General features: G+C 39.3%; 51 protein-coding genes. 16 read left to right on the plus strand and 35 right to left on the minus strand.

Annotated elements, in window-relative coordinates:
• The coding region (locus ACVRZ8_RS08475) for a YSIRK-type signal peptide-containing protein (RefSeq protein WP_447448887.1) at nt 1-1,748 on the minus strand (1,748 nt) is incomplete at its 3' end.
• A 288-nt stretch (nt 1,749-2,036) separates the two neighbouring features.
• Between ACVRZ8_RS08475 and ACVRZ8_RS08480 the strand changes: the two genes are divergently transcribed.
• Both ACVRZ8_RS08480 and ACVRZ8_RS08485 read left to right on the plus strand, forming a co-directional pair.
• On the plus strand, nt 2,037-2,228 hold the full coding sequence (locus ACVRZ8_RS08480) for a helix-turn-helix transcriptional regulator (protein WP_447448888.1): 192 nt from the start codon (nt 2,037-2,039) through the stop codon (nt 2,226-2,228).
• 17 nt (nt 2,229-2,245) lie between these two features.
• Nucleotides 2,246-2,782, plus strand: coding sequence for a DUF3278 domain-containing protein (locus ACVRZ8_RS08485; protein WP_447448889.1), 537 nt, complete (start codon nt 2,246-2,248; stop codon nt 2,780-2,782).
• A gap of 491 nt (nt 2,783-3,273) precedes the next feature.
• Here ACVRZ8_RS08485 and queF read toward each other — a convergent pair whose 3' ends face one another.
• The 20 genes from queF to ACVRZ8_RS08585 form a co-directional block, all read right to left on the minus strand.
• Complete coding sequence (gene queF / locus ACVRZ8_RS08490) at nt 3,274-3,765, minus strand: preQ(1) synthase (protein WP_447448890.1); 492 nt, start codon at nt 3,763-3,765, stop codon at nt 3,274-3,276.
• Nucleotides 3,765-4,481: a 7-carboxy-7-deazaguanine synthase QueE gene (queE, locus tag ACVRZ8_RS08495; RefSeq protein ID WP_447448891.1), complete on the minus strand. Its 717-nt coding sequence runs from the start codon at nt 4,479-4,481 to the stop codon at nt 3,765-3,767. Before queE ends, queF begins: the two co-directional genes overlap by 1 nt.
• Entirely contained in the window at nt 4,474-4,917 is a 444-nt protein-coding gene (queD, locus tag ACVRZ8_RS08500) for a 6-carboxytetrahydropterin synthase QueD (RefSeq protein WP_447448892.1), read from the minus strand. The genes queE and queD overlap by 8 nt, the downstream gene beginning before the upstream one ends.
• Before the next feature lie 2 nt (nt 4,918-4,919).
• Nucleotides 4,920-5,573 carry a 7-cyano-7-deazaguanine synthase QueC gene (queC, locus tag ACVRZ8_RS08505; RefSeq protein WP_447448893.1) on the minus strand — a complete coding sequence of 218 codons (654 nt, stop codon included), beginning with the start codon at nt 5,571-5,573 and terminating at the stop codon, nt 4,920-4,922.
• Between the two features lie 185 nt (nt 5,574-5,758).
• Nucleotides 5,759-6,313 carry a hypothetical protein gene (locus ACVRZ8_RS08510; RefSeq protein WP_447448894.1) on the minus strand — a complete coding sequence of 185 codons (555 nt, stop codon included), beginning with the start codon at nt 6,311-6,313 and terminating at the stop codon, nt 5,759-5,761.
• A 2-nt stretch (nt 6,314-6,315) separates the two neighbouring features.
• A complete protein-coding gene (locus tag ACVRZ8_RS08515) occupies nt 6,316-7,569 on the minus strand; it encodes a hypothetical protein (RefSeq protein ID WP_447448895.1) in 1,254 nt (417 codons plus the stop codon).
• The gene (locus tag ACVRZ8_RS08520) at nt 7,562-7,897 is read right to left on the minus strand and encodes a hypothetical protein (protein ID WP_447448896.1); all 336 of its coding nucleotides are present in this window, start codon (nt 7,895-7,897) and stop codon (nt 7,562-7,564) included. The genes ACVRZ8_RS08515 and ACVRZ8_RS08520 overlap by 8 nt, the downstream gene beginning before the upstream one ends.
• Before the next feature lie 235 nt (nt 7,898-8,132).
• Nucleotides 8,133-8,459, minus strand: a complete 327-nt coding sequence (locus ACVRZ8_RS08525) for a hypothetical protein (protein ID WP_447448897.1) — start codon at nt 8,457-8,459, stop codon at nt 8,133-8,135.
• Between the two features lie 98 nt (nt 8,460-8,557).
• On the minus strand, nt 8,558-8,755 hold the full coding sequence (locus ACVRZ8_RS08530) for a hypothetical protein (RefSeq protein ID WP_447448898.1): 198 nt from the start codon (nt 8,753-8,755) through the stop codon (nt 8,558-8,560).
• On the minus strand, nt 8,748-9,083 hold the full coding sequence (locus ACVRZ8_RS08535; protein WP_447448899.1) for a hypothetical protein: 336 nt from the start codon (nt 9,081-9,083) through the stop codon (nt 8,748-8,750). Before ACVRZ8_RS08535 ends, ACVRZ8_RS08530 begins: the two co-directional genes overlap by 8 nt.
• A gap of 23 nt (nt 9,084-9,106) precedes the next feature.
• The gene (locus tag ACVRZ8_RS08540) at nt 9,107-9,409 is read right to left on the minus strand and encodes a hypothetical protein (protein WP_447448900.1); all 303 of its coding nucleotides are present in this window, start codon (nt 9,407-9,409) and stop codon (nt 9,107-9,109) included.
• A 145-nt stretch (nt 9,410-9,554) separates the two neighbouring features.
• The gene (locus ACVRZ8_RS08545; RefSeq protein ID WP_447448901.1) at nt 9,555-9,728 is read right to left on the minus strand and encodes a hypothetical protein; all 174 of its coding nucleotides are present in this window, start codon (nt 9,726-9,728) and stop codon (nt 9,555-9,557) included.
• 439 nt (nt 9,729-10,167) lie between these two features.
• A complete protein-coding gene (locus tag ACVRZ8_RS08550) occupies nt 10,168-11,124 on the minus strand; it encodes an ABC transporter permease (RefSeq protein WP_447448902.1) in 957 nt (318 codons plus the stop codon).
• Nucleotides 11,124-12,188, minus strand: coding sequence for an ABC transporter permease (locus ACVRZ8_RS08555; protein ID WP_447448903.1), 1,065 nt, complete (start codon nt 12,186-12,188; stop codon nt 11,124-11,126). The genes ACVRZ8_RS08550 and ACVRZ8_RS08555 overlap by 1 nt, the downstream gene beginning before the upstream one ends.
• The gene (locus ACVRZ8_RS08560) at nt 12,181-13,719 is read right to left on the minus strand and encodes an ABC transporter ATP-binding protein (protein WP_447448904.1); all 1,539 of its coding nucleotides are present in this window, start codon (nt 13,717-13,719) and stop codon (nt 12,181-12,183) included. The genes ACVRZ8_RS08555 and ACVRZ8_RS08560 overlap by 8 nt, the downstream gene beginning before the upstream one ends.
• A gap of 164 nt (nt 13,720-13,883) precedes the next feature.
• Nucleotides 13,884-14,939 carry a BMP family lipoprotein gene (locus ACVRZ8_RS08565; protein ID WP_447448937.1) on the minus strand — a complete coding sequence of 352 codons (1,056 nt, stop codon included), beginning with the start codon at nt 14,937-14,939 and terminating at the stop codon, nt 13,884-13,886.
• Between the two features lie 67 nt (nt 14,940-15,006).
• Complete coding sequence (locus tag ACVRZ8_RS08570) at nt 15,007-15,396, minus strand: cytidine deaminase (RefSeq protein WP_447448938.1); 390 nt, start codon at nt 15,394-15,396, stop codon at nt 15,007-15,009.
• Nucleotides 15,392-16,054, minus strand: coding sequence for a deoxyribose-phosphate aldolase (gene deoC / locus ACVRZ8_RS08575; RefSeq protein ID WP_447448939.1), 663 nt, complete (start codon nt 16,052-16,054; stop codon nt 15,392-15,394). Before deoC ends, ACVRZ8_RS08570 begins: the two co-directional genes overlap by 5 nt.
• Before the next feature lie 30 nt (nt 16,055-16,084).
• Nucleotides 16,085-17,362: a pyrimidine-nucleoside phosphorylase gene (locus ACVRZ8_RS08580; protein WP_447448905.1), complete on the minus strand. Its 1,278-nt coding sequence runs from the start codon at nt 17,360-17,362 to the stop codon at nt 16,085-16,087.
• Nucleotides 17,359-17,949 carry a class I SAM-dependent methyltransferase gene (locus ACVRZ8_RS08585; RefSeq protein ID WP_447448906.1) on the minus strand — a complete coding sequence of 197 codons (591 nt, stop codon included), beginning with the start codon at nt 17,947-17,949 and terminating at the stop codon, nt 17,359-17,361. The genes ACVRZ8_RS08580 and ACVRZ8_RS08585 overlap by 4 nt, the downstream gene beginning before the upstream one ends.
• A 113-nt stretch (nt 17,950-18,062) precedes the next feature.
• On the opposite strand from ACVRZ8_RS08585, the gene coaA reads away from it, so the two are divergent.
• Together coaA and rpsT are read left to right on the plus strand one after the other, a co-directional pair.
• On the plus strand, nt 18,063-18,983 hold the full coding sequence (gene coaA / locus ACVRZ8_RS08590; protein ID WP_447448907.1) for a type I pantothenate kinase: 921 nt from the start codon (nt 18,063-18,065) through the stop codon (nt 18,981-18,983).
• A 91-nt stretch (nt 18,984-19,074) separates the two neighbouring features.
• Nucleotides 19,075-19,323, plus strand: coding sequence for a 30S ribosomal protein S20 (gene rpsT, locus ACVRZ8_RS08595; RefSeq protein ID WP_447448908.1), 249 nt, complete (start codon nt 19,075-19,077; stop codon nt 19,321-19,323).
• Between the two features lie 77 nt (nt 19,324-19,400).
• Here rpsT and ACVRZ8_RS08600 read toward each other — a convergent pair whose 3' ends face one another.
• From ACVRZ8_RS08600 to ACVRZ8_RS08610, 3 genes are all read right to left on the minus strand, one after another.
• Nucleotides 19,401-20,882, minus strand: a complete 1,482-nt coding sequence (locus ACVRZ8_RS08600) for a sensor histidine kinase (RefSeq protein WP_447448909.1) — start codon at nt 20,880-20,882, stop codon at nt 19,401-19,403.
• Complete coding sequence (locus tag ACVRZ8_RS08605) at nt 20,869-21,546, minus strand: response regulator transcription factor (RefSeq protein WP_447448910.1); 678 nt, start codon at nt 21,544-21,546, stop codon at nt 20,869-20,871. Before ACVRZ8_RS08605 ends, ACVRZ8_RS08600 begins: the two co-directional genes overlap by 14 nt.
• A gap of 287 nt (nt 21,547-21,833) precedes the next feature.
• Nucleotides 21,834-23,504 (minus strand): formate--tetrahydrofolate ligase, encoded by a 1,671-nt coding sequence (locus ACVRZ8_RS08610; RefSeq protein ID WP_447448911.1) that lies wholly within the window; start codon nt 23,502-23,504, stop codon nt 21,834-21,836.
• Between the two features lie 517 nt (nt 23,505-24,021).
• Here ACVRZ8_RS08610 and ACVRZ8_RS08615 point away from each other — a divergent pair.
• The 7 genes from ACVRZ8_RS08615 to ACVRZ8_RS08645 all read left to right on the plus strand — a co-directional run bounded on the left by ACVRZ8_RS08615 (nt 24,022) and on the right by ACVRZ8_RS08645 (nt 29,605).
• Nucleotides 24,022-24,792: a polyphosphate polymerase domain-containing protein gene (locus tag ACVRZ8_RS08615; RefSeq protein ID WP_447448912.1), complete on the plus strand. Its 771-nt coding sequence runs from the start codon at nt 24,022-24,024 to the stop codon at nt 24,790-24,792.
• Between the two features lie 11 nt (nt 24,793-24,803).
• Nucleotides 24,804-25,490: a DUF4956 domain-containing protein gene (locus ACVRZ8_RS08620; protein ID WP_447448913.1), complete on the plus strand. Its 687-nt coding sequence runs from the start codon at nt 24,804-24,806 to the stop codon at nt 25,488-25,490.
• 118 nt (nt 25,491-25,608) lie between these two features.
• Entirely contained in the window at nt 25,609-26,292 is a 684-nt protein-coding gene (locus ACVRZ8_RS08625; protein ID WP_447448914.1) for a phosphopantothenate--cysteine ligase, read from the plus strand.
• Nucleotides 26,285-26,842 (plus strand): phosphopantothenoylcysteine decarboxylase, encoded by a 558-nt coding sequence (gene coaC, locus ACVRZ8_RS08630; protein ID WP_447448915.1) that lies wholly within the window; start codon nt 26,285-26,287, stop codon nt 26,840-26,842. Before ACVRZ8_RS08625 ends, coaC begins: the two co-directional genes overlap by 8 nt.
• An 88-nt stretch (nt 26,843-26,930) precedes the next feature.
• The gene (locus tag ACVRZ8_RS08635) at nt 26,931-27,500 is read left to right on the plus strand and encodes an ECF transporter S component (protein ID WP_447448916.1); all 570 of its coding nucleotides are present in this window, start codon (nt 26,931-26,933) and stop codon (nt 27,498-27,500) included.
• Nucleotides 27,501-27,584: 84 nt separating this feature from the next.
• Nucleotides 27,585-29,300: a phospho-sugar mutase gene (locus tag ACVRZ8_RS08640; RefSeq protein WP_447448917.1), complete on the plus strand. Its 1,716-nt coding sequence runs from the start codon at nt 27,585-27,587 to the stop codon at nt 29,298-29,300.
• A gap of 17 nt (nt 29,301-29,317) precedes the next feature.
• Nucleotides 29,318-29,605 (plus strand): hypothetical protein, encoded by a 288-nt coding sequence (locus ACVRZ8_RS08645; RefSeq protein WP_447448918.1) that lies wholly within the window; start codon nt 29,318-29,320, stop codon nt 29,603-29,605.
• 576 nt (nt 29,606-30,181) lie between these two features.
• On the opposite strand, the gene ACVRZ8_RS08650 is transcribed toward ACVRZ8_RS08645, so the two are convergent.
• From ACVRZ8_RS08650 to add, 11 genes are all read right to left on the minus strand, one after another.
• Nucleotides 30,182-31,918, minus strand: a complete 1,737-nt coding sequence (locus ACVRZ8_RS08650; RefSeq protein WP_447448920.1) for an ABC transporter ATP-binding protein — start codon at nt 31,916-31,918, stop codon at nt 30,182-30,184.
• Entirely contained in the window at nt 31,915-33,642 is a 1,728-nt protein-coding gene (locus ACVRZ8_RS08655; protein WP_447448921.1) for an ABC transporter ATP-binding protein, read from the minus strand. Before ACVRZ8_RS08655 ends, ACVRZ8_RS08650 begins: the two co-directional genes overlap by 4 nt.
• Before the next feature lie 11 nt (nt 33,643-33,653).
• Complete coding sequence (locus tag ACVRZ8_RS08660) at nt 33,654-34,265, minus strand: lysozyme family protein (protein ID WP_447448923.1); 612 nt, start codon at nt 34,263-34,265, stop codon at nt 33,654-33,656.
• Complete coding sequence (locus tag ACVRZ8_RS08665; RefSeq protein WP_447448924.1) at nt 34,265-35,242, minus strand: nucleoid-associated protein; 978 nt, start codon at nt 35,240-35,242, stop codon at nt 34,265-34,267. The genes ACVRZ8_RS08660 and ACVRZ8_RS08665 overlap by 1 nt, the downstream gene beginning before the upstream one ends.
• A 1-nt stretch (nt 35,243) precedes the next feature.
• Nucleotides 35,244-36,497, minus strand: a complete 1,254-nt coding sequence (gene glyA, locus ACVRZ8_RS08670) for a serine hydroxymethyltransferase (protein ID WP_447448925.1) — start codon at nt 36,495-36,497, stop codon at nt 35,244-35,246.
• A gap of 265 nt (nt 36,498-36,762) precedes the next feature.
• A complete protein-coding gene (locus tag ACVRZ8_RS08675) occupies nt 36,763-37,602 on the minus strand; it encodes a hypothetical protein (RefSeq protein ID WP_447448926.1) in 840 nt (279 codons plus the stop codon).
• 202 nt (nt 37,603-37,804) lie between these two features.
• On the minus strand, nt 37,805-38,413 hold the full coding sequence (locus ACVRZ8_RS08680) for an L-threonylcarbamoyladenylate synthase (RefSeq protein WP_447448927.1): 609 nt from the start codon (nt 38,411-38,413) through the stop codon (nt 37,805-37,807).
• Nucleotides 38,406-39,236: a peptide chain release factor N(5)-glutamine methyltransferase gene (prmC, locus tag ACVRZ8_RS08685; RefSeq protein ID WP_447448928.1), complete on the minus strand. Its 831-nt coding sequence runs from the start codon at nt 39,234-39,236 to the stop codon at nt 38,406-38,408. Before prmC ends, ACVRZ8_RS08680 begins: the two co-directional genes overlap by 8 nt.
• A complete protein-coding gene (prfA, locus tag ACVRZ8_RS08690) occupies nt 39,236-40,315 on the minus strand; it encodes a peptide chain release factor 1 (protein ID WP_447448929.1) in 1,080 nt (359 codons plus the stop codon). The genes prmC and prfA overlap by 1 nt, the downstream gene beginning before the upstream one ends.
• A 47-nt stretch (nt 40,316-40,362) precedes the next feature.
• The gene (locus ACVRZ8_RS08695) at nt 40,363-40,968 is read right to left on the minus strand and encodes a thymidine kinase (protein WP_447448930.1); all 606 of its coding nucleotides are present in this window, start codon (nt 40,966-40,968) and stop codon (nt 40,363-40,365) included.
• Between the two features lie 78 nt (nt 40,969-41,046).
• Nucleotides 41,047-42,069 carry an adenosine deaminase gene (add, locus tag ACVRZ8_RS08700; RefSeq protein ID WP_447448931.1) on the minus strand — a complete coding sequence of 341 codons (1,023 nt, stop codon included), beginning with the start codon at nt 42,067-42,069 and terminating at the stop codon, nt 41,047-41,049.
• A gap of 369 nt (nt 42,070-42,438) precedes the next feature.
• On the opposite strand from add, the gene ACVRZ8_RS08705 reads away from it, so the two are divergent.
• From ACVRZ8_RS08705 to ACVRZ8_RS08725, 5 genes are all read left to right on the plus strand, one after another.
• Nucleotides 42,439-43,383: a DHH family phosphoesterase gene (locus ACVRZ8_RS08705; RefSeq protein WP_447448932.1), complete on the plus strand. Its 945-nt coding sequence runs from the start codon at nt 42,439-42,441 to the stop codon at nt 43,381-43,383.
• Entirely contained in the window at nt 43,370-44,302 is a 933-nt protein-coding gene (locus ACVRZ8_RS08710) for an FAD:protein FMN transferase (RefSeq protein ID WP_447448933.1), read from the plus strand. The genes ACVRZ8_RS08705 and ACVRZ8_RS08710 overlap by 14 nt, the downstream gene beginning before the upstream one ends.
• Before the next feature lie 71 nt (nt 44,303-44,373).
• Complete coding sequence (locus tag ACVRZ8_RS08715) at nt 44,374-44,976, plus strand: NADPH-dependent FMN reductase (RefSeq protein WP_447448934.1); 603 nt, start codon at nt 44,374-44,376, stop codon at nt 44,974-44,976.
• 15 nt (nt 44,977-44,991) lie between these two features.
• Entirely contained in the window at nt 44,992-46,224 is a 1,233-nt protein-coding gene (locus ACVRZ8_RS08720; RefSeq protein ID WP_447448935.1) for an NAD(P)H-dependent oxidoreductase, read from the plus strand.
• 106 nt (nt 46,225-46,330) lie between these two features.
• Nucleotides 46,331-46,573, plus strand: coding sequence for a type B 50S ribosomal protein L31 (locus ACVRZ8_RS08725; protein ID WP_447448936.1), 243 nt, complete (start codon nt 46,331-46,333; stop codon nt 46,571-46,573).
• The last annotated feature ends 190 nt before the right edge of the window (nt 46,574-46,763 follow it).

Here is a 46,763-nt window from a genome sequence, read left to right on the forward strand (position 1 = left end):
TCTGCTTCCGCATTGGCTTTGTCCGCTGCGGCTTTTTCAGCTACCTTAGTGTCATAGTTCGCCTTTGCAATATCGTAGGCAGCCTTGTCTTGATCGTATTGATCCTTGGCGGTGTTATATGCGGCTAACTCTTCTTGATATTTCGCTTCTGCTTCCGCATTGGCTTTGTCCGCTGCGGCTTTTTCAGCTACCTTAGTGTCATAGTTCGCCTTTGCAATATCGTAGGCAGCCTTGTCTTGATCGTATTGATCCTTGGCGGTGTTATATGCGGCTAGTTCTTCTTGATATTTCGCTTCTGCTTCCGCATTAGTTTTGTCCGCCGCGGCTTTTTCAGCTACTTTAGTATCATAGTTCACTTTTGCAATATCGTAGGCGGCCTTGTCTTGGTCGTATTGAGCCTTGGCGGTGTTATAAGCAGCCAACTCTTCTTGATATTTCGCTTCTGCTTCCGCATTGGTTTTGTCCGCCGCAACCTTTTCAGCTACCATAGTATCATAGTTCGCTTTTGCAATATCGTAGGCGGCCTTGTCTTGGTCGTATTGAGCCTTGGCAGTGTTATATGCGGCCAACTCTTCTTGATATTTCGCTTCTGCTTCCGCATTGGCCTTATCCGCCGCGGCTTTTTCAGCTACCTTAGTGTCATAATTTGCCTTTGCAATATCGTAGGCAGCCTTGTCTTGGTCGTATTGAGCCTTGGCGGTGTTATATGCGGCCAACTCTTCTTGATATTTCGTTTCTGCCTCCGCATTGGCTTTGTCCGCCGAAGCTTTTTCAGCTACCTTAGTGTCATAGTTCGCTTTTGCAATATCGTAGGCGGCCTTATCCTGATCATATTGAGCCTTAGCAGTGTTATATGCGGCCAACTCTTCTTGATATTTCGCTTCTGCCTCCGCGTTGGCTTTGTCCGCCGCGGCCTTTTCAGCTACTTTAGTATCATAGTTTGCCTTTGCAATATCGTAGGTAGCCTTATCTTGGTCGTATTGAGCCTTGGCGGTGTTATAAGCGGCCAACTCTTCTTGATATTTCGCTTCTGCCTCCGCATTAGCTTTGTCCGCCGCCGCTTTTTCAGCTACCTTAGTATCATAGTTTGCTTTTGCAATATCGTAGGCAGCCTTGTCTTGGTCGTATTGAGCCTTGGCCGTATCATAGGCGGCTTTTGCAATATCATAAGCGGCTTTGTCTTGGTTATACTTAGCTTGTGCTTCAGCATTTGCTTTATCAGCAGCAGCTTTTTCGGCTACTTTAGCATCATAAATCGCCTTGTCTTGGTCATACTTAGCCTTTTCGGCAGCATACTGTTTCTTAGACATTTGATAATCTGACACTACCGAATTAATCTTGTCTGCTTGTTCTCTGTTATCAGCAGCGGCTGCTTCCGCTGATGGTTGTTGTTGAGGAGCAGTTTCTTCAACTTGAACGCCTTCCTTTTCAGCGGACGCTTTGGCCTCCTCCAAACTGCTGTTTGTAACAGTACTAGTTGTAACAGTGGCATCACTAGTTTCCAAAGTACTAACAAGACTTGTTTGTGTTGTGTCAGTTGTTGTAGTGGATTGGGTTATAGATTCATCCGTTATGGCCGCATCACCTTCATTATAAGTTACCACATTAGAAGTTGTTTCTGCGGTTGTTGTTTCGTCAGCTTTAGTACTAGTGACACCAAATGTCAGCATCGCTGTCCCTAAAAGAACAGAAGCCACACCAAAACTATACTTTCTAATTGAGAAACGTTGAGATTCTTTCTTCCCCATGTCTGTTAGCCCTCTTTTTTAGATAAATTAGTTTATATCTTATATTTTAACATTTTATTATTTTCTGTCAATTATTATAACCATTAGAAATATTCTTTTTTGATTTCTGTTAGAGATTCCAGTATTAAATAAATTTACAAAATTCTCCTCTATATTTTAGAATAATAGCGCAGCTCCAAATCACAAATTTTTATAAAAATATGTCATATATAATTGACACATTTTTGTGAACTTGTTATATTATACATGTCATATATATATGACATGTAAAAGGTAGGTGATTTTTCAATGAATAGAGTCAAAGAATACCGTAAGCAAATCGGTCTTTCACAATTAGCTTTGGCTCGTCAGGTCGGGGTAGCTAGACAGACTATCAATCTTATTGAAAATGCTAAATACAATCCGTCGCTTGACTTATGTATCAAATTGGCAGAAAGTTTGGAGACTGATTTAAATTCCCTTTTTTGGGAAACGAGATAAAGGCAAGGAGGTCTAATATGAAATCAAAAAATAACGAAAGCTTTGGACAAAAATTACTTAAACGATTCTATGGAACACAACAGTTAGATGAATATCGTGAAAAAGAGTTACATCGTATCAACAGCCACATACTCATGTCTGTTTGGTGGTTTATGCTTATAATGGATGTTGTGTTTGTTTTTATGATTCAAAAAAATCCTGAAACAACAGCTTGGGTGATGTTAACAACTAATCTCATCATTTATTGCTTCGCTATTCCTTTAGCCAGCCTCATCCCATCCTATCACCTCAAAATCATTGGCACCGAGGTTGAAGAAAAGGAGTTTATCCCTGCTCGCAAAAAAATGAGAAAAATTGCTATCTTCGTGGGAATCTTTTGGGGCTTCTTTATGTATATTTTCTTCTCTCTTTTTTACTGGTGGCAAGGCGAAAGTTTTATAGATGCTTTTCTTAATCTATGGCAAATAATTTTATGGACCATTGGCGGTTTCTTATTTGGATTTTTAATGTGGTTCCTCATGCGTTCTAAACTCAAAAAAGCCGATGAAGAATAAGTCTTTGAAAAAAGCGGAGCTTATTGAAAAATAGGTTGGGACAAAAAGTCCAACCTATTTAATTAGAGTTCGTTTTATCATCATAAGGCAACGGTTAGGACTCAAAACGTCCAGTTGATGATTTGAGGTAAACAAGTGGCTTTAGCTAACCTAGAGTTTCCCTGCACAGTTCACCAGGCACTGAAGTGCCATCAACCACTGTTGAATGGCAATTTCGTTCGCATTTCACGCTCTTGACCTGATCTAATTGATATCAAAATTCACTTGACTTTATCTGCCAGTTCAAAAAGTTCCCGAATCTTTTGAGCTATGCGAGGGTGGGGTTAAAAGGTCTGGGAGATCTTTTTAATCGGAAGGCAAAACTTGCGAAGTAAATATCAAAAACAGTCTAGGGATAGACTGTTTCAGATCAGTAAGTAAAAATAACATTTTACCGATGAACTCTTTTGTTAGTTGCTGAATTCTTTCCTACTCCCTTTTTATTTATCACATTAACGATTATCAATAGTCTCTGGATAAAGATCATGGTTAAAGAGACGATGCTCCGCCATTTTTTCATATTTCGTGTTGGGCTTTCCATAGTTGTAATAAGGATCAATAGACAAGCCACCGCGTGGAGTAAATTTTCCCCAAACCTCTAAATAACGTGGCTGCAAGAGTTCCACCAAATCCTTACCAATGGTATTGATACAATTTTCATGAAAATCACCATGATTACGGAAACTAAAAAGATAAAGTTTGAGTGATTTGGACTCCACACAGAGTTTATCAGGAATATAAGACAAGTAAATCGTTGCAAAATCAGGCTGTCCTGTCATGGGACAAAGCGAAGTAAATTCTGGACAGTTGAATTTTATGAAATAATCGTTGGCTGTATGACGGTTATCGAAAGCCTCCAAAATTTCGGGTGTGTAATCAAAAATATAAGGTGCTGACTGATTGCCAAGCAGGGTCAAATTTTTCATTTCTTGAGATTGAGACATCAAACTCCCCTTTCATTATCGTAAAGTAAGGTATGAAGCTGAGGCAATACTCTGACATTGCCCCAGTCATCATCAGCTGCCACACGTTCCCAGAGTTCTTTTAGGCGAGATAGCTGAGCCGATACAATAGTGCCGTCTGCCTTTGGCTCAGGATTGCCGGCAGAAAGGTAAAGAACGTCAGGATTATAGCGTCGCTGAATAGCTTTAGCAAACGTCAAATCTGCTTCGTCAAAAACAGGAACTTTAAAGGTAACCTTATCTGAATCCAGTTGACTGACGATGAAATCCAAAGTTTCTAGATTGACATCCATTTTAGCGGAAGGCGGTTTAGGGCTTAGAGTCACCTGATCAATAGCGCGCAGCCACTCCTGCCACCTAGAACCTTGTGTTTCAACAGCTAAGGTTACACCACGCGCTTTTAGTTTATTGACCAGCTCTGCCATATTGGCTGCCAAAAGACAAGGATTGCCGCCAGATAAGGTCACATAATCGTACTTGCCAAGTTTGTCCAATTCGGCAATAACCTCGTCAGAGGTCATTCGTATTGGTTTTTCGCTGCCATCCCAAGTAAAAGCTGAATCACACCAAGCACAATGATAATCACAGCCAGCCGTTCGTACAAACATGGTTTTCTGCCCAATAGCCCTGCCTTCCCCTTGAAAAGTCGGACCAAAAATTTCAAGAATCGGAAGTTTCAAAACACGCTCTCTAGTCATTTAAACACTCTCTTCTAAATTCTGCAAAGGCACTCGCCGTCTCATAAAGACGCACGTATTCCAAACGAAGACTCTGTTTTTGAGGTAAATGCTGCGCTATTTCTTGGAAAATCCAATAAACCATATTTTCAGCTGTGGTATTCATGTAAGGGAGACTTTCATTAAGATAACGATGATCTAATCTGGGCTCCAGATGCTTTTTGTAAATCGCTTTTAAATCACCAAAATCAAGTACCATCCCGCGCTCGTCTAAAAAACCAGACACAGCAATCTCAAGACGATAAGTATGGCCATGAAGAGATTTGCATTTGCCTTCATAGTTAAAAAGATGATGCGCTGCATCAAAATGAAATTCTTTTGATACCATGGTACGATGAGGATTATAAATTAAGGAAGCGCCGCTTTCCTGAATAATTTCCCTAGGAGCAAAATACATGATTAGTTTCCTTTCTTCTGGCTGAGGTATTTGTCTAATCCAGCCTGACGCAGACGACAAGCAGGGCAGTGTCCACAACCTGATCCTACGATACCATTGTAGCAGGTCAAGGTCTTCTGACGCACAAAATCAAATTGCCTAAGCTCATCCGCCAAAGCCCATGTTTCAGCCTTGTTCAGCCACATGAGCGGTGTCTGAATAACAAAATGATAATCCATGGCAAGATTGAGCGTAACATTGAGCGATTTAACAAAGCTATCACGGCAATCTGGGTAGCCTGAAAAATCAGTTTCGCAAACACCCGTTACGATATCTGTAATCCCAAGCTGTTTTGCCAAGACAGCTGCAAAAGATAAGAAAAGATGGTTGCGGCCGTCAACAAAAGTATTGGGAACCTGTCCCTCCTCTTGCTCAATGTCCATATCGGATGTCAAAGCATTTTCGGTTAGTTGACCAAGAAGGCTCATATCCAGCAGGTGATTTTTGACCCCAACTTCTGCAGCAATAGTTTTAGCCACCTCAATTTCCAGCGCATGTCTTTGACCATAAGAAAAGGTTACTGTTTCAACATGCTCATAATGGTTCAAGGCCCAAAAAAGACAAGTTGTTGAATCTTGGCCACCACTGAAAACAACCAAGGCCGATTGACGTTTCATGATTCCTCCTAAGGGTTTGGGCAAGAAAAAAACTCCTAGTTTTTCTAGGAGCACATAATCGCCATTATGGTTTTTTTTAGCGATGGCTTCTCCCAAACATCGATAATTTATTTTCTCTAGTTTAGCACAGTTTCTAAAAAATAGCAAAGCAGATTAGCATCAGAACGTATTATAACATCCACCATTTACTTAAGCTGTTTCTTAAAAAATTCCAATTCTGCTTTAGCAACAGAAAAATCAGATAAAGGAGGACTCACCTTGCAAAGCACTCCTTCTTCTGTATGGGCAATAAAAGTATTGAACTTATTGTTTGACAAATTTTTTTCCCCCATAATCCGAAGCTCTTTTTCATAAAGAGTTGTTGCTTTTATTAATTTTTGGTGATAAAAAGCGATAAAGCCTCTTAAAAAAGTATCACCAAAAAAAGCAAGTTTTGTTTTGATAAACTTATGCAACAATCTGGGATTCTCGCTTTCTAGGCGCCGTACTTTCTTATAGCTATCATAGTCCCCCTGATCTAAAAAATACTGCCCCAGCTCTAAAGAATTAATTGTCAGTTGAGAAGAAACATAATTTTGTATCAATTTCAAACGCATCTGAACAATAGATTCTCCTTCTTGCAAAAATCGTTCTTGGAGGATCTCTGGTTTTAGGCTATCTCCCTTTTTAAAAAGAACCGCTCTATCATCATTAATGACCAAACAAAATCTAGGAAAATCTTCCCATTGTTCAAGATGCATAGTCAACCTCTTTCAGCTTGTTCTCCCTTTTCCCTGTCTCTTCCTCTTTTTGGAAGAACTTCTGGGTGCTTTTTAGCATAATCTTTCAATGATTTCTGAACAGCTTTATGCTCCTCCATAGTTAGACCCGAACCCGATGGCGCCATTTTATCTGACCTTATCTGACTCTGCTTTGTCTTTGCCTCTGAGACTGTATGAGTTTCTGGAAGCTTTCTGGAATCCTGAACTGCCTGTACTTGCTCTCCTTCTCTTGAAAGTATTTTTTTAGGCTGTGTTCCGCTTTCAGGTGAAGACAAAGGCGATTTCCCTTTAGAAGCTGCGGCGGTCTGTTCTGCTCTTATTGGTTCTGTACGGTCTGCAGTTTTCTCTGCTGTTCTAGTTAGTTCTTGATCTCTTGATAAGGCAAGGCTTCCTTGTTCCCTATCATTTTGTAAAGAGAGTAAAGAAGCTTCTAAATAAGCCGCTCGGCTGTAACTAGCCACTTGTCCTTGACAATCCAATACCTGACCCCGTTCATTATGCTGCCAATTGGATAAAGCATGATAAGAACTGGTAATGACAACGGGATTGAAAAGTCCTTCTGACGCCTTGACACGGTGGGCTGATTGGGTTCGATTCCCAGTAATACCGCCAATAGGATCATAAGGATTGCGATAATTGAGAAACTGATCAGAGTGTTCACGCATATACTGTAATTCATCACGGCTGATCATACGGTGGATATCAGGACCATTGTAACCGATATTTTGATACCCTTCTTTTAGAGCAACATACATAGCTAATGATTCACCGAGAGAATGACCAGTCGTTGTAAAGTGAGCATCAGGGTAAATTTGTTTAACTTCCCGAGCAAAAGCCAGAGCTGTCTTAGCCTGCGATTCAGTTTGATGTCCTGTAAAAGGAATGGGAACTGACAGCAAACGCTTATATCCTGTTTGAAGTGTCTCTGTTTTCCCAATTCCGATCATCTGCAAATCCGTATCCACATCATGCTTATCCTTAAAATTTGTTCCTGCATAAGCTAGAACAATCTCACTGGTATCCGCTTTTCCATTAACAACAGGGGCAACCGCCATAGCCTGCATGCCATTAAAAGGATGATCTTCTGTTTTGAGGACTTGGAATATATTTTCCGTAGTCTCATCTTCTATAATACTATTTTGTACAACCACTTCTTGAAGCTTTTCTCGTGCCATTTGAGGTTCTACATTATAAACGCTTTCCGCTATTTTAGCATAACTACTATCTTCAATCATTTGAATAACCTCTTTCAAATGAGTAAATTACTGTAATATCACGTAAAGAGATATCGGATATATTTAATTTCTTTATTCTTCTGTCCAGCTTAAAACTACCAGGATGATAGGTTGAACTACTCAAACTACTGATACTTTCCACATTACCTAAAGAAAAAGAAATCCTACTATCACCATTAACTAGCACAGTTGTACCCCAGTAGCCGGTCTTCTTAGAATATCCCCAACCCATAAACGCTATTTCCCGAACATTCTCATACTTACTGACAATATATTTTGCCAATTCAGTTTCTATCTTCTTAAACTGATCATCTGATATTTTTTTCATAATAAGTTTCCTTCTTTCATTAGCATAATTACTGGTTTGTATAATAGATCACTTTAATATTAGCTGCCTTATTGAATTACTAGACTTCTTGTATGCCTTGAACTCTATAGATGAATTGTTGGAAATACGAATTCCTCCATTTAGATTATCCTCCTTAGATATATTATACTTATCATCAACTATTATTCTCCAAGTTCCTAGTTTACTATTTCTTTAGAATTCACTATATTGAACCTTAATAGGTAATACGAACTTCACTTAAATCTACTTCTAAATCATCAGCCAAATCACGCATTCTCTCAATGGATTTAAAACGATTAATAGGGTTAAGCCCTAAAACATCTGTTCCATCATTGAATTTCTCAAAATTCTCGGTGTCTATAGTAGTTACTAATCCGGTATCATTGTTTAATTCCAATGATAACAAATAAAAGCATGTTTTTGAATCTCTGCTAAACTCTATAAATTTTACAGAAGTAATAGGATCGTATCCTCTAATAATTCTTTTTACAATATTATCCTGTTGTTCTTTGGTTAACTTAGGTTTGCGGTTAAATAGCATGTTATCTCCTTACTTAATATTAATGATTTCTATCCATATTATACTTTGATATTTTCTTCCCCAATTTTCTAATTATTTGCGACCAGTGTATCAGTTTTTCACAGTGTTGTCAAAATACAAAATATTATTTTAAAAGGATGATCTTCTGTTTTAAGGACTTGGAATATATTTTCCGTAGGCTCTTCTTCTATAATACTATTTTGTACAACTACTTCTTGAAGTTTTTCTCGTGCCCTTTTAGGCTCTACATTATAAACACTTCCCGCTATTTTAGCATAACTACTATCTTCAATCATTTGAATAGCCTCTTTCAAATGAGTAAACTACTGTAACACCACGTAAAGAGATATCAGATATATTTAACTTTTGTATTCTTCTGTCCAGCTTAAAACTATCAGGATGATAGGTTGAACTACTCAAACTACTGATACTTTCCACATTACTTAAAGAAAAAGAAATCCTATTATCGCCGTTAACTAGCACAATTGTGCCCCAATAGCCGGTTTTCTTAGAATATCCCCAACCCGTAAACGCTATTTCTCGAACATTCTCATACTTACTGACAATATATTTTGCCAATTCAGTTTCTATCTTCTTAAACTGATCATCTGACATTTTTTTCATAATGTACCTTTCTGTCATTGATATCACATCTGTAAATCCGTATCCACATCACGCTTATCCTTAAAATTTGTTCCTGCATAAGCTAGAATAATCTCACTGGTATCCGCTTTTCCATTAACAACAGGGGCAACCGCCATAGCCTGCATACCATTATTTGTATTATTAGCTAGTTCAGAAATGATTTGATAACTTTGTGATAATCCCTTTATATCAATTGAATTTATGATTGTTTCTTCTTTCGGTGTAAATAATTTCTCTTTTTTTCCACTATCCACCCAGTATGATATGTCTGCAATATATCTATAATCCTGATCAGTTATCATCATTTTATCTTTTCCAATAATTTATTGTTAAATTTTGAACATCTCCTTCACAATCCTTTCTTTTTAAGGTTATATAGTCACTTCCATATCCCCATACAGTTGCTTCCTGCACATTCTCACAGCCGCAGTTACTTTCCAATTCGTGTTCTTATCCATAATATCTGCTTCCCGTAAAATCTTTAGGAGTACTGGGGCTTGCATAAAATGCAATCTCAAATATCTCGTTCCCATTAGGAGTTATATATTTTGAAGAAAATTCTTCTGCTATTTCTTTTTCTATAAGCCTATCTTGTTTCGCTTTTGTTTTGAACCAATTTATCATTATTATTTCTCCTATAACTGCAATACTAAACTAAATCAACGATTCATTAATTTCTTTTTTATATAGAATTACATGATGGTAGTAATATGAATATATTTATATTTATCAATATCATAAACTTGATTAACTAGATAACCATATTCTTTATCAATAAACATTATATGATTATCACTCTGATTAATACGTTGACCGATTCCAATTTATTCTGACTGTCCCAATAGCTAACAGTGATTTACCAATCTCAACCCTCTAAATATTTGATGTCTATGTTATTATTTAAGAGACAATTTTTTAATTCCTTGAATTGACTTATCAGCTAATTTGATAGCTTATTTTGAGTCTAACAAGTTCTAAAATAGTTGTCAAACAGCTATATTGCTCTCATTTAGTTTTTTATATTATTAATAAAAAAGTCTCCAAAAATGAAGACTTTTTGTTCTTATTTTGATTTGATGTAGTTGACACCATCAGCTTTAGGAGCAACTGCCTTTCCAAAAAAGGCTGCTAAAACAATGATAGTCAATACATATGGGGCGATTTGCAAATAAACGGAAGGAATTTCTTTTAACCCTGGGATTTGACTTCCGATAATAGCCAGAGATTGTGACAATCCAAAGAATAAACTTGATAGCATGGCACCAATAGGGTTCCAACGGCCAAAAATCATGGCAGCAAGTGCAATGAAACCTGGACCCGCGATAGTAGTCACAGCAAAGTTGTTTGAAATAGATTGCGCATAAACAGCTCCGCCAATTCCCCCAAAGAAACCGGAAATCATGACGCCGTAATAACGCATGAGATAAACATTGATTCCCAGTGTGTCTGCCGCTTGCGGATGCTCACCAACCGAACGCAGACGAAGGCCAAATCGGGTTTTAAAAATGATAAACCAAGACAAAATGGATACCAAAATGGCCACATAAGCAATTACAGAAATATTGGTAAAGAAAATTTGCCCAATAATTGGAATGTCCTTAAGACCAGAAATACTGATACGGTTAAAGGAATACTTGATTGTGTCAGTCTGCCCTTTTCCATAAAGGACGTCACAGAGGAATACTGCAAGAGATGGTGCAATCAAATTCAAGACAGTCCCTGAAACAACATGATCTGCCTGCCAATTAATAGTAGCAACAGCATGAATGAGTGAATAAACAATTCCAATCACACCTGCCACTAAAACAGCAATCCAAGGTGTTGCTTTCCCAAAAGTATCTGCAAATGAAATATTGACAACTACCCCAACGAAAGCACCGATAACCATGATGCCTTCAAGACCCACGTTTACAATTCCCCCACGTTCAGAGAAAGTACCACCGATTGAGGTGAAAATCAGCGGTGCTGAATAAACCAACATGGAAGTCACCAAAAGGGCAATGATTTGTATAAATGACATTAGTTCTTGCCTCCTTCCGCTGCTTTTTTCTGACGCGGCTTAACAAAGCGGCGAATAATATAGTCTGCACCAACAAAGAAGATGATTAAAGCAGACACCACATCAATGATTTCTGACGGAACACCAATCATTCCGGATTTTCCAACGGAAAGAATGGCATAAAGAAGGGCAGCAAATGGGATTCCAATAGCACTGTTAGTTGCCAGAAGCGCAACAGCCATTCCATCCCAGCCAATGCTGAGCGAACTTGATTGTACATAAGCATTTTCAAATGTTCCAAGACCTTCTACTGTTCCTCCCAGACCAGCAAGAGCTCCTGAGATAATCATAGAAATGACAATGATACGTTTAGCATTCATCCCAGCATATTCAGAGGCATTAGGGTTGAGTCCGACAGCTGTAATTTCAAAACCTGTACTTGTCTTTTTCATCAAAAACCAGATAAGAAAAACTGCCGCAAGTGCCAGAAAGATTCCTAGGTTCATACGTGAATGATGCGTTAAATTCGATAACCATTCTGTTTGATAGGAAGCCGCCTCAGAAACTTTGTTTGTTGCAGATGACGAACGCAAGAGGTCTTTTGCAAAAACATTTTGAAGAAGGTAATTAGATGTGTACAAAATAATGTAGTTCATCATGATAGTGACAATAACTTCACTCGTTCCTAAAAAGGCACGTAATATACCTGGAATAGCACCAGCAATTCCTCCAGCAACTAAACCAATTAAAACAGTACAGATAAATAAAACTGCTTTAGGTAAGTCAGGGAAGGACAGGGCAAACCAAACAGAAGCTGTCCAGCCCGCTAAAGCTTGTCCCGGCAGCCCAACATTGAAGAAACCAGCCCTAGAAGCAACCGAAAAGCCAAGTGCAATTAGAATGAGCGGCCCCATGGCACGAAAAATTTCTCCGATATTTTTAGCAGAACCAAAGGCTGTGCTAAACAAGTCATAATAGGCCCAATAAGGATCATAACCGAAGGCCAGCATGATAACAGCCCCAAGCAGCATACCTGCCAAAACAGCAATTAACGGAACTGCCCAGATTTGTATTTTTTTAGACATTTGCAGCCTCCTTTTCCACAGAACCGCCAGCCATGAGAATACCTAATTCTTGCTTGGTAGTCTCAGCTGGATCAACAATGCCTTGAATACGACCATCATGAATAACTGCAATACGGTCAGACAGGTCTAAAATCTCATCCAATTCAAAACTAACAACAACAACTGCTTTTCCCTTATCACGCTCTTCTATTAGGCGTTTACGAATATATTCAATAGCACCAACATCTAAACCGCGGGTTGGCTGACTGACAATTAGAAGATCTGGATTGCGATCAATTTCACGTGCAATGACAGCTTTTTGCTGATTACCACCTGAAAGTTCTCCACCAGCAATAAGTTCACTGGCACCGCGCACATCAAACTCTTCCATTAGCTGGCGCGCTTTCTTATTGATAACATTGTAATTAAGAATGCCGTTTTTAGAATTAGGTTCTTTATAATAGGTTTGCAAGGCCATATTTTCAGCAACTGTCAATTCTAAAATCATCCCATCACGATGGCGATCCTCCGGAATGTGTCCGACACTTAGCTCTGTAATCTGCCGTGTTGACAAATGGCTGACCTCTTTGCCTTTAATACTGATATTGCCTGATTTCACCTTACGCATACCCGTAATAGCTTCAATAAGCTCTGTTTGGCCATTGCCATCAATTCCTGCAATCCCAACGATTTCACCCGCATGTACATCCAATGATAGATTTTTCACAGCAGGCACACCGCGATTCTCATTGACAACTAATTTTTGAATCACCAAAACTTTTTCCTTTGGCTGTGCTGCTTTCTTTTCTGTTTTAAAAGAAACAGAACGTCCAACCATCATCTCAGCAAGATCTGCATTGCTAGCTCCTTCAATGGAAACTGTCTCAATAGACTTTCCACGGCGAATAACCGTGACACGGTCAGCAACCGCTCGAATTTCATCTAATTTATGAGTAATGAGAATAATGGATTTTCCTTCTTTAGTCAAGGACTTCATAATGGTCAGCAGTTCTTCAATTTCAGCAGGGGTCAAAACGGCTGTTGGCTCATCAAAGATCAAAATATCAGCTCCGCGATAGAGTGTTTTTAGAATTTCCACACGTTGCTGAGCACCTACAGAAATATCAGATACTTTAGCATTAGGATCAACAGCTAGCCCATAGCGTTCAGATAATTCCTTGATTTCCTTAGCAGCCTGCTTCAAATTCAAAACACCGCCAGCACTGGTCGTCTCTGTTCCTAAAATAATATTCTCAGCAACAGTAAAAGCTTCAACCAACATAAAATGCTGATGAACCATTCCAATTCCCAGTTGCGTTGCTTTGGTGGGAGAAGAAATAGCAACGGATTGACCATTGACCAAAATCTCACCTGAAGTTGGTTGCAAAAGACCGGCAAGCATATTCATAAGAGTTGATTTGCCAGCACCGTTTTCACCAAGCAGAGCATGAATTTCACCCTTTTTGACTTGCAAATCTATCTGATCATTAGCTATAAAATCACCAAATTTTTTAGTAATTTGGCGCATTTCAATGACAGGTTCTGTTGTCATAAGTGTAGGTTTTCCTTTCGATTTTTGACCTATTTTTTTATGTCAGTAAAGCCAAATAGAAGACTAGTTAGCTTTACCGAGATAAAAACTTATCTTATCTCAGAAAAAGAGAGTCTGAAATATCATCTTTTCAGGCTCCCTTCTTTTCTTCTTAAGCGTTAAACTTATTTAACACCATCATCAACAGTAATTTTACCATCAATAATATCTTGTTTGGCTTGATTAACAGCTGATTTAATATCATCTGACAAATCGTCTGTTACGATATCAACGCCACCGTCTTTAAGGCCATAAGTTGTTGTTTTGTTGCCTTCGAAGTCTTCGCCATCAAGCTGTGCATTGGCAATATCTTTAACCACAGTACCAACTTCTTTGATAGTTGATGTCAAAGTAGAGGTAGATTCTTTACCATCTGCAGAAGTATAAGCACCTTCTTTTTTCTGATCACGGTCAACACCGATAACCCAAACCTTATCTTCACTGTCAGCATCAAGTGCTGAATTAATTTCAGCAGCCTGTGTAAAGACGCCCGTACCAGAACCGCCAGCAGCATGATAAATAACATCTACACCTGATGAATACATTGTTGCTGCAATCGTTTTACCTTTGGCAGCATCCGAATAAGACTCAACATATTCTGTTTGTACTTCAATTGATGGGTTAACTGAAGCAACACCAGCTTTGAATCCTGTTTCAAAACGTGTGATAGTGTCAGAAGTCATTCCGCCGACAAAGCCAACTTTACCTGTTTTAGACTGCTTCGCTGCGGCAATACCAGCAAGGTAGGCACCTTCATTATCAGCAAAAAGAACGCTGGCAACATTATCTTGTCCTTCAATTGTGTCATCAATAATGACATAATTAACATCTTCATTTTCTGAAGCAGCATCAGAAACCGCATCATGTAATTGGTAACCAATACCAAAAATCAAGTTATAGCCTTTATCAGAAGCTGACGACAAGTTTGTAGCGTACTGTGATTCGTCATCTGATTGGAAATAAGTGTAGTCCGTATCCTTTTTCAAATCATTTTCTTCACCCCACGCTTGCAGACCTTCCCAAGCTGACTGATTAAATGATTTGTCATCAACACCGCCGGTATCCGTAATGATAGCTGCTTTAACAGCAGACTCTGATGATGATTTGCTGTTACGCGAACACGCTGCAAGACCAATTACCGCAACAGCAGCAAGGCCCAAACCAATAAATTTCTTGTTCAATTTCATCTTGAACAGTCCTCCTCAATAAACTAGCAAGTAAACCTGCTTTTTCAAAAAATCTTCCAGACTAGTTAACGTCTGTAAAAGAGTATGGTAACAACTCCCCGACTGTCATCTCGACTGTCGATTTATCTTTGGCAATCAATATCACCTTAGAATCAGGGTTAAAAAACTCCACCATAACCTGACGGCAAGCTCCGCATGGAGAGATAGGTTCTTGTGTCTCGCCAAAAACAGCCAAAGCAGCGAAATCGCGATAACCTTCTGAAACTGCCTTAAAAATAGCCGTTCGCTCTGCACAATTAGTTAAGCCGTAAGAAGCATTTTCAACATTGCAGCCATTATAGATGTTACCGTTTTGTGTTAAAAGCGCAGCTCCCACCTTGAAATGTGAATAGGGAACATAAGCCTGTTCAGAAGCACTGACAGCTGCCTCTATCAGCTCTGCTTTTTCAATAGCCGCCATCTGAAATTTGACCTTCCATAATAGCTATACCAGCAGATGTACCAATGCGTGATGCTCCAGCTTCTATAAAAGCTTTGGCATCCTCATAAGAACGTGCACCGCCTGCAGCTTTGACTCCCATATCTGGTCCAACGGTCTGACGCATAAGCTTGACATCCTCAATTGTCGCACCACCCGTTGAAAAACCTGTTGAAGTCTTGACAAAATCTGCACCCGCAGCTTGTGCTAGCTCACATGCTTTAACTTTTTCTGCATTTGTCAAAAGGCAAGTCTCAATAATAACTTTGACAAGAGCATCTTTGGCAGCGTCAACAACTGCTTCAATATCTTTTTGCACTTGGTCATAAAAGCTTGACTTGAGAGCACCAATATTGATAACCATATCAACTTCATCAGCTCCATTTTCCACTGCATTTGAAGCTTCATAAGCCTTAACAGCTGATGACGTTGCTCCCAATGGAAAGCCAATAACTGTACAAACATTGACAGAACTTTCTGCCAACTGCTCTGCAGCTAACTCCACCCAGTATGGATTAACACAAACAGAAGCAAACTCGTAACGCTTTGCTTCTTCAATTAAAGCCAAAATCTCTTCTTTACTTGCTTGTGGTTTTAAAAGGGTATGATCAATATAGTGATTCAGCGTCATCATGACTCCATTTCTAATTACCAAAGACACCTATGAAATCACCGTTAAGATTTCTTTAGGTTTTAAACATACATTGTTTATAATAACATAATTTTCAAATTCTGTAATCATTTTTTGGCTTAATTTTTCATTAGAAAAAATCGTCGCAACTGTGTCTCCAACAGCTACCTCATCTCCTACCTTTTTGTCAAAAACGATGCCCGTTTCATAATCCAGTTCTTCACCCTTAACCGCCCGGCCAGCTCCAAGTTTCATGGCATATTTTCCGATAGTCATAGCCGGAAGCTCCGAGATATAGCCAGATTTTTTAGCAATGATTTTGGTTGCAAAAGCTGCGTTGCTGTCACGATAAAGGTCAGTGAGATCACCACCTTGAGCAGTCACTAACGCTTCAAATTTCGCAAGTGCTTTGCCTCCGATTAGATGTTCCTTAATTAATTGTAAACTCACTTGCTTCTCCGCCAGAGATAAAAGAAGCTGCGCTAAATCAATAATAAAGTCGGTCAAATCAGCTCTGCCTTTACCTCTCATAACATCTAAAGCTTCTAAAATCTCAAGCCGATTGCCCACCGCACGTCCTAAAGGCTGACTCATATCTGTGATAACGGCAACGGTCTCTCGGCCAACTGCTCTTCCCAAGTCAACCATAGTTTTTGACAGCTTTTCTGCATCAGCCAGATTTTTCATAAAAGCTCCCTGACCAACTGTCACATCCAGCAAAATTTTATCGGCGCCAGCCGCAATTTTCTTGGACATGACTGAGCTTGCAATTAGCGGAATAGAATCTACTGTCGCCGTTACATCACGCAAAGCATAGAGAAGTTTATCAGCTTTAACTAGATGTTCGGATTGACCGATTAAAGCAATACCAATGGTTTTAACCTGCTGAATAAATTCTTCCTTGGTTCGCTCTATTTGATAGCCTTTGATAGCTTCTAATTTATCAAGAGTACCGCCAGTATGTCCTAGACCACGACCGCTCATTTTAGCCACAGGTACACCAAAACTGGCCAACAAAGGCATCAAAATCAAGGTCACCTTGTCGCCAACACCACCAGTTGAATGCTTATCAACCTTGATTCCTGGAATACTTGAGAGATCATATTCTTCGCCGGACTTAACCATCTCATTTGTCAAATCATGAGTTTCCCGCAAAGACATCCCCTGATAATAGATGGCCATTGTCAAGGCCGACATTTGATAGTCTGGAATTGTTCCAGCCACATAGCCTTGAATAAGGTAGGCAATCTCCTCTGCAGAGAGCTCTGCACCATCACGTTTTTTCTCAATTAAATCAACTGTTCTCATAGTTTTTCACTCTGGATAATATAATAGCCCTTATCTTTTTTTATAATGGCTGCATTGCCAAAGACCGACTCCATCTTAGCCTTGGCAGACGGTGCTCCTTGTTTTTTTTGGATGACAATTGTCAAACTGCCTTTCGGATTAAGAAAATTAATAGACTTTTCAATAATCTCATGAACGACTTGTTTGCCTGCACGAATTGGAGGGTTTGAGATAATATAATCAAAAGTTCCCGTTACTTGATTGTAGATGTTAGACTGATAAATATCAGCCTTAACATCATTTCGTTCAGCATTCTTCTTGGCAAGTTCAACAGCTCTGCTATTAATATCAACCATAGTCGAATGAACCCTTTGAACTTTGGACAATGAAATCCCCAGCGGACCATAGCCGCAGCCGACATCAAGCAAGCTTTTCCCTTTTTTCAAATCAAGAGCGTTCAAAAGCACTTGACTGCCATAATCAACCATTTTTTTTGAAAAAACACCTGCATCTGTGTAAAAACGAAAATCCTGTCCCAAGAGCGTTACAGATAAATCATGAATATCATGATCAGCGTCCGGATTTTCAGCATAATACATTTTTGACATTTTATTACTCTTTTCCTATCAGACTCTTTGTTTATTTTACCATAGGAACAACTTTTCTTCTAGAGGTCTGAAAATGGTTCCAAAATACAGAATTTTCATGCTATAATAGTGACATGTTGAATGAATTTATTAATTTTGATCTTATTTCAAGAAGCGATTGGCAGCGTCTGCACCAAAAAACGACACCTCTGTTAACTGAAAAAGAACTGGAGGCTATCCGCAGCCTTAACGATAAGATTTCCATACAAGATGTCAATGATATCTATCTTTCTTTGATTAATCTGATTCGTATCTATAAAAAAACAGCCGAAGATCTAAGCTTTTCCAAATCGATTTTTCTGCAAAAAAACAGTCAATTCCGACCTTTTATCATTGGTATATCGGGATCTGTTGCAGTGGGAAAGTCAACAACAAGCCGGCTCCTGCAGCTTCTTTTAACCCGAACATTTAAAAATAGCAAGGTCAAGTTAGTCACAACAGATGGCTTTCTCTATCCTAATAAGACTTTAATTGAACAGGGGATTCTCAACCGTAAAGGTTTTCCCGAGAGCTATGATATGCCTCGTCTCATTAATTTTTTGGATACTGTTAAAAATGGCGAAGCCACTGAAATCCCAATCTATTCGCATGAAATTTATGACATTGTTCCTAATCATACTGAACGCATTGACAGCCCTGACTTCTTAATTGTTGAAGGAATTAACGTTTTTCAAAATCCTCATAATCAGCGTCTCTATATCAACGATTACTATGATTTCTCGCTTTACATTGATGCAGAGATTTCCGATATTGAAACTTGGTATTTGGAGCGCTTTATCAAACTTCTCAAAATTGCTGAACGGGATACCCAAAACTACTATCACCGCTTTACACAGATTGGCCAAGAAGAGGCATTAGCTATTGCCAGAGATACTTGGAACAATATTAACCTTCTCAATCTAAAAAAATATATTGAACCGACCAGAAACCGTGCCGACGTTATTCTCCATAAAGCTGGTGACCATAAAATTGATAAGATTTATCTCAAAAAATAAACAAAAAAGACAAGCTCTTTATTTCTGTAAAGTTAAAGAAAAAACTTGCCAAGCCCAATAAAATGTCATATAATAGTGAAGTTAGATTAATTTGGAGGTAAAAACATTGGCAAACATCAAATCAGCTATTAAACGCGCTGAACTCAACGTTAAACAAAACGAAAATAATTCAGCTCAAAAATCAGCTATGCGTACTGCTATCAAAGCTTACGAAGCTAACCCAACTGAAGAAGCATTCCGCACTGTCTCTTCAGTTATTGATAAAGCCGCTTCTAAGGGTTTGATTCATAAAAATAAAGCAAGCCGCGATAAAGCACGTCTTGCAGCTAAACTTGGCTAATTAAAGCTCCTTTTAAGGAGTTTTTTTCTATATTAGTTAAAAAAACAGCTGTTCTCATTTAACAGCCGTTTTTTAATTTATAATCTTACTTCAAAAATCGTTCCTTTTGGTATATTGTCTTTAACGGTAATCTTTCCTTTCAAGGAATCTACTATCTGCTGAGCCAATGACAAACCTAGTCCAAAACCTCCTGTTTGCCTAGTTCTTGCTTTATCAACACGATAGAAACGATCAAAAATTTTCTTTTTGTTAACATCCGATATTCCAGGACCATTATCCTTGACCGTCAAAAATAGATTGCGATCAGTTGTTGTCACTTCAAAACTAATTTCTCCATCATCATCGGTATATTTAATTGCATTATCAAAAAGAATGGTCATAACCTGCTTGAGCAAGGTTTTATCCGTAGTTACCTTACGAGTTACTTGATTAGTCCCAATAAATGTTTTTTCATTTTCCTCAGCAATCATACTGTAATTTTCAAAAGTTTCATCAAAGAACTCAGGACCGATTTCTTCCAATTCAGGGGTAATACCGTCGTCACGACGTGCCAGGTTGAGCAGATTGGTAGTCAAAATTCGCATATTGCGCACTTCATCCAAACTGGAAGCAATATTTTCTGAATTATCAAGAATAGTTGATTCTGGTTTACGAAACAATGTTTCCAATCGATTTTGTAAAACTGCAAGAGGCGTTCTCAGTTCATGACTGGCGTTTTCAACGAAGGACTTCTGTTTTTCGTAGCTTTCTTGAATCGGACGACGGCTCCATTTAGCAAGATACATACTAGCTGCAATAGACACAATCCAAAAAGTTAGCATCACAACAAGAACAATTTTGACATAACGCTGACTAGCTTCTTCTAATTGAGTCGTATTAATAGCGATGGTCACATAAGCCGCTTCAGGATAAAGATTGCTATCAACAGGCACTGTAATGTAATGATATGTCTCTGACTGACTGAACATACTATTAGCTGTCTCTTCCAAAACAAGGCCTGTTTTATCCAAATTCACTTTCAAATTACGGAGACTAGAGTAGCTGTCAATGGTATTTAAAATGTTGCCATCTGCATCCATGACAATGACATTGGTATTGGCAGCCATGGAAAAATCTTCCGCAGGCGCTCCGACATCTATTCTTTTTCCCTTACTGCTGCTGGTTTCTGTACTGCTTGAATCAGGATTAGAGGAAGCATCAGTATTTTGTTCAGGCGCTTTATTATCATCAACTGTTGCTGAAGAGCTGCTAGAGCTAGAGGATAAACTGTCATTTGTTGTCGAATTCTCTGACGAAGAGGTATTGCCTCCTCCCAAGCTGAGAGCATAAGTAATGGACTTCTCCGCAGACATGGTCATATTAACATAGGAATCAGCATTGGCTACTGCATTTTTTAAGCTGTTATTTACACTAGCATAAACACCATATTGCATGACTTGCAAAATTAAGACAGTCATGATCAAAAAGATTCCTGTAAAAGTTGCAAAAAAATGAATAAAAGAGTTGAAGTCTTCTGACATCAACTTCTTTTTTAATCCATGAAGTTTATGATTCATCATTTTTTAGGATATACCCCACACTACGTAATGTTTGCATATTGGCCACAAAGTCAGTCCCTTTGAGTTTCTTGCGGATTTTTGAAACATAAACCTCAACCACCGAGATGGTCGTGTCTGAATCAAACCCCCAGATGCGGTCAAAAATTTGTGATTTTGGCAAGATAACATTTTGATTTTGCAGGAAATAAACCAAAAGATCAAACTCTTTTCCCAGAAGCTCTACTTCCTTATTATCAACTAGGGTGGTATTAGTGGCAAGGTTCACTGTCACATTACCGTAAGAAAGTTGATTTTCATTAAATTTACCTGCTCTTTTGAGGAGGGCTTGGATACGCATCTTCAGCTCTTCTAAATAGAAAGGTTTTGTCAAATAATCGTCTGCACCCAGCTCAAAGCCATGCCCTTTATCATCAAGACCGTCTTTGGCTGTCATAATGAGAACTGGTGTCGAAACGCCTTTTTCACGAAGCTCTTTTAAAACTTCGAAACCATTTTTCTCTGGCAGCATGAGATCTAAAAGAATCAAGTCATACACACCGCTTTCAGCCTCATAGAGACCTTCTTCTCCATCAAAAACTTGCATAACATCCGCAAAGTCATCCAAAAAGTCAAATACAGAATTGGAAAGACTAAGGTCGTCTTCAACCAAAAGAATTTTAATCATGATTATCTCCTTATTTTTAGAAGGCTAAACCTTCTTTTCGTACAAAATAGTATATATCTACAGTCTTATAAAACAATAGTCAGGCCGTATAAGCCCGCTGTCAAACCAGCTTTAATCAAAGTATAAATGGCAAAAGGATGGATAAGATATTTTTTCATTAGTCATTCTCTCTTTCTGTCATTTTTCTTATTCTATCAAACCAGCCTTAATTATTCCTAAAATAAATTTGTTTAACCAAACTTTTTTTTAGTTTTATAAAAGGCCGAGCAAGCTCGACCTTGGTAGAATTAAAATAATCCAATTGCTGTCCCGTCTTCTGCAACGTCCATATTAAGCGCAGCTGGTTTTTTGGGTAAACCAGGCATAGTCATAACATTGCCTGTCAATGCAACAATAAAGCCCGCACCTGTCTTGGGAACAAATTCACGGATAGTGATTTCAAAATCACTCGGAGCACCTAAAAGCGACTGATTATCAGAGAAGCTGTATTGGGTCTTAGCCATACAAATTGGTAGTTTATCCCAGCCATTAGCAACAAATTGTTTCATCTGTGTCTGAGCTTTAGCTGAAAAAGTCACAGAACTGCCGCCGTAGATTTCTTTGACAATTGTTTCTACTTTTTCTTCAATAGAAGCAACATCCTTATAAAGACGTTTATAATGCGCTTCTTGAGTTTCTACTGTATTCACCAAAGTATGAGCCAAATCAAGTCCGCCATCTGCACCTTTTTCCCAAACACTGGCTAACTCAACTGGCACATCAATGCTGGCACAAAGATCTTTGAGAGCTGCAATTTCAGCTTCAGTATCAGAAACAAACTCATTAATCGCGACAATAGCTGGAATACCAAATTTACGAATATTTTCAACATGACGTTCTAGGTTGGCAAAACCAGCTTTAACTGCTTGGATATTTTCTTCAGAAAGATTATCCTTTGCAACACCGCCATGCATTTTGAGCGCACGCAGGGTTGCGACAATAATAACAGCATTTGGTGTCGTTGGCAGGTTTGGCGTCTTAATATCAAGGAATTTCTCAGCACCAAGATCTGCACCGAAACCAGCTTCCGTAACAGTATAATCCGCCAAGCGCAGAGCTGTTGCTGTCGCAAGAACCGAGTTGCAGCCGTGAGCAATATTGGCAAAAGGCCCGCCATGAACAAGGGCTGGCGTACCATAGATAGTCTGTACCAGATTTGGCTTAATAGCGTCCTTAAGAATGAGAGTCAGCGCTCCTTCAACCTTCAAGTCACGCACATAAACCGGTGTACGGTCATAGCGGTAAGCTACCACGATATTGGCCAAACGTTTCTTCAAATCATTAATATCTGTCGCCAGACAAAGGATAGCCATAATTTCGCTGGCTACGGTGATGTCAAAACCATCCTCGCGAGGAATACCGTTAACTGGACTGCCCAGACCAACCGTAACATGACGAAGAGCACGGTCATTTAAATCGACCACACGCTTCCAGATGATGCGTCGTTGATCAATGCCAAGTTCATTGCCTTGGTGCAAATGATTGTCAATCAACGCTGAAAGGGCATTGTTAGCTGTCGTAATAGCATGCATATCCCCTGTAAAATGAAGGTTAATATCTTCCATAGGAAGAACTTGTGCATAACCACCGCCTGCAGCGCCGCCTTTAATCCCCATAACAGGACCAAGTGATGGTTCTCGTAAGGCAATCATGGTTTTCTTGCCAATTTTATTAAGCGCATCAGCTAGGCCAATCGTCACCGTTGATTTACCCTCACCCGCAGGGGTCGGATTAATAGCTGTAACCAGAATTAATTTCCCTGGTTTATTGTTCTTGATACTATCAATCTTGTCAAAAGACAGCTTAGCCTTATATTTGCCATAGAGTTCTAAATCATCAAAGTCAATGCCAACTTTGTCAACAACTTCTGTAATTGGTTTAAGTTTAACACTTTGAGCGATTTCGATATCTGATTTCATGAAGGACTCCTCTTAAATTAAGTTATATCATTTTTTATTATAGCAAAGCAAAAGAAAAAACGCACTATTTTTATCTATTAAATAAATAATGTTCGGAAATTGGCGATTTTCGAAGTTGAGATAAAAGTACCTAGGATAGTCATATAAATAGCCGCAACAGTTTGACGCAGTGGTTGGGAGAAATCGATTTCTGCGAAATCCCGATTTTTTATACGTAATCTTCACGATTACACTCTTCTGTGGGTGATTGCACAGCAATCATGTCTGTCCTACTCTCTTTTTCACTGAGTGGTATCTCTTATAGTTGATTTCCAAGTGTTTGACTGTCACCATTCAAGAATTGATACAAAACGATTTTAAAAAGTCATTCAAACTGCCTGTAAAGCTTTCGTCAAATTTGCAATAGCTTCTAAAATCTAATTTAATGTTTTCGTAAGAAATGCTTGTTATTCTTAAAAACATAAAAGAACCTTTTAATATTCAAAGAACATTTAACAAAACAAGGAGTAATCTTACCATGGCTAAAGCATTAGAGACTAATTTTAAACGCATCGAAACAAAATATATAGTGGCTAAGGATCAACTGAAAGATCTAATAACAGATCTCAAAAATTATCTGGTTGAGGATGATTATCCTACATCAACGATTACCAATATCTATTTTGACAATCAAAATTTCGAAGTTATCAAGGACTCCATCGCCCATAATTATAATCGCGAAAAAATTCGTATGCGAACCTATATTGCAAATCCTCAGTTAGACAGCAAGGTCTTTTTGGAAATTAAGAAGAAAGACAGCCAAGGTATTGGTCATAAGTACCGCTTGGTTTCAAATCCTCTATCGGTTACTAAACTTGTAACCCAAGGCATTGCAGACAAGCATATTTCCGATCCTGATCTTGTTGAGGAAATTCACAGTCTGCGCAATCGCTATAAAAATCTTGAACCTCGTATGTTCATCTATTACGACCGCTACTCTCTAAAGGAAAAACACACTATTAAAGGCTATCCTTATACAAAAATACGGGTTACGATTGATCAAAACCTTACTTATCGCGATAATAATGTTACGATGTTTGATGGCAACTCTGGTCAGCCGCTTTTAGATGACAGTCATGTCGTTATGGAAATTAAAGCCCCAGGCGAAAAACCTGTATGGCTTCAGACTGTTCTTGATAAATATGGTATCAAAGAATGCAAATTCTCTAAGTACAGCACTGCTTACCATAAATCACAGGGGCTTCCTATTGAGCATACCACTATCGAACCTGCTTTTGAACGCATATAAGAAAGGAACTTATGTCATCAACTTTATTTAATTCGGTTTTTTCCAATAATACAGCGACGGTCAATGCTAGCATGCTGTTATTATCTATATTGGTCAGCCTTATCCTAGGCGTATGTCTATCTTGGGTTTATAAATACCGCACTTTATATACACGTGAATTTGTCGTGACTTTGACTCTTCTACCTAGTCTCATTACTTTGGTTATCTTTCTGGTTAATGGCAATCTTGGTACCAGTGTTGCTGTCGCGGGAACATTTAGTCTAATTCGTTTTCGTTCGGCCACTAGCGGCTCACGAGAGCTATTAGCTATTTTTCTATCTATGATTATTGGCTTGGCTTCAGGAATGGGCTACCTTGTTTTAGCCACTGCCTTTACCCTCTTACTTTTGCTTCTTTGGTTCGGACTTGAGAATACCAAAGCCATTACAGACAGCCAAACGCGCCGTCTCCTAACTATAACGGCTGCCCAACAGGAAGATATAGAAGCAAAATTGCTTACTGTCTTTCAAAATCTCTGTACAAGTTATGAGTTAATCTCTATTGCTAGCAATAAGCAGGGCGCTGAAATAAAACTCGTCTATGAAGCTGATCTTAAGACAGATGTGAATGACTTTCAGCTTAATCAGACTCTTTTAAGAAGTGTTGGCAATCTTGACGTTGCCATTACCAAAAAAGCCAAGAAGAAAAAGAATCTCTAAATTAAAGAGACAGTCTCTCGGTCTACCCAACTGAGAGATTTTTTATGGCTTATTGAGATAGGGTCTTTCAATTGTCACAATCGTTTACAAAAATAGGAGAATTTTGTACAATACTGCTATGAAAATTTTGATAACATCAGGCGGAACTTCCGAAGCCATCGATGCCGTTCGTGCAATTACTAATAAGTCTACTGGCTCTCTTGGAAAAACAATAGCCGAGCTTTTTTTAAAAAATGGACACGAAGTAACCTTACTCACTACCAAATCAGCACTTAAACCAGCTGCTCATCCCAAATTAACTGTTTATGAAATAAGCAATGTGGCTTCTCTATTAGAAACTTTGAAGCCCTTGACCCGAAGTCACGATGTGCTTATTCATAGCATGGCAGTCTCTGACTACACTCCTGTTTATATGACTGATATGGCCGAACTTGAAGCAACCAATCATCCAGCTCAGCTATTATCCAAAAAAAATACTGAAAGTAAAATTTCATCAGAAGCAGACTATCAAGTTCTTTTTCTCAAAAAAACACCTAAAATAATTAGTCAGGTCAAATCTTGGAATCCTGACATCTGTCTCGTAGGTTTCAAGCTTTTGGTGGATGTTGCGCATGATGAACTGATAACTGTTGCACGTCAGAGCCTGCGTAAAAATCAGGCTGATTATATTTTAGCTAATGATTTGAGAGAGGTGCAGTCTTATCAGCATGTGGGCTACCTCGTGTCTGAAACAGAAGAAATCAAGGCCGAAACGAAAGATGCTATTGCTAGACTGATATTAGAAAGGGTAACGCATGACTAAACGTATTTTATTAGCTGTTTCTGGATCAATTTCTGCCTACAAAGCTGCAGACCTGACCAGCCAATTGAAAAAATGCGGGTATGATATTCACGTGCTTATGACCGAAAAGGCTCAGGCTTTCATCACTCCCTTAACTTTGCAAGTCCTATCTAAAAATACGGTACATACTGATGTCATGGTAGAAAATTCAGCTGATCGTATTAATCATATTGAGCTTGGTAAGCAAGCTGATCTCTTTATTCTTGCACCAGCTTCTGCCAATACTATAGCTAAATTAGCCAACGGTTTTGCAGACAACATGGTAACAGCTACCGCACTGGCTCTGCCAGCAGATCTGCCCAAATTTATCGCACCAGCAATGAATACAAAAATGTATGACAACCCTATAACGCAGCGTAATATAAACACTTTAAAAGAGGTCGGCTATCAAATTATTGAGCCAAAATCCAGTCTGCTCGCCTGTGGTGATATTGGCCGCGGCGCTTTGGCTGATTTGGAAATTCTTTTACAAACGATTCAGGAAAATCTGCAAGACACCAAAATATTATAAAAAATGCTTGCTAAGACACTCATTAGCCTTTATAATGAAAAGGTTGACTTTTTGAAAAATTCTTTCTAGCATTCATCAGGAGAACGACATGAAAAATAACAAGTCTTCCAATCTTTCTACTATCGCTATTTTCTTTGCTGTTATGCTCATTATTCATGTTCTTAGCAGCATTCTTTTTAGTATCTGGCTGGTTCCTATTAAACCTACCTTAGTTCACATTCCTGTCATTGTTGCCTCTATTATTTACGGACCGCGTATTGGCGGTATTTTAGGCGGAATCATGGGGATTATCAGTGTGGTAACAAACACTTTGGTACTTTTGCCTACCAGCTATCTTTTTTCACCCTTTGTTGAAAATGGAAATATAGCTTCACTAATCATTGCCATTGTCCCAAGGATATTGATTGGGATTGTTCCTTATTTTGTTTATAAATGGCTGCGCTCTAAAACGGGGCTCCTTATTGCCGGTGCGGTCGGCTCCCTGACCAATACCGTCTTCGTCATCACAGGTATTTTCATCTTCTTTTCAAGTGTTTACGGAAATAACATTCAAACCATGTTAGCTTCTGTTATCACTGCCAACTCTTTAGCAGAGTTAGTCATCTCGGCTGTACTTATCTCTGTTATTGTTCCTGTTATTGAAAGACTGAAAAAATAATCCGAAAATCATGGCTTCCCATGATTTTTTTTTTTATCTATGGTATAATGAAAGCGGTTAAAAAAATTACATTAGGAGGAATCTATGTCATATCAAGAAAATTATCAAAAATGGGTAGATTTTGCAGACCTGCCAGACTATCTCCGCCAAGAATTGGTTAGCATGGATGAAAAAAACAAAGAAGATGCTTTCTATACCAATCTTGAATTTGGTACAGCGGGTATGCGTGGCTACATTGGTGCTGGTACAAATCGTATTAACATCTATGTTGTCCGTCAAGCAACCGAAGGTTTAGCAAAATTGATTGAAACCAAAGGCGATGCGGTTAAAAAACGCGGTGTTGCCATTGCTTATGACTCACGTCACTTCTCTCCTGAATTCGCCTTTGAATCTGCACAGGTTTTAGCAGCTCATGGTATTAAGGCTTATGTCTTTGAAAGCCTTCGTCCAACTCCTGAACTATCATTTGCCGTACGTCATTTAGGAACTTTTGCAGGTATCATGGTAACAGCCAGTCATAATCCTGCACCTTTTAATGGTTACAAAGTTTATGGTGAAGACGGTGGCCAAATGCCTCCTGCTGACGCTGATGCTCTTACAGACTTTATTCGTGCCATCAACGATCCATTTTCAATTGCGTTAGCTGATTTGGAAGAAGGCAAAGCTTCTGGATTGATTGAAGTTATCGGCGAAGCTGTTGATGTTGAATATCTTAAGGAAGTTAAAGATGTTAATATTAACCAAAAATTGATTGATGACTATGGCAAGGACATGAAGATTGTCTACACACCACTTCATGGTACTGGTGAAATGCTAGCACGTCGTGCGCTTGCTCAAGCTGGTTTTGATTCCGTTCAAGTGGTTGAAGCACAAGCTGTTCCCGATGCCGACTTTTCAACCGTTAAATCACCAAATCCAGAAAATCAAGAAGCTTTCCGTTTGGCTGAAGAATTAGGACGCGAGGTTGATGCTGATGTCCTTGTAGCCACTGACCCAGATGCTGACCGTCTCGGCGTTGAAATTCGTCAACCTGATGGTTCTTATCTCAACCTTTCTGGTAACCAAATCGGTGCTATCATTGCTAAATATATTCTTGAAGCACACAAAACAGCTGGGACACTTCCTACCAATGCTGCGCTTTGCAAATCTATCGTATCAACTGAGTTAGTGACTAAGATTGCTGAAAGTTATGGCGCAACCATGTTCAATGTTTTGACAGGTTTCAAATTTATCGCTGAAAAGATTCAAGAATTTGAAGAAAAACACAACCATACTTACCTATTTGGTTTCGAAGAAAGCTTCGGCTACCTTATCAAACCATTCGTTCGTGACAAAGATGCTGTTCAAGCCGTTCTCATTGTTGCTGAAATTGCAGCCTACTACCGCTCACGCGGTTTAACACTGGCTGATGGTATTGATGAAATTTACAAGGAATATGGCTACTTCGCTGAAAAGACTATCTCTGTTACTCTGTCAGGTGTTGATGGTGCCGCTGAAATCAAGAAAATCATGGATAAATTCCGTGACAATGGACCAAAACAATTTAATGCAACAGATATCGTTAAATTAGAAGACTTCCAAGCTCAAACAGCTACAACTGCTGCTGGTGTTGAAAAATTGACAACCCCACCAAGCAATGTATTAAAATATACCTTGACTGACGATTGCTGGATTGCTGTGCGACCATCAGGAACTGAGCCAAAAATCAAATTCTATATTGCAACAGTTGGAGCTGATCTCGCCGATGCAGAAAATAAAATTGCTGCAATCGAAAACGAAATCAATGATTTCGTTAAATAACTAAAAAAGCTGATTTCATGAATTTTCTGACAAGTATTTATATCATTTTTGCCATTTTGTTTATCTGGGCAGGAATTGGGTACTTAGTATTTTTAGCAGGAAAATCTCTTCTAAAATCCAGACTAGCCTCACGTCCGCTGACCAGAAAACAGCTGCTAACTGAATATTATGCTGCTGCTGCTTTTCCTGCTGTTTTCTTCTATTTTGGCGGACCGATTGGATTCTACTTAGCCAAGAAGAAATTCGTCTCCGAATGGAAAGCTGTCATAGAAAAGAAAATGGATAAAGAAGGTATTAAGTACTAAAAAAGAGAGTGAGACAAAACTAGGGATTTCTACGAAATCCCTAGTTTTTAGTTGCTGACCTGAAACAGTCCAGTGGACTGTTTTTGACACTTGCTTTGTAAGTTTTATTTCCCACCCCAGACCTTTTTAACCCACCCCCGCACAGATTAGATTAGGGATTGATATGAACTAACGTTCATGGGATTAGATAGCCTCCAATAGTCCCCCAACTGTTGGAGCTATCACTTGCGTAATTGAACACGAGCTACGAGCTGTGTCAAAAAGATAGTTTCGCCTAGAGTCTTGTGACTCTTCGTCAAAACTCCTATTTTGCCTTTGCTCGTAAACACTCTTTGTATCTTGTCAATTGAACACGAGCTGCGAGCTGTGTCAAAAAGATGATCTCGCCCGGTACCGCTTAACGACTCATTGGTGAAATACCTATTTTGACTTTATCTGCGAACACTCTTTGTATCTTGTCTAGCAAGGGATAAGAATATCCAAATACTGCGTCTTACAAGTAAAATGACACCAAAAAAGGAATTGGGTACTTTGTCCCAGATCTTTTTTTAGTGTCTCAATTTCTAAATATCAAAACTATGTTTGTGCTGTCTGCATATCATAATAAACGCCCTGAGCAGCCATAAGTTGGTCATGATTGCCATATTCGACTATATTTCCATCTACCATGACCAAGATGACATCCGCATTTTCAATAGTAGACAGACGATGGGCAATGATAAAACTCGTTCTGCCCTGCATGAGTTTACCGAATGCATCTTGAATCAAAGCTTCTGTCCGGGTATCAATGGATGATGTCGCTTCATCTAAGATTAGAATCTTGGGAGATTTAACAAAAATTCTGGCAATGGTTAGGAGCTGACGCTGACCCTGAGACAGAGAAGAACCTGCATCAGCTAAATAAGTATCGTATCCTTGAGGTAACTGCTTAATGAAAAAATCAGCGTTAGCTGCCTTAGCAGCAGCTATCACTTCTTCTCTTGTAGCTTGTGGATACCCATAAGCTATATTATCATGAACTGTAGCTGCTTTTAGCCAGGTTTCTTGCAAAACCATTCCAATTTGCGAGCGCAGAGACTCACGGCTATAGTGATTAATAGGTACACCATCTAATAAAATCTGCCCGCTGTCTAATTCGTAAAACCGCATGAGTAAATTAATCAAAGTAGATTTTCCTGCACCTGTTGGTCCTACAATGGCCACCTTACTAGCAGCCGGAATCTCTAAATTTAGATTTTTGATGAGAGGATGTCCTTTTTGATAGCCAAAATTGACCTGTTCAAAACGAAAGCTTCCCTGAAGATCTGATTCCTTCAGCTCTGCTTGACCAGTCTCTGTCAGCTCATCTTGATCTAAAATCATATAAAGGCGTTCAGCACAGGCAAGAGCGCTCTGCAATTCTGAAAGAACCGAAGAAATATCATTAAAAGGCTTGGTATACTGAGTCACATAGTTGAGAAAGGTGGTCAGCTGCCCCACCGTAAAGTTGGCACCTGTCATAATACGGTAGGCTCCAAATCCAGCCATTAAGGCATAGATCAGAGCATTAACAAAACGCGTAGCCGGATTAACCGTAGATGAGTAAAAGATAGCTCCCTGCGAATAATGAGCATACTCAGCATTTGTTTTTTGAAAATTAGCCATAACCTGCTCTTGAGCATTGAGACTCTGGATGAGACTTTCTTGTGAGATGCTCTCCTCAATCAACTGAGTTTGCAGACCTCGAGTCCGCGTTTGATTTTGATAAAGATGATAGCTGCGCTGTGCAATAAAACGAGCTACCACTAAAGACAGAGGAGTCATTATCAAAACCAGTAACATCATAAGTAAATCAATCTCACCCATGGTAACAATAGTAACTAAAATGGTCAATACACCAACAAAAAATTGATTAAATACCATAAGCAAACCATTGTTGAGCTGGTCACTGTCTGTTGTAATACGGCTGACCAAGTCTCCTATCCCCTGCCTATCTAAATAAGCAAGTGGCAGATGATGAACTTTTTCCAGCACACGGTCACGTAATTGCTGACTATAGCCATAAACCAAACGATTGTAAATCAATGGATTCAGCCATTGAACAAGAGTATTGATTGCAACTGTCAAAACCATCTTTCCCATAATAGGCAGCAATAAATGACTAGCATCAGCTTTCAGCACAGCATCCACAGCATTCCCAATCAAAACAGGCAGATAGATGGTTAGGGCCACTTGGATAACCGTGCCAGCCGCTGCAAATCCAAAGAGCAGGCGATTCTGAAGCAGATCTTTGCTTAGACGTCTCATGGTTGAGTGATTATCTCTTGCTTTCATGCCTGCTCCTTTCTAGCTTGAGAATGGTGGATTTCTTGGTAAATAGCAGAGCTCTTTAGCAATTCTTGATGAGTTCCAAGGGCTACTTGATGCCCTTTATCTAACACTAAAATTTTTTCAGCCGTCAGCAAACTTTTGGTACGCTGAGAAATCAGAACAAGACTGGTAGACGAAAGTTCCGTCTTGATAGCTTTAAGCAAGCGGCTCTCAGTCAAATAATCCAGAGCAGAGGTTGAATCATCTAAAATCAATAAAGGGCTGCGATGCAAGACTGCACGTGCAATGGTCAAACGCTGACGCTGACCACCAGAGAAATTGCGGCCAAAACTGTCTACAGAACTGTCTAAGCCCTCTTCCTTTTCACGAACAAAATCTGCCGCTTGAGCAATAGCTAAAGCCCACCAAAGGTCTTCATCACTAGCAGAATAACGCAAGCCCAAAGTCAAATTAGATCGAACAGTTCCCTTAAAGAGCTCTGCTTTTTGAGGCACATAAGCCACCCATGAGCGCCACTCCTTAAGACTAAGAGGGCTTTTATGCTTCTGGTAAATTGTCAAAGAACCAGACTGAGGGCTGTACAGATGCATGAGCAACTGAGCCAAGGTTGACTTCCCAGAACCAGTCCCTCCAATAACACCTAAAGTCTGTCCCTGTTCTAAACTGATATTCAAATTCTCCAAAGCTGGTCGGCTAGCTGACGGATAGGTAAAGTTCAGATTTTCGATGAGCATTGTCTTATCATCTTCTCTTTTTGATAATGGCAGAGCAGCATTTAGATCCTCATCAGCCAAATCAAAGACAGCTGTAATCCGCCTAGCACTGATAAAACTCTGATTGAGCGAGGTCAAAAGCATTGCCAATTTGAGCAGCTCCGTTAAGATTTGCAAAAGGTAATTAACCAAGGCAATCAAGCTCCCTTGTGACAAATGACCAAGCTGAATTTGACTATTGCCCTGCCAAATGACTAGAATCAATGTCGTATTGACCACTAAATAGGTCAACGGACTAATCATACTAGCAAAAACTCCAGTCTTCATCTGCCAATCTTTCAAGTTTTTATTAACGGTCTTAATATCAGTCAGCTCTGCTGCTTCTTGATTAAAGGCTCGAATAACTCTCATACCTTCTAGCTGCTGACGGCTGATCTGTACCAACTGATCCGTTATCTGACGAAGCTTCTGATAAAGAGGATTAAATAAACGGCTGGTTATATAGATGATTAGGCTCAGCATTGCCACCATTAAAAGAAAATAAAGGGTTAACGGCGGACTGATGAGAAAAGCCATAATGATGGCACCAAAAACAATAATAGGAGCTCGCAAAAACAGGCGCAGAAATTGATTGATTCCTGTTTGTATCTGAAAAGTATCTCCAGTCAAACGTGCCACTAAACTCGATGTCCCCAACTCGTCTCGTTTTTCTTTGGGCAGGCGCATGATTTTAGTAAACAAATCCTCTGTTAATTCTTTAGTATAGCCAACAGCTGCTTTAGAAGAATAATATTGAGCAGTAATGGCAACCAGAACTCCAAAAAAGGCTAAAATAAAAAGCAGAAAAATCATCATTAACAGATGGTTTTCTGATTTATTTGGAATAACCTGGTCAACTATTTGAGCAATAATAATTGGGACAAGCAGTTCAAAACTGGCTTCAATCAGCTTAAAGAGAGGGCCTAGAAAGGTCTCACGCAGATAATGTTTAAAATAAGAAAACAATGCTTTCATCGTTCAACTTTCTATAGGGAAGAAAAAACTCGAATCAAAAAGAGATTGAACTTGACTTCCATTGCATAATAACTATTACCGCCATTAGTATAGAGCTTGCCGCCTCCATAAATAAGAGCAATAGGATGATAATAAATATAACTTTTACCTGTTTTATTACCTAGGCTGGGAGCCACAACATCGCGTGAATACTCCTCTGCCAGCTTAACAGTATTTTTAGAACCATGTTTAGCAACATAAGAGATATAAGCAGTTCCAAAATTATAAGCCTGCACAGCAGTCCAAGCATCAACACCTGATTTATTTGCTAAGCTCAGGTTTTCAGAGAGAACCGAGACACCCTGCTGGATGCTGGATTTGGAATCAGTGATTGTATTGGTTGCACCGGATGAACTCTCGCTGGACTGCATGACATCTTCGGATTCTCCTTTAGTTTCTGTATAAATCATTGCCAAAACTAATTTTTTATTGGTTGTGGAATAGGCGTTATTTTCCTTTAACACCTCTTCTACCAAAGGTTCATACGTCATGACCTGCTGGACATTCTGATGAATATGGTAAATATGATAGGCCACAAAAAGCAATACAAGTGCAATTATGAGGCGTCTGATAATTTTAAACATTACTTATTGGTGATATCCTCAATATTTTTTATAAGAATGGAATAAGTTCCATCCGAATTTTGAATGAATTCTACCGACTCAGCATCCTGATAAATTTGATTGGGAACGATAAGCTCAATACCATTGGACAGAGAAAGTTTTTGACTTTCCAGTTTTTTGACTTGACGGGAAGCATCAATATCAGCCACAGAAACAGGCTCAGGAATCGCTTCTTTCAATTCATCAACAAAAGTTAATCTAGCCGTTAAATTTTGATCAAAGAGCTGATCTGCCAGTTTTTCAGGCGACAATTCCTGATCAGTCTCTAAATTATTGAAAATAGCTGATTTCATTTTAGACTGAAAAGCAAAGTCATCCTGATTGAAATTTTCAGCAATCTTTTTAGCAGTATCCTCAACCATTTTGATAGACTTCTTAACGGATTGCTCAGGCTGAACCTGCAAGAGATTTTCTGAAAAATAGTTAGCAAAACTGCCATTGTGCTTGATACGTTTTTCGATCAGGTAATACTGGCGATTGGCTTTGTTAATAATCAGAGCTTCATCTGGTGTTTGAGCTGCAGACGGCAGATTATTCTGTGTAAGTTTGATTGGATTATCATTATTGCCTGCTATATGTGTCAGGCTGTCTTTTAAGGCAATACGCAAAAAAGCAAAATATTCCTGACCATCCTTATCAAATTGAATAAAAACAAGATCGTTAGTCTTTTGGTTTTCAGAAATAACAAATTCTTCTTTCCAAAGCTGCGCAATCACTGCAGAAGACTCCATCAGATTATCTGATAAATGACCGACAAAGATATTGTCTTCAGAAAAGGTACCGCGCTTGGCTTCATCTGAGAAAACTTTAGCTATTTTCTTACGAAAGTATTCATCTAAGCGAGGCGTCAGCTCAACTGGCTCAGTCGCTAATATCAAGTCAGTATCATTCGGTGAAAACTGGTGAATAATAACTTGTTTTAAGTATAAATCTATCATCTTAGTCATAAAGCGGGAATGCATCAGTTATGGCTTTGATTTCCTGACGAACTTCCTTAAGCACAGCTTCATTGTCATGATTTTCAAGTGTTTTGACCATGAGTTCTGCAATTTGGCGGGATTCTTCAACACCAATACCACGGCTGGCAATAGCTGCGCCGCCAATACGGATACCAGAAGTTTTAAATGGTGATAGCGTTTCAAATGGAATAGAGTTCTTATTGAGAGTAATATTGACTTCTTCAAGAATATTTTGGGCAACCTTACCATTTTCAACAACTTTAGTCACATCAACAAGGAAGACATGATTATCTGTCCCACCGGAAATGACACGGAAATTTTGATGCTGATTGAAAACCTCTGCCATAGCTTTTGTATTGGCTACAACATTTTTTGCATATTCCTTGAAAGCTGGATCAAGTGCCTCTTTAAAGGCAACAGCTTTACCTGCAATAACATGCATGAGAGGACCGCCTTGCAGTCCAGGAAAGACTGCTGAATTGATTTTTTTAGCAATAGTTTCATCATTGGTCAAAATGAGACCGCCGCGCGGACCGCGAAGGGTTTTATGGGTAGTTGTTGTTGTGATATGCGCATAAGGAACGGGACTAGGATGCTGTCCACCAGCTACAAGCCCTGCAATATGCGCCATATCAACAACTAAATAAGCATTGACAGCATCAGCAATTTCACGGAATTTCTTAAAATCAATAATACGAGAATAAGCTGACGCTCCTGCCATAATCAGCTTAGGCTGAACTTCTTTAGCTAAAGAAAGGATAGCATCATAATCCAAAACTTCTGTTTTCTTATCAACTGGGTAAGAAATAAAGTTATATGTTTTACCAGAAAATGAGACAGGAGAACCATGTGTCAAATGACCGCCAGCCGCCAAATCCATACCAAGCACAGTATCGCCTGGTTGAATAAGAGCCATATAGGCTGCTGCATTAGCCTGCGAACCTGAGTGAGCTTGGACATTGGCAAATTGTGCTCCAAAGAGTTCTTTGGCACGTTCAATAGCCAAATTTTCCACCACATCAACACAATCTGTTCCGCCATAATAACGTTTGCCAGGATAGCCTTCGGCGTATTTATTAGTCAAAAGCGTTCCTTGAGCCGCCATAACTGCTTTAGAAACGATATTTTCAGAGGCGATTAATTCAATATTATTTTGTTGGCGAATTTCTTCGGCATGAACTGCTTCCCAAAGTTCTGGATCAAATGCTTCATAGTTGTCTTTGTCAAAAATCATTGTTTTCTCCTTAGTTGCTTAGGTTGGTTTTTAGTTGAATCGTATGGTTGTTTATAGTATTTTTATATTAAAAAACAGTACTAAAACACCACTTTTTCTTAAAAATCATCCTCATCTATTTTACTAAATTTTATCAAAAAAGGCGACAGGCAAATCAAATTAAATCATCTAAAATCTATCGGAAATGATTGTCAGACAGCAACTTTGTTAAAACAAAAATAAAAGAGAGTTCTTACTTCTCTCTTTATTCTGAACTAATTTGACCTCAGTCTGAGTCCTGCTCTTGATCTGTTTGATTCAATTCATCATTTGAGGTATGATTGTCCGAACTTTTTCCATCATAACTATCCGAATATCCCATAACTTCTGCAAGCATGTCGTCTGTTACTTTATTATCTTTAAAACTGGTCGTAAGGGCATTTTGAGCTGTTTCAAACTGGTTATATAGATCTGACGCCTTTTCAGTATAGGTCGCATAAGCAGCTGAATAGTTCTCTTTTAGTGTTTTCAGCGATTCCAAATCACTTAGAAGTTTTGCTTTTTCATCATCTGTCAAACTGGATGTTTTGATTTCCTGTTTCAAATCTGTGATGCCGTCCGTATTGATATCTGATAAGGAGCCATTGGTAATATCACTATCAAGTTTATTCCAAATTGTACGACGCGCTGCGATAAGATTAGTAAATTCTGTATCAAGACCTTCCAAATTATCCGTATAAAGCTTATCAATCTGTGTCTGCAAATCATTAACTTTTTCAATTTGATCTTTTGATTTATCCAAAGCTTCTAAAAATGTCTTTTTATCGGCAGAAGACAGACTTGAATCATTGACTGTTTTCTTCCACTCATCATAAGTCATGGCAGTCTCTTTCTCATATGAAAAATCATCGTCTTGTTCATATGTTAGATCATCAGCTTCTGTTTCCATACTATAAGCCATGTCCATATGGTCATAGCCTTCATGAGCAAAATGGGCTCCTACCGCAATTCCTGCGCCTCCAACGGCTAATAGAGCTGCGCTGAAGAGAAGTGTTTTTTTCCAATTTCTAGTCACAGCAGTCTTTGCCTTACTAAAGTTCTCTTTTAAACGTTCTTTAGTTGTCATGTATGCTACCTCTATCTTTTTGATATTATCAGTATAGAGTTTTTAAAGAAGAACTTCTTGGCTATTCCAAGGAAAATCTGTGGCAAGAATGTGGCAAAAAGCAAAGTCCAGTAAACTAATTTCAGATTCTTTATCTTTATTTTAAAACAGGCTGGCAATAGTAATATCGCCAGCCTGCTCAAAAACCTTGTGTCCTTTCTTGCTATTGTATGTCAAATGATAAATCAGATACTGCCTTTTGCAGGCATTCCTTTGTAATTGCTCCCTGTCTTAAGATACGAGCGGGTTCCGTTGATAAATCCAAAATCGTCGAATCTTGGCCTGTCAACGCTTGATCGTCTGGATAACCTAATAGCTTTTCATCAAAATCGGCTTGGATAGAAGCAAATTTTCTTCCGCTGCCTTGTCCCGAAAGATTAGCTGACGGCCCGATTAAAGGGCCTGTTTGAGCAATAATTTTTTGAGTAATAGGATGATTAGGCAGACGAAAACCGATGGTTGAACAACTGGAATTTAGCCATTTAGGTACCTGTTCATTTGCTTTTAAAATAATGGTTAAAGGTCCTGGTAAAAATGCGTCGAATAACTGCTTTAAATAAAATGGCTGTTCTTTCGAATAGTTTAACAGATCCTGATAGCAACTGACATTTAAGTTCATAGCTTTGTCTCTGGGACGGTGTTTGAGCTGATAAACTCGATTTACAGCTTCTTCATCTAAAGCTTTGGCAAAAAGACCATAAACCGTCTCTGTTGGTAATATGACTGCTCTGCCATTTTCAATTTCATCAATCAACTGTCTTACATCAGCCATTATCCATCACAACCATTCTATCCTTCCCCAACATATCCTTAAGAACCCGAATGCGCTTTTTAGGAAAATGCTGAGCCAAAAGGCGGGTTAACCCTTTCCCTTGCTTGTAGCCTATTTCAAAGTAAAGTTTGCCTCTTTGAGTCAGATATTGCTGCGCCTCTTCAGCAATACGTCGATAAACAGCAAAGCCATTTTCTTCTGCAAAGAGTGCCAAATGCGGCTCATACTTGAGAACATTTTTGCCAACTTCATTCTTGTCATCAAAAGCAATGTAAGGCGGATTAGAGACAATGATATCAAATTGACCTTGTAACTGGTTAAAGACATCGGATTGAACAAGACTCACTTCTAATCCGCAAGCGCTGGCATTTTCCTTGGCCAAGCTCAATGCAGCTGCAGAAACGTCTGTTGCTGTCACTTGCCAATTTGAACGAGCTTGCTTAAGGGCTAATGCAATCGCTCCGCTGCCCGTTCCAATATCTAAAACTGATCGATTCGCTCTGCTATTTTCCGCCAAGATTAGAGTCACCAGCTCCTCAGTTTCAGGTCGAGGAATAAGCACACGTTCATCTACCTTAAGTTTGAGGTCCGAAAAATAGGCATAGCCTGTAATATACTGAGCAGGAAAATGATTCTTGAGCTGTTCAAAAATACTGGCAATCAGCTGCTCATCTTCCGACGAAACCTGCTGCCGCTGAAGCAGAACAAAGTCTGTTGCTGTCCAATTTTTGAGCTCTTTAAGGACATAAGTAAGAGCCTGAGCTTCTTCACCAACAGCTTCCAATTCAGCCCCAAGCTCCGCCAATAATTGCGCATAAGTCATTATTTGTTAAGCTCTTCCAATTTTTGTGTTTGATCATAAAGAACAAGGGCAGCAATCACTTCATCTAACTTGCCAGATAAAATCGTATCCAATTTTTGCAAGGTCAAGCCAATTCGATGATCGGTCACACGATTCTGCGGAAAATTATAAGTACGGATACGTTCTGAACGATCACCTGTACCAACAGTTGATTTGCGCTCTGCATCCTGTTCCTCTTGAGCAATTTGGGCAAAATGATCCGCAACACGCGCACGGATAATTTTGATAGCCTTATCACGGTTCTTTTGCTGGGTACGCTCTTCTTGCATTTCAACTTTTATTCCTGTGGGAATGTGCACCATCCGCACAGCTGTCGCCACCTTATTGACATTTTGTCCGCCGGCACCAGAAGCATGATAAATATCAACACGCAAGTCTTTAGGGTCAATATCATACTCAACTTCTTCTACTTCTGGCATGACAAGCACTGTTGCCGTTGAGGTATGCACACGCCCTTGACTTTCTGTCACTGGAACCCGCTGCACACGGTGAGCACCTGACTCATACTTAAGCTTGGAGTAAACTGACTGCCCTGAAACCATAGCAACCACCTCTTTGATACCGCCAACACCATTATAGGAAGCTTCCATGACTTCAAAGCGCCAGCCTTGGCTTTCCGCATATTTTTGATACATCTGTAAAAGGTCACCTGCAAAAAGTGCCGCTTCATCGCCGCCTGCAGCTCCGCGAATTTCTAAAATGATATTTTTGTCATCGTTAGGATCTTTAGGAAGAAGCAGGATTTTCAATTTCTCCTCATACTCTTCTTTGGCTGCCTTAGATTCTTTGAGTTCCTCTTTGGCCATTTCTTCCAAATCAGGATCGCCACCAGCTTCTTTTATCATGTCTTCTGCATCTGCGATATTTTGGATAATCTGCTTATATTCACGATAAACAGTCACGGTCTCACGTGTGTTTGCCTCTTCTCGTGACAATTCCATAAAACGCTTGGTATCTGAAACTACATCAGGGTCTGACAGCAGCTCTCCCAACTCTTCATAACGGTCTTCTACTGCTTGTAATTGATCGTAAATATTCATTCTTTTAAGTACTTCTCCTTTTGTTTTTCTGGTAAATAGCAGAGCATTCAATTAATTTTCGTCTTGTCTTGCGGCAGCTCATTCTTGATGATAGGGTTAAAATAATGTTTTCTGCAGACTGACACATAACTTTCGTGACCACCAATCTGAATTTGTTCCCCATCATAGACTGGCTGATCATTTTCCATACGTAAAACCATAGTCGCTTTACGCGAACAGTACTGACAAATCGTTTTGATCTCATCAATTTTATCTGCCAGCAACAGCAGCTGTTTAGAGCCTTCAAAAAGCTCATTGCGAAAATCATTTTTAAGGCCAAAGGCCATAACCGGAATATCTAGCTCATCCACAACACGCGCCAAATCATAAACATTTGCCCTCGTCAAAAACTGTGCTTCATCTATCAAAACACAATAAGGTTTTGGGCTCAGCAATTGGACATAGCCAAAAATATCCGTATCATCTGCAACCGGAAAAGCCTCTCGCCTCATGCCAATTCGGCTGGAAATAACACCAACTGCATCACGATCGTCCAGACTGCTTGTCATAAGTACAACGGGTTTCCCCTGCTCCTCATAGTTGTAAGCCACTTTCAAAATTTCAATGGACTTGCCCGAATTCATAGTTCCGTAGCGAAAATATAACTGCGCCAAAGCTTCAGCCCTCTCTAAACTAATATCATCCTATTTTATCATAAAATAAGACACAAAAAAACACCTTTGAAGCGGCGTCTATAGATAAGGCTCATAGGCCTCTTCAAGCTGGGATAACAACAGCTTTTTTTCTGTTCTTGACGCAAAAGATCCTCTAATGGCGTCCTGATTGTGAAGCAGAAAATCAGCTGCGCTGCTCCCAAAATGCTCCTCATAAAGAGCGTATTCCTTGGTCAAATTGGTATTAGAAACTGTTCGATTGTCAGTATTAATAGAAATGCGGGCACCAGCTGATTTAAGAGCAGGATAGGGGTGCTCACTGATTTTTTGGATAGCCTTGGTCTGAAGATTGCTGGTAAGGCAGACTTCCGCTGTCATCTCGACTGCAACAAAATTCTCAAGTAAATTCTTTTCTTCCAAAATGACCGTTGCATGACCTATGCGCCTCACACCTAACTGCATGGCATAAGCAATATTGGCTGCGCAGCCGCATTGTTCTCCTGCATGAAAAGTCATGGGAAAACCAAGTTCAGAAGCATGACTAATACCATCTGCTATCATCTCCGCTGGATAATCCGCCTCATTGCCAGCAAAATCTGCACCAACTAAGAGGCTTTGCTGTGCAGCCTTGGCTTGACTGAATATCGCTTTGGTAAAAGACAGCTCACTATGTCGCATACCGCAAATCAGTGCCTTAGCTACAATACCAAATTCTTTCTGAGCTTGAAGCAACCCCGCACAAACCGCTTCGACAGTCTCTGAAACGCTAAGACCTTGATCCATAGAGAGCTCTGGTGCAAAACGAATTTCAATATAGATAACATTTTCCAGTGCAGCCTGTTTGGCAACATCATAGGCGGCTAAATGCAGAGCTTCCTTAGTTTGCAGCAACGGACGAATAAAGTCAAAGGTCTTTAAATAATCCTTAAGGCTCTCACAAGACTCAGGTGCAGTTACCAACTTTCTAAGCTCCGCATCCTCTTTTGGGATCTCAACTGCTGCCATAGCTGCCAAACAACGAATAGCATTAAGCGATAGCGACCCGTCCAAATGACAATGCAGCTCTGTCTTAGCTAACTTTTTTAAATCATCTTTTTGCATTAAACTTCCTCGTAAAATATATAAAAACTATCATAACATATCCAAAGGATTTAGCAAACTTATACCTATCTTATCTTTGAAAATATTTTCTCGCTCTGTTACTATAAACATCAACAACGGATACTAGGGAGTCGTGTCAAATAGCAGCATTACTTGAGGTCTAAAAAACTCTGAATAAATGAGTAGAGTTTTAGATGTACTTAAACAGACTACTGCTACACTCAGGTCAATGACAAATCCATCAAATTTTCTCCTTAATATTAATCAGATTAAAGGTTGGTTCTTTCTATCAATTTATGCCATTTTAATCAAGTTACAGCTGTTTCCATGCTATAATATTAATAACCCTATTTTTATAAAGGAGTTGCTATGTCTATATTTACTCAAATTCTTGATAAAATTAAGTCCTATGATACGATTATCATTCACCGCCATCAACGTCCTGATCCTGATGCGCTTGGCAGTCAGGTGGGATTAAAAGAGATTATTAAGCATAATTTTCCTGAAAAAACTGTTCTGGCAGCGGGATTCAATGAACCAACCCTTTCTTGGATTGCCCAAATGGATGAGGTGGTTGATAAGGACTACAAAGAGGCCCTTGTCATCGTAACTGATACAGCTAATACTCCCCGCATTGATGATGAACGTTACAAAACCGGTAGATTTCTTATCAAAATTGATCACCATCCCAATGAAGATCCTTATGGAGATATTTTGTACGTTGATACCAGCGCTTCAAGTGCCAGTGAAATTATCACCGACTGGGCTTTAAACACTGGCTTGAAGCTATCTGATGCCGCGGCTCGTGTCCTTTATAACGGTATCGTAGGAGATACTGGCCGTTTCCTTTATTCCGCAACCACTCCAAAAACCCTGCGAATTGCGGCAGCTCTGCGTGAGTACGACTTTGACTTTGCAGCTATGTCTCGCCGAATGGATAGTTTTTCCTTTAAGATTGCAAAACTCCAAGGCTATGTCTTTGATCATCTGGAAATTGATGATAATGGCGCTGCGCGAGTCGTTTTGACAAGAGAAGTTCTTGATAAGTTTGGCATCACTGATGCGGAAAGCTCCGCCATTGTCGGAACACCGGGCAAAATTGATACCGTGGAATCCTGGGCTATTTTCGTGGAACAGCCAGACGGTCACTACCGTGTTCGTATGCGCAGCAAAACTGTTATTATCAATACTATCGCCAAAGGTCATGATGGCGGCGGCCACCCTCTGGCCAGCGGAGCTAATTCTTACAGCCTAAAAGAAAATGAACAGATCTATCAGGAACTCAAGGAGGCAGTAGCCAATGCGTCTGACTAATCGCCAAGTCAAGTTGATGGGAACTACCATTGACACCAGCATTTATCATGATAATCCAGAACCCATCTTAGACGAAGCTGAACACCTACTGAGACTGTACGAACACCGCTTTTCTGCTAACGATGCCAGTTCAGAGCTGATGCGTATCAATCATGCTGCAGGCCAGCATGCTGTCACCGTATCCCCCGACCTCTATGAATTGATTAAAATCGGCAAAAAACACAGTATGGCAAAGAAAAGCCGCCTCAATATTGCTATTGGTCCCTTGATTCAAACTTGGCGGGTCGGTTTTAAAGATGCCAAGCTCCCAAGCCCTGAGGAAATTCAGTCTTTGCTTCAAATAATTGACCCTGCTGATATCCTTTTAAACGATTCTGAATGCAGTGTTTTTCTTGCCAAAAAGGACATGAAAATAGACCTTGGTGCTCTAGCTAAAGGATACATTGCAGACCGTATTGTTGACTTTCTAAAATCAGTAGGAACAACCAGCGGACTTATCAACCTTGGCGGCAATGTCCTAACCTTTGGTCCTGCTTTGCATAATCCTGACCAGCGCTGGCGAATCGGCATACAGGATCCTCAAAAACCGCGCGGTTATAATCTCACTATTCTCAGTATTTTCAATCAATCTGTTGTTACTTCAGGTATCTATGAAAGAACTTTCACCTATAACGGCAAAACCTATCATCATATTTTTGACAGCCTGACCGGCTACCCTGTAGATTGCCAGACTGCCAGTTTAACTATTGTATCTGACTTATCTCTGGATGGGGAGATTTGGACTACTCGTCTTTTTGGAAAAAGCACAGCTGAGATCTTGTCTGAGATCGCCTCTCTTGAAAATATTGAAGCTCTTATTATCTCCAAAGAGAATCAACTAACAGTCAGTAAAGGCATCTCTAAGATAAGACTTATTTAAAATCGCTTACATATTAGTGATTTTTTTGTTATAATAATGGCAGAATAACATCTTTAGAAAGGATTATTCTTATGAAACTAATTGGAATCGTTGGAACTAATTCACAAAAATCAACCAATCGTCAGCTATTGCAATATATACAGCGTCATTTTGCGAATAAAGCCGATATTGAATTGGCAGAAATTAAAGACTTACCTGTTTTTAATAAACCTTCTGACCGCAAACTCCCTGAGTCTGTTTTGGAACTGGCTCAAAAAATTGAGGAAGCAGACGGGGTTATCATTGGCACACCAGAATACGATCATTCCATTCCGGCTGTTCTTATGAATGCTTTAGCTTGGCTTTCTTATGGTATCTACCCTATGCTCAACAAGCCTGTTATGATTACCGGTGCTTCATTTGGAACGCTGGGGTCATCACGCGCCCAATTACAGCTGCGCCAAATACTCAATGCCCCCGAATTGAAATCAAATGTTTTACCAGATGAATTTCTGCTGTCACATTCACTTCAGGCTTTTGATGATGAAGGCAATCTAAATGACATTGAAACCAGTCAAAAACTTGATGCCATTTTTGATGACTTCCGTCTCTTTGTCAAAATGACTGAAAAGATGTCTCATGCTAAAGATTTACTGAAACAAGAAGCTGAAAACTTTGACTGGGAAAATTTGTAAGAAGGAGAGAATTTCATGAAATTTGTCGGAATCGTCGGATCAAATGCTGAGAAATCTTATAATCGTGACTTATTGTATTTTATCCGCAAGCATTTTAAAAATAAATTTGAACTGGAAATCTTAGAGATAGACCAAGTTCCTATGTTCAATCAGGATACTGATTGGAAAGAAAGTTTTCAATTACGGCTTTTGCACAACAAGATTACCCGTGCAGACGGTGTTATCATTGCAACACCAGAACATAATCATACTATTACAGCGGCACTTAAGAGTGTTTTAGAATGGCTATCATTTGAGGTGCATCCTTTTGAAAACAAACCCGTTATGATTGTTGGTGCTTCCTATTATGATCAAGGAACTTCACGTGCTCAGGTGCATTTGCGTAAAATCCTTGATGCTCCTGGAGTCAATGCCTACACACTCCCTGGTAATGAATTTTTACTTGGTAAAGCCAAAGAAGCCTTTGATAATGATGGTAATATTATCAACGAAGGAACTGTGAATTTCCTTGAAACTTGTATGGATAATTTTGTCAAATATGTAGGAGTTGTATCAACCTTGAAAAAACCAAAACCAATTGAACCAGAAGACTTGCATGTTAACGGAACCATTCCTACGACTATTCAAGGAGTTGATCCAGATGATCCTGACTGGGTTGAAAAAGCTGCTAAACTGGTTAATGCTGTTTCAGGAGATACCTATGTCAAATTGGATCATGGTCTGCTGACCGTTAATCAAATTGATATGTTCTTAAAAGCTATTCCTTTTGAATTAACCTATGCAGATGACAACAATCAATTCCTCTACTATAACCATAATCAAGACAGTGACACCATGTTAGCTGCCCGTGTACCAGCACAATCCGGCAATCGTATGGATACCGTACACGAATCATTACCACCTGCAAGAATGAAAAATGTCGAATGGGTAATTGGTACTTTACGCAACGGCAATCAGGAATATGTCCGTACCATGGTGCCAAATCCAGATCCAGCAATTCTCAATACTCACAATTATCAAGCTATGTACTACCCAGACGGTTCTTATGCTGGTATTAACGAGATGGTCTTTAACTTCCGCCCTTGGCTAGATTGGTATTTGGAAGCAACTGGACAGCAATTGGTAGGAGGTAATGTTCCTGCAGGCGGAGCATCTCACAGCTCTGATGCCACTTCCAGCGCTTCTACTAGCAGTCATGGTAACGAATCTGCATCAGCTGATGCTACCTCCGGAGCGTCTTCTCATTAAGAATTTCAACAAAAAGCTTGCCAAACTAACCTGTTTTTGTTAGACTAGAATAGTTAAATAACTATGGTACGCAAAGTACTATGGCAAGAAAGGAAAATCATTTAACATGAAAAAAGATATCCATCCAGAATACCGTCCAGTTGTTTTCATGGACTCAACTACTGGTTACCAATTCCTTAGCGGTTCAACAAAAACATCTAACGAAACTGTTGAATTTGAAGGGGAAACATATCCACTTATCCGTGTAGAAATTTCGTCAGATTCACATCCATTCTACACAGGCCGTCAAAAATTTACTCAAGCAGACGGACGTGTGGATCGTTTCAACAAAAAATACGGTCTCAAATAAGCCTTTGCTTATTAGCCTTTCCTTCGGGAAAGGTTTTTTTATACTTTTGATAATAAAAAAAGAGGGCTCTTTGTCAACTGTAGTGGGTGACTTATAACTAAGCACGAGAGAGAATCAGATTGGTTCTCTCTCTTTGCATGTTCAAAGCGATAAGAATTTTAGTTTTAAAGTTTTTGAAGTTTCGAAAGCC

It is taken from the genome of Streptococcus dentiloxodontae, from assembly GCF_053206925.1.

Bases quoted from the DNA above. Each gene is read 5' to 3' on its own strand.
- ACVRZ8_RS08675 (WP_447448926.1), bottom strand. From the start codon at position 37,602: ATGACAACTAAAGAACGTTTAAAAGAGAACTTTAGTAAGGCAAAGACT.
- ACVRZ8_RS08655 (WP_447448921.1), bottom strand. From the start codon at position 33,642: ATGAAAGCATTGTTTTCTTATTTTAAACATTATCTGCGTGAGACCTTT.
- ACVRZ8_RS08485 (WP_447448889.1), top strand. From the start codon at position 2,246: ATGAAATCAAAAAATAACGAAAGCTTTGGACAAAAATTACTTAAACGA.
- ACVRZ8_RS08625 (WP_447448914.1), top strand. From the start codon at position 25,609: ATGAAAATTTTGATAACATCAGGCGGAACTTCCGAAGCCATCGATGCC.
- deoC (WP_447448939.1), bottom strand. From the start codon at position 16,054: ATGACGCTGAATCACTATATTGATCATACCCTTTTAAAACCACAAGCA.
- ACVRZ8_RS08520 (WP_447448896.1), bottom strand. From the start codon at position 7,897: ATGAAAAAAATATCAGATGATCAGTTTAAGAAGATAGAAACTGAATTG.
- ACVRZ8_RS08515 (WP_447448895.1), bottom strand. From the start codon at position 7,569: ATGATTGAAGATAGTAGTTATGCTAAAATAGCGGAAAGCGTTTATAAT.
- prmC (WP_447448928.1), bottom strand. From the start codon at position 39,236: ATGACTTATGCGCAATTATTGGCGGAGCTTGGGGCTGAATTGGAAGCT.
- queE (WP_447448891.1), bottom strand. From the start codon at position 4,481: ATGACTAGAGAGCGTGTTTTGAAACTTCCGATTCTTGAAATTTTTGGT.
- add (WP_447448931.1), bottom strand. From the start codon at position 42,069: ATGCAAAAAGATGATTTAAAAAAGTTAGCTAAGACAGAGCTGCATTGT.
- ACVRZ8_RS08525 (WP_447448897.1), bottom strand. From the start codon at position 8,459: ATGCTATTTAACCGCAAACCTAAGTTAACCAAAGAACAACAGGATAAT.
- ACVRZ8_RS08545 (WP_447448901.1), bottom strand. From the start codon at position 9,728: ATGATAAATTGGTTCAAAACAAAAGCGAAACAAGATAGGCTTATAGAA.
- ACVRZ8_RS08480 (WP_447448888.1), top strand. From the start codon at position 2,037: ATGAATAGAGTCAAAGAATACCGTAAGCAAATCGGTCTTTCACAATTA.
- ACVRZ8_RS08555 (WP_447448903.1), bottom strand. From the start codon at position 12,188: ATGTCTAAAAAAATACAAATCTGGGCAGTTCCGTTAATTGCTGTTTTG.
- ACVRZ8_RS08665 (WP_447448924.1), bottom strand. From the start codon at position 35,242: ATGATAGATTTATACTTAAAACAAGTTATTATTCACCAGTTTTCACCG.
- ACVRZ8_RS08585 (WP_447448906.1), bottom strand. From the start codon at position 17,949: ATGTCAAAAATGTATTATGCTGAAAATCCGGACGCTGATCATGATATT.
- ACVRZ8_RS08600 (WP_447448909.1), bottom strand. From the start codon at position 20,882: ATGATGAATCATAAACTTCATGGATTAAAAAAGAAGTTGATGTCAGAA.
- glyA (WP_447448925.1), bottom strand. From the start codon at position 36,497: ATGATTTTTGACAAAGACAACTATGAAGCATTTGATCCAGAACTTTGG.
- ACVRZ8_RS08645 (WP_447448918.1), top strand. From the start codon at position 29,318: ATGAATTTTCTGACAAGTATTTATATCATTTTTGCCATTTTGTTTATC.
- ACVRZ8_RS08635 (WP_447448916.1), top strand. From the start codon at position 26,931: ATGAAAAATAACAAGTCTTCCAATCTTTCTACTATCGCTATTTTCTTT.
- ACVRZ8_RS08640 (WP_447448917.1), top strand. From the start codon at position 27,585: ATGTCATATCAAGAAAATTATCAAAAATGGGTAGATTTTGCAGACCTG.
- ACVRZ8_RS08605 (WP_447448910.1), bottom strand. From the start codon at position 21,546: ATGATTAAAATTCTTTTGGTTGAAGACGACCTTAGTCTTTCCAATTCT.
- coaC (WP_447448915.1), top strand. From the start codon at position 26,285: ATGACTAAACGTATTTTATTAGCTGTTTCTGGATCAATTTCTGCCTAC.
- ACVRZ8_RS08550 (WP_447448902.1), bottom strand. From the start codon at position 11,124: ATGTCATTTATACAAATCATTGCCCTTTTGGTGACTTCCATGTTGGTT.
- ACVRZ8_RS08560 (WP_447448904.1), bottom strand. From the start codon at position 13,719: ATGACAACAGAACCTGTCATTGAAATGCGCCAAATTACTAAAAAATTT.
- ACVRZ8_RS08615 (WP_447448912.1), top strand. From the start codon at position 24,022: ATGGCTAAAGCATTAGAGACTAATTTTAAACGCATCGAAACAAAATAT.
- ACVRZ8_RS08720 (WP_447448935.1), top strand. From the start codon at position 44,992: ATGAAATTTGTCGGAATCGTCGGATCAAATGCTGAGAAATCTTATAAT.
- queF (WP_447448890.1), bottom strand. From the start codon at position 3,765: ATGTCTCAATCTCAAGAAATGAAAAATTTGACCCTGCTTGGCAATCAG.
- coaA (WP_447448907.1), top strand. From the start codon at position 18,063: ATGTTGAATGAATTTATTAATTTTGATCTTATTTCAAGAAGCGATTGG.
- queC (WP_447448893.1), bottom strand. From the start codon at position 5,573: ATGAAACGTCAATCGGCCTTGGTTGTTTTCAGTGGTGGCCAAGATTCA.
- ACVRZ8_RS08705 (WP_447448932.1), top strand. From the start codon at position 42,439: ATGTCTATATTTACTCAAATTCTTGATAAAATTAAGTCCTATGATACG.
- ACVRZ8_RS08540 (WP_447448900.1), bottom strand. From the start codon at position 9,409: ATGATGATAACTGATCAGGATTATAGATATATTGCAGACATATCATAC.
- ACVRZ8_RS08610 (WP_447448911.1), bottom strand. From the start codon at position 23,504: ATGAAATCAGATATCGAAATCGCTCAAAGTGTTAAACTTAAACCAATT.
- ACVRZ8_RS08680 (WP_447448927.1), bottom strand. From the start codon at position 38,413: ATGGCTGATGTAAGACAGTTGATTGATGAAATTGAAAATGGCAGAGCA.
- ACVRZ8_RS08510 (WP_447448894.1), bottom strand. From the start codon at position 6,313: ATGCATCTTGAACAATGGGAAGATTTTCCTAGATTTTGTTTGGTCATT.
- ACVRZ8_RS08535 (WP_447448899.1), bottom strand. From the start codon at position 9,083: ATGAAAAAAATGTCAGATGATCAGTTTAAGAAGATAGAAACTGAATTG.
- ACVRZ8_RS08580 (WP_447448905.1), bottom strand. From the start codon at position 17,362: ATGAGAACAGTTGATTTAATTGAGAAAAAACGTGATGGTGCAGAGCTC.
- ACVRZ8_RS08710 (WP_447448933.1), top strand. From the start codon at position 43,370: ATGCGTCTGACTAATCGCCAAGTCAAGTTGATGGGAACTACCATTGAC.
- queD (WP_447448892.1), bottom strand. From the start codon at position 4,917: ATGTATTTTGCTCCTAGGGAAATTATTCAGGAAAGCGGCGCTTCCTTA.
- ACVRZ8_RS08715 (WP_447448934.1), top strand. From the start codon at position 44,374: ATGAAACTAATTGGAATCGTTGGAACTAATTCACAAAAATCAACCAAT.
- ACVRZ8_RS08660 (WP_447448923.1), bottom strand. From the start codon at position 34,265: ATGTTTAAAATTATCAGACGCCTCATAATTGCACTTGTATTGCTTTTT.
- prfA (WP_447448929.1), bottom strand. From the start codon at position 40,315: ATGAATATTTACGATCAATTACAAGCAGTAGAAGACCGTTATGAAGAG.
- ACVRZ8_RS08650 (WP_447448920.1), bottom strand. From the start codon at position 31,918: ATGAAAGCAAGAGATAATCACTCAACCATGAGACGTCTAAGCAAAGAT.
- ACVRZ8_RS08620 (WP_447448913.1), top strand. From the start codon at position 24,804: ATGTCATCAACTTTATTTAATTCGGTTTTTTCCAATAATACAGCGACG.
- ACVRZ8_RS08530 (WP_447448898.1), bottom strand. From the start codon at position 8,755: ATGATTGAAGATAGTAGTTATGCTAAAATAGCGGGAAGTGTTTATAAT.
- ACVRZ8_RS08725 (WP_447448936.1), top strand. From the start codon at position 46,331: ATGAAAAAAGATATCCATCCAGAATACCGTCCAGTTGTTTTCATGGAC.